At 40.6% G+C, this 57,671-nt stretch carries 47 protein-coding genes and 2 pseudogenes (1 of these 49 only partly in view); 22 read left to right on the top strand and 27 right to left on the bottom strand.

What is annotated here, in order from left to right; all coding sequences use genetic code 11:
- The 5 genes from ACDG22_RS07635 to rpmA form a co-directional block, all read left to right on the top strand.
- On the top strand, nt 1-786 hold the 3' portion of the coding sequence (locus ACDG22_RS07635; RefSeq protein WP_270230215.1) for an endonuclease MutS2. The gene continues 1,725 nt to the left of window position 1, outside the view; only the last 786 of its 2,511 coding nucleotides appear in the window; the start codon falls outside the window, past its left edge; it ends in the stop codon at nt 784-786.
- A gap of 20 nt (nt 787-806) precedes the next feature.
- Nucleotides 807-2,015: an L-serine ammonia-lyase gene (locus ACDG22_RS07630; protein WP_022126056.1), complete on the top strand. Its 1,209-nt coding sequence runs from the start codon at nt 807-809 to the stop codon at nt 2,013-2,015.
- A 101-nt stretch (nt 2,016-2,116) separates the two neighbouring features.
- The gene (locus tag ACDG22_RS07625) at nt 2,117-2,752 is read left to right on the top strand and encodes an HAD family hydrolase (protein ID WP_007566746.1); all 636 of its coding nucleotides are present in this window, start codon (nt 2,117-2,119) and stop codon (nt 2,750-2,752) included.
- A 146-nt stretch (nt 2,753-2,898) separates the two neighbouring features.
- Nucleotides 2,899-3,216 (top strand): 50S ribosomal protein L21, encoded by a 318-nt coding sequence (gene rplU, locus ACDG22_RS07620; RefSeq protein WP_007566748.1) that lies wholly within the window; start codon nt 2,899-2,901, stop codon nt 3,214-3,216.
- A 21-nt stretch (nt 3,217-3,237) separates the two neighbouring features.
- Complete coding sequence (gene rpmA / locus ACDG22_RS07615) at nt 3,238-3,498, top strand: 50S ribosomal protein L27 (RefSeq protein ID WP_007566750.1); 261 nt, start codon at nt 3,238-3,240, stop codon at nt 3,496-3,498.
- A gap of 173 nt (nt 3,499-3,671) precedes the next feature.
- Here rpmA and ACDG22_RS07610 read toward each other — a convergent pair whose 3' ends face one another.
- Genes ACDG22_RS07610 through nusB form a run of 5 tightly spaced genes read right to left on the bottom strand, consistent with a single transcriptional unit; the run spans nt 3,672 to nt 7,053 of the window.
- Complete coding sequence (locus tag ACDG22_RS07610) at nt 3,672-4,079, bottom strand: DUF5606 family protein (protein WP_007566752.1); 408 nt, start codon at nt 4,077-4,079, stop codon at nt 3,672-3,674.
- A gap of 43 nt (nt 4,080-4,122) precedes the next feature.
- The gene (coaE, locus tag ACDG22_RS07605; RefSeq protein ID WP_270212067.1) at nt 4,123-4,737 is read right to left on the bottom strand and encodes a dephospho-CoA kinase; all 615 of its coding nucleotides are present in this window, start codon (nt 4,735-4,737) and stop codon (nt 4,123-4,125) included.
- Between the two features lie 12 nt (nt 4,738-4,749).
- Nucleotides 4,750-5,763, bottom strand: a complete 1,014-nt coding sequence (locus tag ACDG22_RS07600; protein ID WP_007566756.1) for a CdaR family protein — start codon at nt 5,761-5,763, stop codon at nt 4,750-4,752.
- A 13-nt stretch (nt 5,764-5,776) separates the two neighbouring features.
- The gene (gene yajC, locus ACDG22_RS07595; protein WP_007566758.1) at nt 5,777-6,085 is read right to left on the bottom strand and encodes a preprotein translocase subunit YajC; all 309 of its coding nucleotides are present in this window, start codon (nt 6,083-6,085) and stop codon (nt 5,777-5,779) included.
- A gap of 41 nt (nt 6,086-6,126) precedes the next feature.
- On the bottom strand, nt 6,127-7,053 hold the full coding sequence (gene nusB, locus ACDG22_RS07590; protein WP_270230214.1) for a transcription antitermination factor NusB: 927 nt from the start codon (nt 7,051-7,053) through the stop codon (nt 6,127-6,129).
- Between the two features lie 174 nt (nt 7,054-7,227).
- Here nusB and ACDG22_RS07585 point away from each other — a divergent pair, with 174 nt between their 5' ends.
- Nucleotides 7,228-7,620: a PUR family DNA/RNA-binding protein gene (locus ACDG22_RS07585; RefSeq protein WP_270230213.1), complete on the top strand. Its 393-nt coding sequence runs from the start codon at nt 7,228-7,230 to the stop codon at nt 7,618-7,620.
- A 90-nt stretch (nt 7,621-7,710) separates the two neighbouring features.
- Here ACDG22_RS07585 and ACDG22_RS07580 read toward each other — a convergent pair whose 3' ends face one another.
- Nucleotides 7,711-8,472 carry an SDR family NAD(P)-dependent oxidoreductase gene (locus tag ACDG22_RS07580; RefSeq protein ID WP_007566765.1) on the bottom strand — a complete coding sequence of 254 codons (762 nt, stop codon included), beginning with the start codon at nt 8,470-8,472 and terminating at the stop codon, nt 7,711-7,713.
- Between the two features lie 343 nt (nt 8,473-8,815).
- Here ACDG22_RS07580 and ACDG22_RS07575 point away from each other — a divergent pair, with 343 nt between their 5' ends.
- The 3 genes from ACDG22_RS07575 to ACDG22_RS07565 are packed head-to-tail and all read left to right on the top strand — an operon-like array spanning nt 8,816 to nt 10,450.
- Nucleotides 8,816-9,412: a 50S ribosomal protein L25/general stress protein Ctc gene (locus ACDG22_RS07575; RefSeq protein ID WP_007566767.1), complete on the top strand. Its 597-nt coding sequence runs from the start codon at nt 8,816-8,818 to the stop codon at nt 9,410-9,412.
- A gap of 40 nt (nt 9,413-9,452) precedes the next feature.
- Complete coding sequence (pth, locus tag ACDG22_RS07570) at nt 9,453-10,016, top strand: aminoacyl-tRNA hydrolase (protein ID WP_007566769.1); 564 nt, start codon at nt 9,453-9,455, stop codon at nt 10,014-10,016.
- 8 nt (nt 10,017-10,024) lie between these two features.
- Nucleotides 10,025-10,450 (top strand): RNA-binding S4 domain-containing protein, encoded by a 426-nt coding sequence (locus tag ACDG22_RS07565; protein WP_022126063.1) that lies wholly within the window; start codon nt 10,025-10,027, stop codon nt 10,448-10,450.
- A 66-nt stretch (nt 10,451-10,516) separates the two neighbouring features.
- Here ACDG22_RS07565 and ACDG22_RS07560 read toward each other — a convergent pair whose 3' ends face one another.
- Nucleotides 10,517-10,942: an HIT family protein gene (locus ACDG22_RS07560; protein ID WP_007566771.1), complete on the bottom strand. Its 426-nt coding sequence runs from the start codon at nt 10,940-10,942 to the stop codon at nt 10,517-10,519.
- 36 nt (nt 10,943-10,978) lie between these two features.
- Entirely contained in the window at nt 10,979-13,237 is a 2,259-nt protein-coding gene (locus ACDG22_RS07555; protein WP_270230212.1) for a cation:proton antiporter, read from the bottom strand.
- A 232-nt stretch (nt 13,238-13,469) separates the two neighbouring features.
- Here ACDG22_RS07555 and ACDG22_RS07550 point away from each other — a divergent pair, with 232 nt between their 5' ends.
- Nucleotides 13,470-15,581 (top strand): DNA topoisomerase 3, encoded by a 2,112-nt coding sequence (locus ACDG22_RS07550; RefSeq protein WP_270230211.1) that lies wholly within the window; start codon nt 13,470-13,472, stop codon nt 15,579-15,581.
- Here the strand turns inward: ACDG22_RS07550 and ACDG22_RS07545 are convergent.
- Nucleotides 15,565-16,983, bottom strand: a complete 1,419-nt coding sequence (locus tag ACDG22_RS07545; RefSeq protein WP_370858854.1) for a methyltransferase RsmF C-terminal domain-like protein — start codon at nt 16,981-16,983, stop codon at nt 15,565-15,567. The two genes, ACDG22_RS07550 and ACDG22_RS07545, sit on opposite strands and share 17 nt — an antisense overlap.
- Nucleotides 16,984-17,093: 110 nt before the next feature.
- Here ACDG22_RS07545 and ACDG22_RS07540 point away from each other — a divergent pair, with 110 nt between their 5' ends.
- Nucleotides 17,094-17,888, top strand: a complete 795-nt coding sequence (locus ACDG22_RS07540; RefSeq protein ID WP_022126068.1) for a thymidylate synthase — start codon at nt 17,094-17,096, stop codon at nt 17,886-17,888.
- A gap of 24 nt (nt 17,889-17,912) precedes the next feature.
- A complete protein-coding gene (locus ACDG22_RS07535) occupies nt 17,913-18,398 on the top strand; it encodes a dihydrofolate reductase (protein WP_270243062.1) in 486 nt (161 codons plus the stop codon).
- A 39-nt stretch (nt 18,399-18,437) separates the two neighbouring features.
- Here ACDG22_RS07535 and ACDG22_RS07530 read toward each other — a convergent pair whose 3' ends face one another.
- Nucleotides 18,438-18,872, bottom strand: coding sequence for a nucleoside deaminase (locus ACDG22_RS07530; RefSeq protein WP_118483390.1), 435 nt, complete (start codon nt 18,870-18,872; stop codon nt 18,438-18,440).
- Between the two features lie 4 nt (nt 18,873-18,876).
- Nucleotides 18,877-19,110, bottom strand: coding sequence for a hypothetical protein (locus ACDG22_RS07525; protein ID WP_007566785.1), 234 nt, complete (start codon nt 19,108-19,110; stop codon nt 18,877-18,879).
- A gap of 69 nt (nt 19,111-19,179) precedes the next feature.
- Between ACDG22_RS07525 and ACDG22_RS07520 the strand changes: the two genes are divergently transcribed.
- The 4 genes and pseudogenes from ACDG22_RS07520 (at nt 19,180) to ACDG22_RS07505 (ending at nt 22,015) form a co-directional block, all read left to right on the top strand.
- A complete protein-coding gene (locus tag ACDG22_RS07520) occupies nt 19,180-19,545 on the top strand; it encodes a YraN family protein (RefSeq protein ID WP_040311829.1) in 366 nt (121 codons plus the stop codon).
- 28 nt (nt 19,546-19,573) lie between these two features.
- Nucleotides 19,574-19,861 (top strand): annotated as a pseudogene (locus ACDG22_RS07515) (MmcQ/YjbR family DNA-binding protein); the annotation flags it as partial.
- 84 nt (nt 19,862-19,945) lie between these two features.
- Nucleotides 19,946-20,698 carry a biotin--[acetyl-CoA-carboxylase] ligase gene (locus tag ACDG22_RS07510; protein WP_278676564.1) on the top strand — a complete coding sequence of 251 codons (753 nt, stop codon included), beginning with the start codon at nt 19,946-19,948 and terminating at the stop codon, nt 20,696-20,698.
- Nucleotides 20,699-20,707: 9 nt separating this feature from the next.
- Nucleotides 20,708-22,015: an MATE family efflux transporter gene (locus ACDG22_RS07505; RefSeq protein WP_370858833.1), complete on the top strand. Its 1,308-nt coding sequence runs from the start codon at nt 20,708-20,710 to the stop codon at nt 22,013-22,015.
- On the opposite strand, the gene ACDG22_RS07500 is transcribed toward ACDG22_RS07505, so the two are convergent.
- The 11 genes from ACDG22_RS07500 to ACDG22_RS07450 form a co-directional block, all read right to left on the bottom strand.
- The gene (locus tag ACDG22_RS07500; protein WP_270243066.1) at nt 21,946-23,067 is read right to left on the bottom strand and encodes a tetratricopeptide repeat protein; all 1,122 of its coding nucleotides are present in this window, start codon (nt 23,065-23,067) and stop codon (nt 21,946-21,948) included. The two genes, ACDG22_RS07505 and ACDG22_RS07500, sit on opposite strands and share 70 nt — an antisense overlap.
- The gene (locus tag ACDG22_RS07495) at nt 23,064-24,080 is read right to left on the bottom strand and encodes an AI-2E family transporter (RefSeq protein ID WP_022126074.1); all 1,017 of its coding nucleotides are present in this window, start codon (nt 24,078-24,080) and stop codon (nt 23,064-23,066) included. The genes ACDG22_RS07500 and ACDG22_RS07495 overlap by 4 nt, the downstream gene beginning before the upstream one ends.
- Before the next feature lie 392 nt (nt 24,081-24,472).
- Nucleotides 24,473-26,806, bottom strand: a complete 2,334-nt coding sequence (locus ACDG22_RS07490) for a glycoside hydrolase family 20 protein (RefSeq protein ID WP_370858832.1) — start codon at nt 26,804-26,806, stop codon at nt 24,473-24,475.
- Nucleotides 26,807-26,911: 105 nt separating this feature from the next.
- Nucleotides 26,912-27,856, bottom strand: coding sequence for a DUF4999 domain-containing protein (locus ACDG22_RS07485; RefSeq protein ID WP_118483379.1), 945 nt, complete (start codon nt 27,854-27,856; stop codon nt 26,912-26,914).
- A gap of 68 nt (nt 27,857-27,924) precedes the next feature.
- On the bottom strand, nt 27,925-29,127 hold the full coding sequence (locus tag ACDG22_RS07480) for a DUF1735 and LamG domain-containing protein (protein ID WP_022126185.1): 1,203 nt from the start codon (nt 29,125-29,127) through the stop codon (nt 27,925-27,927).
- 12 nt (nt 29,128-29,139) lie between these two features.
- Nucleotides 29,140-30,279 carry a glycoside hydrolase family 18 gene (locus ACDG22_RS07475; RefSeq protein WP_022126186.1) on the bottom strand — a complete coding sequence of 380 codons (1,140 nt, stop codon included), beginning with the start codon at nt 30,277-30,279 and terminating at the stop codon, nt 29,140-29,142.
- Nucleotides 30,280-30,305: 26 nt separating this feature from the next.
- Nucleotides 30,306-31,853, bottom strand: coding sequence for a SusD/RagB family nutrient-binding outer membrane lipoprotein (locus tag ACDG22_RS07470; protein ID WP_007566807.1), 1,548 nt, complete (start codon nt 31,851-31,853; stop codon nt 30,306-30,308).
- Between the two features lie 20 nt (nt 31,854-31,873).
- A complete protein-coding gene (locus tag ACDG22_RS07465) occupies nt 31,874-34,957 on the bottom strand; it encodes a SusC/RagA family TonB-linked outer membrane protein (RefSeq protein ID WP_022126187.1) in 3,084 nt (1,027 codons plus the stop codon).
- Nucleotides 34,958-35,129: 172 nt separating this feature from the next.
- Nucleotides 35,130-37,187, bottom strand: coding sequence for a glycoside hydrolase family 20 protein (locus ACDG22_RS07460; protein WP_370858831.1), 2,058 nt, complete (start codon nt 37,185-37,187; stop codon nt 35,130-35,132).
- Between the two features lie 7 nt (nt 37,188-37,194).
- The gene (locus ACDG22_RS07455) at nt 37,195-39,534 is read right to left on the bottom strand and encodes a glycoside hydrolase family 20 protein (RefSeq protein WP_270230202.1); all 2,340 of its coding nucleotides are present in this window, start codon (nt 39,532-39,534) and stop codon (nt 37,195-37,197) included.
- Nucleotides 39,535-39,924: 390 nt separating this feature from the next.
- Nucleotides 39,925-40,866 carry a bile acid:sodium symporter gene (locus ACDG22_RS07450; protein WP_007566819.1) on the bottom strand — a complete coding sequence of 314 codons (942 nt, stop codon included), beginning with the start codon at nt 40,864-40,866 and terminating at the stop codon, nt 39,925-39,927.
- Nucleotides 40,867-41,027: 161 nt separating this feature from the next.
- On the opposite strand from ACDG22_RS07450, the gene ACDG22_RS07445 reads away from it, so the two are divergent.
- The 3 genes from ACDG22_RS07445 (at nt 41,028) to dnaA (ending at nt 44,894) form a co-directional block, all read left to right on the top strand.
- Complete coding sequence (locus ACDG22_RS07445; RefSeq protein WP_270230201.1) at nt 41,028-42,251, top strand: N-acetylmuramoyl-L-alanine amidase; 1,224 nt, start codon at nt 41,028-41,030, stop codon at nt 42,249-42,251.
- Between the two features lie 19 nt (nt 42,252-42,270).
- The gene (locus ACDG22_RS07440; RefSeq protein ID WP_270212050.1) at nt 42,271-43,158 is read left to right on the top strand and encodes an MlaD family protein; all 888 of its coding nucleotides are present in this window, start codon (nt 42,271-42,273) and stop codon (nt 43,156-43,158) included.
- A gap of 326 nt (nt 43,159-43,484) precedes the next feature.
- Entirely contained in the window at nt 43,485-44,894 is a 1,410-nt protein-coding gene (gene dnaA / locus ACDG22_RS07435; RefSeq protein ID WP_007566826.1) for a chromosomal replication initiator protein DnaA, read from the top strand.
- Nucleotides 44,895-44,975: 81 nt separating this feature from the next.
- Here dnaA and ACDG22_RS07430 read toward each other — a convergent pair whose 3' ends face one another.
- Nucleotides 44,976-45,716 carry an NADPH-dependent oxidoreductase gene (locus ACDG22_RS07430; protein ID WP_204461550.1) on the bottom strand — a complete coding sequence of 247 codons (741 nt, stop codon included), beginning with the start codon at nt 45,714-45,716 and terminating at the stop codon, nt 44,976-44,978.
- Between the two features lie 309 nt (nt 45,717-46,025).
- Between ACDG22_RS07430 and ACDG22_RS07425 the strand changes: the two genes are divergently transcribed.
- From ACDG22_RS07425 to ACDG22_RS07415, 3 genes and pseudogenes are all read left to right on the top strand, one after another.
- Entirely contained in the window at nt 46,026-48,569 is a 2,544-nt protein-coding gene (locus tag ACDG22_RS07425; protein ID WP_178270067.1) for an adenosylcobalamin-dependent ribonucleoside-diphosphate reductase, read from the top strand.
- 1 nt (nt 48,570) lies between these two features.
- On the top strand, nt 48,571-48,945 hold the full coding sequence (gene folB, locus ACDG22_RS07420) for a dihydroneopterin aldolase (RefSeq protein WP_178270068.1): 375 nt from the start codon (nt 48,571-48,573) through the stop codon (nt 48,943-48,945).
- 4 nt (nt 48,946-48,949) lie between these two features.
- Nucleotides 48,950-49,426: pseudogene (locus tag ACDG22_RS07415) on the top strand (hypothetical protein); the annotation flags it as partial.
- Nucleotides 49,427-50,033: 607 nt separating this feature from the next.
- Here the strand turns inward: ACDG22_RS07415 and ACDG22_RS07410 are convergent.
- The 4 genes from ACDG22_RS07410 to ACDG22_RS07395 form a co-directional block, all read right to left on the bottom strand.
- The gene (locus ACDG22_RS07410) at nt 50,034-52,499 is read right to left on the bottom strand and encodes a glycoside hydrolase family 95 protein (protein WP_370858830.1); all 2,466 of its coding nucleotides are present in this window, start codon (nt 52,497-52,499) and stop codon (nt 50,034-50,036) included.
- Between the two features lie 171 nt (nt 52,500-52,670).
- The gene (locus tag ACDG22_RS07405; protein ID WP_007566836.1) at nt 52,671-54,011 is read right to left on the bottom strand and encodes a citrate/2-methylcitrate synthase; all 1,341 of its coding nucleotides are present in this window, start codon (nt 54,009-54,011) and stop codon (nt 52,671-52,673) included.
- An 18-nt stretch (nt 54,012-54,029) separates the two neighbouring features.
- Complete coding sequence (icd, locus tag ACDG22_RS07400) at nt 54,030-55,289, bottom strand: NADP-dependent isocitrate dehydrogenase (RefSeq protein WP_370858829.1); 1,260 nt, start codon at nt 55,287-55,289, stop codon at nt 54,030-54,032.
- 7 nt (nt 55,290-55,296) lie between these two features.
- Nucleotides 55,297-57,555, bottom strand: coding sequence for an aconitate hydratase (locus ACDG22_RS07395; RefSeq protein ID WP_370858828.1), 2,259 nt, complete (start codon nt 57,553-57,555; stop codon nt 55,297-55,299).
- Nucleotides 57,556-57,671 lie beyond the last annotated feature (116 nt).

Genomic DNA, 57,671 nt, shown 5'->3' with positions numbered 1-57,671 from the left:
GAAGAACTGGAAAAAAGTCGTAAGGAGATTCTGAAAAAAGCAAAGGAAGACGCCGAACACTTGTTGGAAGAATCGAATGCAAAGATAGAAAACACTATCCGTACCATAAAGGAAGCTCAGGCTGAAAAAGAACGTACTCGCATGGCACGTCAGGAATTGACTGATTTCCGCCAGCAGGTAGAAGCCGCAGACAAAGCAGCTTTAGAAGAAAAAATAGCACGCAAGATGGAGAAATTGCGTGAGAAGCAGGAACGAAAGAAAGATAAGAAGAATAAGCAGGCTAATCAGCCAGCAGCTCAACCTGTCCCTAAAGTTGTTCCTATTCAAGCAGGCGACTATGTACGTATTAAAGGACAGACCAGTGTCGGACAGGTTATGGAACTGAACGGAAAGAACGCTGTAGTCATGTTCGGACTGATGAAAACAAACGTAAAAGCTGAACGTCTGGAACGTGCCGAAGCTCCCAAACAAAGCTTAAATACAGCAAAAGCAACTTTCGTAAGCAGTGAAACGCAAGAACGTATGTATGAAAAGAAGCTCAACTTCAAGCAAGATATCGATGTACGAGGTATGAGGGGCGATGAAGCTATACAAGCCGTAACTTATTTTATCGACGACGCCATATTGGTTGGAGTTAGCCGAGTACGTATCCTCCACGGAACTGGAACAGGCATCTTGCGTACACTTATCCGCCAATATCTTGCTACCGTACCCGGAGTCAAGCATTTTCAAGATGAACATGTACAATTTGGAGGAGCAGGTATTACGGTAGTTGATTTAAAATAAAAATATCATATCTTTGTATTATGAAATCAATAAGAGAATTATATCGCATTGGTACAGGTCCCTCAAGTAGTCATACAATGGGACCTAGAAAAGCAGCCGAACAGTTCCTTGCCCGCCATCCGGAGGCAACATCTTTTCAGGTTACCCTATACGGAAGCCTTGCTGCTACCGGTAAAGGGCATATGACCGACGTCGCTATCTTAGACGTTCTTCAGCCTCACGCTCCTGTAGAGATTTTATGGAAACCTCATATTTTCTTTCCTTTCCATCCTAACGGAATGACTTTCAAATCGTTCGATAGCAACAAGAAACAAACTGAAGAGTGGACGGTATTCAGTGTAGGTGGAGGAGCTCTTGCCGAAGAAGGACATGACAAAAATGCCACGCCTGAAGTATACAATATGAATACCATGAACCAAATACTTTATTGGTGTGAACACACGGGCAGAAGCTATTGGGAATATGTAGAACAATGTGAAGGTCCCGAAATATGGAAATTCCTTGCTGAGGTGTGGGAAACAATGAAAGAAGCTATCCAGCGAGGTCTGGATGCCGAAGGAGTTCTTCCCGGTCCTCTTAACTTGCGTCGAAAAGCCTCTTCATATTATATCCGCGCTAAGGGATTTAAAGATTCTCTCCGTTCAAGAGGATTAGTTTTTGCTTATGCCCTTGCTGTCAGCGAAGAAAATGCTTCGGGAGGAAAAATTGTAACCGCACCTACCTGTGGAGCATGTGGAGTAGTGCCAGCTGTATTATATCATTTGCAAAAAAGCCGTGACTTTAGTGATGCTCGCATCCTGCGTGCACTGGCAACAGCCGGATTGGTAGGAAATATCGTAAAATACAATGCTTCCATTTCAGGAGCCGAAGCTGGATGTCAGGCCGAAGTTGGAGTAGCTTGCTCCATGGCTTCAGCTGCAGCTAGCCAATTATTCGGAGGAAGTCCGGCACAAATTGAATATGCAGCAGAGATGGGATTGGAACATCACCTGGGAATGACGTGTGACCCTGTATGTGGACTGGTACAGATTCCTTGTATCGAACGTAATGCTTATGCGGCCGCTCGCGCTCTTGACGCTAATATTTATTCAGCATTTACAGACGGACATCACCGCGTATCGTTCGATAAGGTAGTAGAGGTTATGAAACAAACCGGTCATGACCTGCCTTCACTTTATAAAGAAACCAGTGAAGGAGGATTAGCAAAGAACTACCAGCCAATGGAATAAAGGATATCAATCTCTTTAGCCAGAATTTTCCTTAAAAGCTTTTCAGAGAACATAAAGCGACTTTTAAAGAAAGTTCTGGCTAACTTTTTATAAACAACAAGATGAAATTATACAAGGTTTATTTATTCGATTTCGACTATACACTTGCAGATTCTTCCCGAGGTATCGTAATGTGCTTCCGCAATGTATTGGAACGCCATCAGCATACTGGAATAACAGATGATGAAATTAAACGAACTATCGGAAAGACTCTACAGGAATCATTTTCTATCCTGACAGGAATAACAGATGCCGATACACTGGAAGCATATAAAAAGGAATACGTAAAAGAGGCTGACGTACATATGACAGTCAACACCTTTCTTTTTCCGGAAACAGAAGAAGTGCTCACCCGCTTAAAAACACGTGGAGCCAAAATAGGAATTATTTCCACCAAATACCGCTATCGCATCATGGAGTTACTAAGCAAGAAACTTCCATCAAACTTTCTCGATATCATCGTAGGAGGAGAAGATGTAAAAGAGCCTAAACCTTCTCCCGAAGGAGTTTTGCTTGCAATAAAAGAATTTGGATGCAACAAGGAAGAAGTATTATATATAGGAGACAGTATTGTAGATGCTGAAACAGCTCAATCGGCACAAGTTGACTTTGCCGGAGTGCTACATGGGGCTACAACCCGAGAAGAACTTTCGGCTTATCCGCACGTAGAAATAATGAAAAGCTTGTCTGAACTCTAAAAAAATCAGATAATTTCTTGCTAAACTATTGGTTATATGAACAAAAACCTGTACCTTTGCACCCGATTTTAACCCGTGGAGGTAGAAAAGCAACCGAATGAGAACGGTTCACCTTGCGGAAGAAACCCGTTTAATATATATTTAAAATGTACGTAATTGTAGAAATTAACGGTCAGCAGTTCAAAGCTGAAGAAGGCAAAAAACTGTTTGTTCACCACATTCAGAATGCTGAAAACGGTGCAACTGTTGAATTTGACAAAGTTTTGTTGGTAGACAACAACGGTACTGTTACAGTAGGTGCTCCTACCGTAGAAGGTGCAAAAGTGGTATGCGAAGTAGTTTCTCACTTGGTAAAAGGTGATAAAGTATTGGTATTCCACAAGAAGAGAAGAAAAGGTTACAGAAAACTGAACGGTCACCGTCAGCAGTTTACTGAATTGACTATCAAACAAGTTATTGCTTAATCATTAAAAACGTAGAAAGAAATGGCACATAAGAAAGGTGTAGGTAGTTCTAAGAACGGCCGTGAGTCAGCTAGTAAGAGATTAGGCGTAAAGATATTCGGTGGTTCAGCTTGCAAGGCTGGTAACATCATTGTTCGTCAAAGAGGAACAGTTCACAACCCAGGTGAAAACGTAGGTATGGGTAGCGATCATACTCTTTACGCATTGGTAGATGGTACAGTATGTTTCAAGAAAGGTCGCGAAGACAAGAGCTTCGTATCTGTAATTCCTGCTGAAGCATAAACTTTATACCACAAAGGAATCAAAAGAAGATATTCTTTATTAAAAAGAATATCTTCTTTTTTTATATACATACACAAGGAAAAACAGATTCCTATCAAAAAAATCAGGGAAAAGCTATTCTTATAAGAACTAACTTTTCCCTGATTTAAATATCCTTATTATTCTCTCCTTTATCATTCAGCAGGAGTTGCTTCTACAAAATCAGACTCACCACTAGAGATAAGCAGGTTATACCATTGGATCAATTTCTTAATATCACTAGTATGAACACGATCACGGTCGTATTCTGGCAAAACTTCAGCCATGAAAGCATGCAATTCTTCAACAGAAGCCTTTTTGTAATCCAAAGAAGCTACCTTTCCGTCTTCTTTCTTTTTTACAGATTCCAAAACTGTAGCCAAAGGTACTTCATCATCGTTAGTATACATAGCGATATCACCCAGTGAAATCACCTTGTCACTAGCATAGATAGGCATTCTTTTCTTATTTTCAACAGCTTCTACAATCAGCATATTTTTAGCTTGAGAAATCAGTTTATACAATCCCGGTTTTCCAGAGATAGCTAAGATAGTTTTCAACATACGATTTTATTATTTTTAGTTATTCGAAAAACAAAAATACAACTCACATACGACATACACAAGCATCTCGCCCACCTTTTCCATTTTTTAAGGCTTTCAGCAAATTCTCCAATTGAGGAAGTAACGATCTGCCATCATTTATTACAACAAAATCTGCTCGAGAGCATTTCAAATCCTCATCCATTTGAGAAGCGATACGTTCTTTTACTTGTTCTGCGGTAGAATGATCGCGCTCCATTGCTCGAGAAATCCGAATTTCCAAAGGTGCATATACCGTAACTACATAGTCTACCACATCTTCAAATCCTGATTCATATAGAATAGCACTTTCTAAGACAACCAGTTCATCATTAGACCTGGCTGCAGCCCAACGCAGAAAATCTCTCTTCACGCAAGGATGTACAATAGAGTTCATACGAGCAGCATTATCTTCAGTTGCAAACAAGTAATTTGCCAATAATGGTTTATTGAGTTTTTCTCCAGAATACACCTCTGGTCCCAACAGTTCTATTAACTCTCTACGAATATCTGTATCAGAAATCATCAGGCGCTTTGCCTCACTATCTGTATCATAAACCGCAAAACCTTTCTGGCTTAACATACGTGCCACATACGACTTTCCGCTTCCAATACCCCCTGTTATACCTAATTTAATCATAACCTTAAGTAATTAATCTTCTTCTACAGTTTGCTGTTCGATTAGATAATCAACAGAAGAAGGAACAACTCTTACATGACTCACAAAATCAGGAGATCCTTTTACTACCAAGGGCAATTTATCCCCTTGAGTTCTTAATACATCTTCATAAGTAACCCCAATAAAAAAGTCATCAGACGAAACGTCTTTAAAGTGCCTCAAACCTACCTGAAAGGTAACCTGCACTTTAGAAGGAAATGTTCGCAACACCTTACCAGCAGGAAAATTAATACCCACAACAGGTACATCGACTGTTTTTTCAGAGTACATGTCAACGTATACAGACAAATCATTATAAGCAGGAATAAATTTCACTCCTTTCACTTTATTCATCCCTACCCGCTTCTTCAAAGTATCAGAAATGTTTTCCCAAAAGAAGTTTTCCGTGTAAGCAGCCTTAAGCGTATCCAATATTTCCTGCGGTGCATACGCCATAACAGAATCAGGACTAAAATCTATCTTAGAAATATAATACTGACGGTCGGGCTGAATAGTTCCGGCAAGTTTGACAGGGACTTTTTTTGCTTTTGCTTGCGTATAAATGAAATCAAGTGTATCAGGACGTATTGCCAGTACTTTAGTAGAAACATTCAACTGTGCTGCAATCTTTTTTGTCAAGTCTGACGATGAGATATGCACATGCGTACCTTCATCCTTGTAATCATTAAAGTCGAAAGAGATAGGGAAAAAAGTTCTACCCAACATATAATTCAGCAGAACTGTCCCTCTGTCTTCCACTCGTATACGTACCTCACTAGGGAAATCAGATGTAAGTACTACCTCTTTAGGGACATTTTTCAAACGCAAAGGCACTTTAAACTCTGTCTGATAAGACTCATCCAAGGTTTGCAGCATCCAAAAGCAAAACGAAACCAGCACAAAAAACAAGAAGACCAGACACTCCCTGCACTTATCGCTAAGCAAGAATGTTCTGATCTTCCGTAATCCCAGTCTATAATATCTTTTTATGTTCTTTACATCGAACATACCGACTTATTCTTTATTTAGCCTGAGCCTGAGCATCTGCATAGATAGAGTTTTTATCTACCTTAATTTTAACGCTAGATGCTATTTCTACGATAACAGTGTTATCTTCTATTTCCTTAATCTTTCCGTAAATACCTCCGGCAGTAATAACAGACTGACCTACTTCCAAATTCTTACGGAAGTTTGCTATCTCTTTTTGTTTCTTGTTCTGAGGACGAATCATAAAGAAATACATAATAGCAAAAATTGCTACCATCATAATCAGGAAAGAGTAATCGCCTCCACCTCCTGCAGCCTGCAAAAATACAGTTAACAAATTCATAAATTCTTCTTAGTTTAATTAATATTAGACGAACAAAGATATTAATTTTTCGTCAACTTGTTTTCCTTTTTTAATTGATTAACTATTCCGTCAAGTGTTCCATTGATAAATCCACCACTTTTCGGCGTACTATACAGTTTGGCTATCTCCACATATTCATTCAATGAAACATTGATTGGAATATTCGGGAAACTCAAGATTTCAGCAAGCGCAATCTGCATAATAATAACATCCATTACAGCAACGCGATCCAAATCCCAGTTCTTAGAGTTCTCACTGATAAGGTGACGATAGTAGTCTGCATTCAAAATAGAACGACGGAACAAACGACGTGCAAAATCCTGATCTTCCTCATCCTTGAATTCCGGAAGCAATTCCTGCTTATCTCCGTTTTTCGGATCAAAACGCTTGATTGTTTTCAGTACAAAAGTATCAATAATCTCTTTGTCATCGTTCCAATAAAGACTCTGGTCTTCCAATACAGCATCAAGCTTTTCGTTATTGAAGACAATTCTTTTATAAATTTTTCTCCAAAGTTCCCGGTCCTCTTCGTAAGATGACGTTTCACTTGCCATATATTCCTTATATATATCGCTCTGCAAAATCTGTTCGTAAAAGCCCTTTACGAAATCTGTTTCATTTTCCCAAGTTTTCTTCTGGGTACTAGCAAATTCATTCAACTGACGGTTTACTTCCAGCTGAGCAATGAAACGGTTGTCAACAAACTTTGTGTTGGGATTCAAATCTTCCTTTGTCGGCGCTAATTTGTGCTTTGCCGCATCCAGCCGCTTGCTGGCATAACGTGTAACCTCCACCATTAGAAGCAGGAGATAGTTATACAAATCATACGCCTTGGATAAACTGAAGAATAACTCCTTTTCTGCAGTATCCAAATTCTTTCCACCGTTCTGATAATAAGCATAGATAATCTGAACTACCTTAAGACGAATAAGAACTCTGTTAATCATACTATAGTTTAAATACAATTTCGAGTTGCAAAAATAACTATTTTCCAGCATTCAAAGCAAATATAATACGCTTTTTTACACAAAAAAATTATCTAAACGCAATTTTGAGAGGCAGTTCTTTTGTATATTTCAAAAAAATCATCAAATTTGAAGCGATTTTATAACATACAAATTATGGAAGACTTGAAAAGAAATACAGCAACAGACGTAGACAAAGAAATTGTTTTTTCTAAAGCCATTAAGGCAGGAAAGCGTATTTACTATCTGGACGTAAAGAAAAACAGAAAAGGAGAAATGTTTCTTGCCATAACAGAAAGCAAGAAAGTAGTGTCGGCCGAGGGAAGTTCTCCTCAAGTCAGCTTCGAGAAGCATAAAATATTTTTATACAAGGAAGACTTCGAGAAGTTCTTAACCGAGCTTCAGGAAACTATTCAGTATATAGAATGTGAACAGGGTTCGATAGCCGGAGAAAGCCATGTAGCTGATACAACAGATGCTTCTCAATTTTCCAATGTATCTAGCGAACACTTGCAGTCAGATGAAATAAAGATAGACATAGATTTCTAATAAATACGGAAAACGCTTTCCGATAATAAAGCTATATCAAAATAGGGCAACAGACACATACGTCAATCTATTTTGATATAGCTTTATTTTTTACACATTACGGTGACAGACTGTTCCGTTAGCCTGATAAGTAGGCATAACCAGCACTTCGGCTATCTGTACATGTGCCGGAGCAGAAGCTGCGTAATACACCACCTCAGCAATATCATCCCCTGTAAGCGGACGTATACCTTTATATACAGCATCGGCTTTACTTTTATCTCCCCGGAATCGTACGACAGAAAAATTTGTTTCTACAAGCCCCGGCTTAATATTTGTTACTCGCAGAGGTGTATCAACAAGGTCTATTCTCAGTCCGTCGGACAATGCTTTGACTGCTGCTTTCGTTGCACAATACACACTTCCACCTGCATAGGCTGCATCACCTGCTACCGAACCTATATTAATAATGTGTCCGCACTGACGCTCTACCATTCCCGGAACTACCATCCGAGTCATTGCCAGCAATCCCTTTATATTGGTATCGATCACCACATCCCATTCATCAAGCGATCCTTCATGTTCCTTATCAAGCCCGATTACCAGTCCCGCATTATTAATCAGCACATCAATATTCTTCCATTCCTCTTGGAGAGAGTCAAGAGCTAGCTTCATCGCCTCACGGTCGCGCACATCGAAAGGCAAGGTAAGCACTTCGCACCCTGACAAAACAAGTTCCCGCTTCAGCGCTTCCAGCTTTTCTACATTTCTTCCGTTCAATATCAACCTGCATCCTGCTGAAGTAAATTTACGCGCACACCCCTCTCCTATGCCACTTGTAGCACCTGTAATAAATATTGTCTTTCCTTTCATAAAACCAAAATATATTTAGGTATTATACCAATCATTATCATTCGCAAAAATATAAAAGTTATTGTTTCGAAGAATTTGTTTTATATCGAAAACTAACATTCACACATTTACCAGAAAAATATTCTGACATTTTTTAGACAAACATTGGCTTCATTACCATTCATTTCCAACAGATTTTTATCAGAAAAGGTTAAAAAGCTTCATACACATTTTGCAAACTCAAAGATTATCACTACCTTTGTACCGCTTTTTTAAGCTCATCGTGTGATATACCACATCGTGTGATGGCGAATTAAGCAACAAAAACAACTTAATTTAGAGTAACACAAAAAATTTTCAAACAATGAAATCAATCGAAATTAAAGGTTCTTTGAGAACTGAAACAGGAAAGAAAGCTGCTCATAGCTTGCGTCAGAACAATGGTGTTCCTTGCGTATTGTACGGAATGCAGAAAGACGAAAACGGAAACCAAGTCGCAACTCACTTTACTGTAACTGTTGACGGTTTGCGTAAGTTGGTATACACACCGCATATCTACGTAGTAGACTTGAACATCGACGGTAAGATAGTAAACGCTATCATGAAAGATATTCAGTTCCACCCTGTAACAGATGCTATCCTGCACGTTGACTTCTTGCAGATCAACGAAGAAAACCCAATCGTAATGGAAGTTCCTGTACAGTTGGAAGGTTTGGCAGAAGGTGTGAAAGCCGGTGGTAAATTGGCTCTTCAGACCCGTAAGCTGAAAGTGAAAGCTCTTTACAACTTGATCCCAGAACGTCTTGTTGTAAACGTAACTAACTTGGGCCTGGGTAAGACTATCAAAGTTGGTGAATTGAACTACGAAGGTCTGACTTTGCTGAATGCAAAAGAAGCTGTTGTTTGTGCAGTTAAATTGACTCGTGCTGCTCGTGGTGCTCAGGCTGCTGCAGGTAAATAATCTGATTTAACAATCTGACAAACAACAAAAATCCCTTTCAATGAAATATTTGATTGTAGGGCTGGGCAACATTGGTGCTGAATACCATGAAACCCGCCACAACATAGGATTTATGGTATTGGACGCCCTTGCAAAGGCGTCCAATATTGTTTTCAAGGACGGACGATACGGAGCAACTGCAACACTCTCGCTCAAGGGTAAACAGCTTATTTTATTGAAGCCTTCTACTTATATGAACCTGAGTGGAAACGCTGTACGATATTGGATGCAGCAGGAAAAAATTCCGTTGGAAAATGTACTTATCGTTGTAGACGACCTTGCACTCCCATCCGGAAGCTTGCGCTTAAAAGGTAAAGGAAGCGATGCGGGACACAACGGATTGAAACATATAGCTGCAACCCTTGGTACACAAAACTATGCCCGTCTGCGCTTCGGTATCGGAAATGAATTTCCCAAAGGAGGACAGATAGACTATGTTCTGGGTAAATTCAATGATGACGACATGAAACTGATGCCCGAACGTCTTGAAACTGCGGCTGAGATTATCAAGAGCTTTTGTCTTGCCGGACTGAACATTACCATGAATCAGTTTAATAACAAATAAAAAGCAATATGGCTGAAGCAAGAATTGACAAATGGATGTGGGCTGCCCGCATATTCAAGACTCGCACCATTGCTGCCGAGGCTTGTAAAAAGGGCAGAATATGTATCAATGGTGCCCAGGCCAAACCTGCACGAATGATAAAGCCGGGTGATGTAATCCAAGTGAAGAAACCACCTATTACCTACTCGTTTAAGGTATTGCAGGCTATAGAAAAACGCGTAGGAGCGAAGCTGGTTCCTGAAATCATGGAAAACGTTACCACTCCCGACCAATACGAACTATTGGAAATGAGTAAAATCAGTGGTTTCGTGAATCGTGCAAAAGGTACGGGACGTCCCACCAAAAAAGACCGACGAGATCTGGATGAGTTCTTTACTCCCGAATATCTCGATGATTTTGATTTTGACTTCGATGATAATGAAGATGAAGAATAAGCAAAACCGGATACGGATCATGCATATCTTATGCTATCCCGTATCCGGTTTCTTTATTTGATAAAATTATAAGTTAGCCTTAATTGCGTCAATCAGTTCCTGATATTCAGCATCACTCAAATAAACTTTACCCGGATTCATCTGGAATGTTCCTCCATAATCGGGACCATCTACATACTTCGGAGCCAGGTGAAAATGTAAGTGAGAAAGTTTGTCACTATAAGCTCCGTAATTAATCTTTTCCGGATGAAATGCCTTGTCCATTGCACGAGTCACACGTACAACATCTGCCATAAAAGCATTTCTTTCTTCATCACTCAGTTCATTCAAGTCGTTTACATGATCTTTATAAGCAACCAGACAACGACCTCTGTAAGTCTGTTCTTTAAAAAGGAATACACGTGAAACACTCAGTTGAGCGATTTCAATCATTAAATTATGCAATGTTTCATTGTTCTGACAATACAAACATTCTTTCGGATCACTTTTCATAATAACTTTATATTTAATAAATTATAATAACTGCTTTCAACAACAATAGGCAAACAACTGGTTCAGGTCGTCTTCTTCCCCTACTACCCAAACCACATCATCCTCTTTTAGAGGCATATGCACCTGAGGAGTACGCAATACATCTTCTCCAGCCGATTCTATACCTACTACCAGACAATGATATTTATTACGTATGCCACACTCTATAATACTATGTCCGACGAAAGGTGAATCTTTAGCGACAACAAACTGCTTCAGCTTCATCTCATGCTTTCCAAAATCTTCATCGTCGTAAGTATGTATTGCCTTCTCGGCTACCGATGCAAAAAGCGACAACTGTTCATCTGTTCCGATAACCTGAATCAAATCATTTGGGAAAATACAAGTATTTCCATCAGGAATGTTCAGCCTATGCTTTCCTCTGATAATAGATGCTACATGCACATCATACTTTTTACCTAAATCAAGTTCTCTCAATGTTTTTCCGGCCCATGCAGATTCTGCCGGAATCAAGAAGTCACTTAAGTGAAGGTCACGGTCGAGCAATCTTCCAGCATACTCAGGTTGCTTTTCTCCCAAATACTCCTGCTGGATTTCCTTATAATGCAAATTCCGGACAAACGTACGTTCCAGCACAATTGACTGCTTTTTAAGGAAACGAGATAAAATCATAGCACAAACTACAATAATAGCTATACCAACCATCAAGGCAGCCGAAGCACGGAACAGGTTTTCAATTATAAATACAATAAAGCCTATAGCTATCACAATACGAAGCAGAATAATTGAAATAAGCGGAGCATGATTAAACCGGCTGTCCGACCACAACGACTTAAATTCTTCCGAACGGTTTTTCTTCATAATCATGGCGCGCAAGAAAGGTGCTATAGCAGCAATCGTTAGAGCCGCACCCAATATCCGTCCCCATAAATCTCCCAACATATCTGTAGCCAATGGTACAATAAAATGCAAGAACAGTGCTGTAACAGCTATCGAAAGCACAGCGTAAATCAAGACTATGCGGATAATAGCTATAACCAGCTTCTTCCAGTTGTTGCTATAGTTAGCCACTGAGGCTCCCGACGAGTATCTGTCCAGCAACCGACGCCAACGGGATGGCATATATTTATCTATCACATTATATGCCGGTACTGCAAGACGAATCATATAAGGAGTAAGGAATGTAGTAATTACCGAAACAGCCACTACTATAGGGTAAAGAAAATGACTTGTTACTTTCAGGCTTACTCCAAGTGAAGCTATGATAAATGCAAACTCACCAATCTGTGTCAGACTGAAACCACATTGCATAGCCGTTTTCAGCGGTTGTCCGGAAAGCAATACACCAGTAGTTCCGAAAATAGTCTGTCCCAGCAAAACAGCAAGAACGATAACAAGAATCTGATACTTATACTCTACAATCATCGCTGGATCGACCATCATACCTACAGATACGAAGAATATAGCTCCAAACAAATCTTTCACAGGTGAAACCAGTTTTCCTATATGCTCCGACTCGATTGTTTCCGATAAAATAGATCCCATGATAAAAGCACCAAAAGCAGGAGAAAAACCAACAAGAGCTGCCAGATAAACCATTCCAAAACAGAGTGCCAGCGACACTATCAGCAAGGTTTCGTCGCTCATCAGTTTACGAACCCGTTTCAGGAAAAGCGGAATTCCATAAATTCCCACTACAAACCAAAGAATCAGGAAAAACAGCAGCTTCAATATACTATATACCATCTCTCCCCCTTCGAAGTTCTGGCTCACTGCCATAGTAGACAGCATAACCATCAGGACAATGGCAAGAATATCTTCCAGAATCAAGATACTCAAAACCAAACCAGCAAAGCGTTGCTGCCGGAGTCCCATATCATCAAATGCCTTATAGATAATAGTGGTAGATGACATGGCAAGCATACCACCCAAATAGATACAATCCATACGATTCCAGCCAAAAGTCCAACCGACGAAGACTCCTACCAGAATCATACAAAAGATAATGGTACAGGCAGATATTACAGCAGAGCCTCCCACTTTCATCAGCTTTTTGAAACTGAACTCCAGTCCCAATGCAAACAAAAGAAAGATTACACCAATCTCCGACCAGATATGAATACTGGCAGAATCAACAACCGAAGGAGTAAACTTAAAATGTGGGGTACAGATAAAGCCGGCAACAATATACCCCAGTACCAGAGGTTGCTTCAGCTTTTTAAATATAAGCGTCATGATACCGGCACAAATCAGAATCAGTGCCAAATCGCTTATTAATGGAGTTAATTGGGACATTTGTAACTACATTTTATAATTATTGCCGCAAAAATAAGTAATAATTTTAAAGTTGCGTCGCCAGAAAGCAAGTTATTTCCTTTCGGATAAGAAAACCTTCCAAAAAGATTTTTTTATACTTACAGAGGGTATGAAGAGGATAAATTACGAATTGAAGCAACGGACAATTACTATATGAGTATTTTTGACTAACTTTGCCCGACAATAATCATAATATTATCAGAAAGGAAAGATGATAGTCTGCATAGCCGAAAAGCCCAGTGTGGCACGCGACATAGCCGAAGTATTAGGTGCAAGAAACCGGAAAGAAGGATATATCGAAGGAAACGGATACCAGGTAACCTGGACCTTCGGTCACCTTTGTACACTGAAAGAGCCGCACGAGTATACTCCGTCGTGGAAAGCATGGAGCTTAAGCAGCTTGCCGATGATACCTCCCCGGTTTGGCATCAAGCTGATAAACGATCCGGGTATAGAAAAGCAGTTCCACATTATAGAAGGGCTGATGCAGCAGGCTGATGAGATTATCAACTGTGGTGATGCCGGACAAGAAGGAGAATTGATTCAACGGTGGGTAATGCAGAAAGCAGGAGCACACTGTCCGGTCAAGCGCCTGTGGATTTCATCACTTACTGAAGAGGCGATTCGAGAAGGGTTTGCCAGCCTGAAAGACCAGTCCGAATTTCAGCCGTTGTACGAAGCCGGCCTGAGCCGTGCCATAGGCGACTGGGTATTGGGAATGAATGCAACTCGTCTGTATACATTAAAATACGGACAAAGCCGTCAAGTACTTTCCATCGGAAGAGTACAGACTCCGACACTTGCCCTGATAGTCAAACGACAGCAAGAGATAGAGAACTTTAAACCTGAACCTTACTGGGAACTTAAGACTGTATACAGGGAAACGACTTTCAACTCTACAAAAGGTAAATTTTCTTCTAAAGAGGAAGGAGAGAAATTCCTGGAAACAGTAAAAAATTCAGATTTTACCGTGACCGATGTATCGGCCAAAAAAGGAACAGAAGCTCCTCCCCGCTTGTTCGACCTGACTTCATTGCAGGTAGAATGTAACAAAAAGTTCAGCTACTCGGCCGATATGACCTTGCAGCTTATCCAGTCGCTTTACGAGAAGAAAGTAGCTACTTATCCACGTGTAGATACAACTTTTCTAAGTGATGATATTTACCCCAAATGTCCGAATATTCTTGCCGGACTGAAAGATTATGCAGGTTTTACAGCCCCGTTAGCCGGAAAGAAACTACTTAAATCAAAAAAAGTTTTCGATAACTCAAAAGTTACCGACCACCATGCCATTATCCCTACCGGAGTACAGCCTCAGGGACTGACTGACATGGAAAAGCGTGTATTCGATCTGATAGCACGCCGTTTTATCGCTGTATTTTATCCGGACTGTAAATTTTCTACAACTACGGTATTGGGAGAAGTCGATAAAGTGGAATTTAAGGCAACCGGAAAGCAGATTCTGGAACCCGGATGGAGAGTAATTTTTGCCAAAGAACAGCAGGAAGAAACAAAAGAAAATGAAGAAGAACGTGTACTTCCTCTCTTTACCATAGGGGAAAGCGGACCTCATACTCCCGATTTGACGGAAAAATGGACCCAGCCCCCCAAGCCTTATACCGAAGCCACTCTGCTCCGTGCCATGGAAACGGCTGGTAAGCTGGTTGACAATGACGAATTGCGCGATGCCCTGAAAGAAAATGGTATCGGCCGTCCGTCTACCCGTGCGGCTATCATCGAAACACTTTTCAAGCGTCACTACATCCGCAAGGAAAGAAAAAATCTGATTGCTACTCCAACAGGAGTGGAACTGATACAGCTTATTCACGAAGAGTTGCTAAAATCGGCAGAGTTGACCGGTATATGGGAAAAGAAACTTCGTGAGATAGAACGCCGCAGTTACGATGCCGCTACATTTCTTACCGAACTGAAACAGATGGTAACAGAAATTGTATACAGTGTACTTCGTGACAATACCAACCGCCGGGTAACTATCATGCCCGAAGATACACCCGAAAAAGGAACTCCGCAAGCAAAAACAAAGAAGAACAGCTCTTCGAAAACAAAATCATCGGATACCGAAAATGATGCATCTCCAGCTAAACCTAAACGTACACGTAAAGCGAGTGGCAATACCAATAAAGAGAAAACACCTCAGGCTGAAACTCTTTTTTCGGTATCAACAGAAGGTAACGAAATAAAAGGAGATGAAATAATAGGTACCCTCTGCCCACTCTGCGGCAAAGGGCATATTATCAAAGGGAAGACTTCCTACGGGTGTTCGGAATGGAAAAATGGATGTACTTTCAGAAAACCATTTTAAGATTTTCCGGCAAATAACCGCTACGTATACGCCATTCCTGTGGATAAAGATTGTTGGCACGATTTCCGATGTTCTTTACAAAGCCCAAAGGGACATCCTGATATGCTACCAAAACATATCCACGGGGTACTCCTGCATCCAGTACAACCGCTTCTTTTCTTAAATAGGCAATAGCCTGTTCGTACGTCAGGTTTGCTACGGGGAAACAGTCTTCACAGCGCCTTGTCGACATAGCCAGCGAATGGTCGGGAATACAATCCTTCCCTTTCAGCTCGGCTACCGTTACTCCGGCATGCAAGACTTTCAAAGTAGACTTTATCATTTCATACAAATCCTGATATGCTACAGGAAAAACCGTTACGATATTGTTATCTACTGTCCATAAATAGTCTTCCGGACGGTTTACCCATGCCTTAACATCCTTCGGACATGCCACCGTCTGTCCACCGGCTTTCTGTCCTTTTTTCTTTTTATCTTTTTTCAGACGCTTTCCCATACAGTCTGAGGAACTTAACGTATCATCTTCATTCTTACGAAGCACAGCCAGAAATAATCCCTCTCCTACCGTACGGTGAGGCAGAAAGCGATATACCGGAAACTCGCCACCGGTCAGATTCCCTGTAATGTTCCATTCCTCACCAACCGCAACAGGAAGAATTTCAGCTCCCAGTTCACGGGCAATCCATGACACATTATCTTCGTTCTCTTCACGGTTATATGTACATGTACTATAAATCAAGAAACCTCCCGGTTTCAGACAAGGCCAGATATCTGTCAGAATACGGCGCTGCCGCTGCCAGCAGATATCGACATTTTCCACACTCCACTCGTCTACCGCTACCGGATCTTTGCGGAACATCCCTTCTCCGGAGCAAGGTACATCAGTCAGAATCACATCAAACACAGCTTGCAGTGGAGCAAAATCAGCCGGATCATTATTCGTAACAACGACTCCTTCATCTCCCCATTTTATCAGATTTTCTGCCAATACCTGAGAACGGTTTCTCATAACCTCATTGGCTACCAGCATACTGCCTTCAGGCAAAACCGAACGGGCCAGTGTAGATTTTCCTCCCGGAGCAGCACAAAGGTCGAGCATAACAACAGGTTCGTGTACATACTGGCGCAAAGCTTGTTCCACAAACATGGAAGATGCTTCCTGCACATAATAACTTCCGGCATGAAACAAGGGATCGAAAGTAAACGTAGGACGTGTACTCAGGTAATATCCAGTTTCGCACCAGGGAATAGAAGTACTTTCAGCAGGAACAGACTTACATTTATTCCGGTTCAAGCGAATACTTACGGGAGTATCATGCTGTAAAGCTTTAGCTAATTTTTCAAACTGTTCTTCTCCCATCAAACTGCGGGTACGTGTAACAAAATCGGAAGGAAGGTTCATATAAATAATGTGTTCGATATGGTTTTCGTGCTGCAAAAATAAGATAAATAGCATTTTCCCCCAAGATATTTTCTATACCTTTGCAAATAAAAATAAAGAAACTCATTCTAATGAAACAATATTTAGACTTACTACAACGCATCCGCACGGAAGGTGTCAAGAAAGAAGACCGTACCGGAACTGGTACGATTAGTGTATTCGGACATCAGATGCGCTTCAATCTGGAAGAAGGTTTTCCGCTGGTAACAACCAAAAAGCTCCATTTGAAATCGATTATCCACGAACTACTCTGGTTCCTGAAAGGTGATACCAATGTAAAATATCTACAAGAAAACGGTGTACGTATCTGGAATGAATGGGCCGACGAAAATGGTGACCTGGGACATATTTATGGCTATCAGTGGCGTTCATGGCCTGATTATGAAGGAGGATTCATCGACCAGATTTCGGAAGCAGTGGAAACCATCAAGCACAATCCTGACTCAAGACGAATCATTGTCAACGCATGGAATGTGGCCGACCTGAAGAACATGAATCTTCCGCCTTGCCACATGTTTTTCCAGTTCTATGTAGCCAACGGACGCCTGAGCCTGCAAATGTATCAACGTAGTGCCGATTCGTTCCTCGGAGTGCCGTTCAATATTGCTTCGTATGCCTTACTGTTGCAAATGATGGCTCAGGTTACCGGACTGAAGGCAGGAGATTTTATACATACGATAGGTGATGCACACATCTACCTGAATCACCAGGAACAGGTAGACTTGCAACTAACCCGCAGCCCTCGTCCACTGCCTCAGATGCTTCTGAATCCGGATGTAAAAAATATCTTCGATTTCAAATACGAAGATTTCGAACTGGTAAACTACGATCCGTGGCCTCACATTGCAGGAAAAGTATCTGTTTAACCCATATAATCAAACATAAAAAATATGCTGTCGATTATCGTTGCTATCAATAAAAACAGAGGAATCGGATTCGAAAACAAACTGTTGTATTGGCTGCCCAATGACCTGAAACGCTTCAAGGCGCTTACTACCGGACATACCATCATCATGGGTAGAAAGACTTTCGAATCACTGCCCAAAGGCGCCTTGCCCAACCGCCGCAACATCGTGCTGAGCCGTAGCTGTCACGATTTTCCCGGTGCTGAATGTTTTCATTCCCTGCAAGAAGCTTTGGAACAATGTAAAGAGGAAGAAGAAGTATATATTTTAGGAGGAGCAAGTCTGTATGCCGAAGCGCTGCCTCTTGCCGACAAGTTAAACATCACCGAAATAGAGGATTCAGAAAAGGAAGCCGACGCATTTTTCCCTCCCATCAATTCCGAAGAATGGAAAGAAGTACAACGAGAAAGCCATTCTACCGACGAAAAGCATGAATATGCTTATCACTTTGTAGATTACGAACGTATCTAAAACAATAAATCCCCGCTTCATCGGCGGGGATTATCTTTTTTATCTCTTCTTTTTGAAAAAGTCTTTCATCAGTTGTGCACAGTCATCGGCAAGAATGCCTTTTACTACCACCGTCTTGGGATGTAAGGCATCGGGGGCATATCGCTGATAACCTCTTTTGTCATCTTCCGCACCGAATACCAGTTTACCCGTCTGTGCCCAAGCAATCGCTCCAGCACACATTACGCAAGGTTCTACCGTCACATAAAGTGTACACTCATTCAGATACTTGCCACCCAAAGTATTGGCAGCAGCCGTAATAGCCTGCATCTCCGCATGTGCCGTCACATCGTTCAGGGTTTCCGTCAGGTTATGCGAACGCGCAATGATACGGTCGCGACAAACAACAACTGCTCCCACAGGGACCTCTCCCCTGTCGGCAGCTTTCTGCGCCTCAATCAAGGCCTGCTTCATATAAAAAACATCATCAGCCATAAACTTATCTGCGCATATCGTGTTCCTTAAACAAAGTAGGATAATCGTCCTCCATATTCTGATGAATGAATGCCAATATCGTTTCACGAAGCCAGCGCGCCTTGTTCTTTATCTGGTAAGTTTCCAGATAACGGTCTACAATCTGCACTTCTTCTTCACTCATCAAACACACCATCCGCCGTTTGCGTGGCGGAACCGATGGAGGTACCTTTTTTCTTTTTTTTCCGTTATTCATCATTGCAAATACAAAATTAGTACACTTCAACCAAATACAAAACAGAAAATGCGTATTTTTGCAAAAAACAAAATGGCTAAACACAATGAACTAGGGAAAGAGGGGGAAAACGCAGCTGCCGAATACTTAATGAGCAAAGGATATAGCATCCGTCACCGCAACTGGCATTCCGGCAAGAGAGAACTGGATATTGTTGCACAAAAAGACGGTGAACTGATTGTCGTTGAAGTAAAAACCCGGCGAAACGAAGAGTTCGGCAAGCCTGAAGAAGCTATCACCGACCGGAAAATAAGAAATATCATCATTTCGACTGATACATATATCAAAAGATTCGAAATAGACCTTCCGGTCCGCTTCGATATTATTACAGTAACGGGCACAGAACCTCCCTTTCATATAGAACATATCCAAGAGGCATTTCTGCCTCCCGTTTGGTAAAATTGTAAAAACAGAAAGTTTAAAAGCTATGGATATAGAAGCACTCCGTCAATATTGCTTAAGCAAGAAAGCCGTAACAGAATGTTTCCCTTTCGACGAAACAACCCTTGTATTTAAAGTGGTAGACCGCATGTTCCTGCTGGTTGACCTGGAACATCCAGACTGTGTCAGCATGAAATGTAATCCGGATTATGCCATCGAACTGCGCGAACATTATAACGGAATAGAAGGAGCTTATCATTTCAATAAAAAGTACTGGAATCAGGTCGCCTTAAACAGTGATGTGCCCGACAGCCTCATCCGCGATCTGATAGATCATTCGTACGAAGAAGTCGTCGGGAAGTTCACGAAAAAACAACGTGATGTTTTCAATAAAATATCAGCAAGTTTTCAGGAAAATATCAGCATATTTTCCGAGCATCTTCCTGAACCTATTTTTTTACATGAAACCACCTCGACAAACAGTTATCTGGACGAACTGTGCAACAATTCTTCCGTAGAAGAACTGACCAGCGTTTATACCGATTTTCAGACAGCCGGACGAGGACAGAGAGGCAACAGCTGGGAGTCGGAAGACGGAGCAAACCTGCTTTTCAGCTTCGTACTTTATCCCGACTTTCTGGAAGCCCGGAAGCAATTCTATCTTTCACAGATTACAGCCCTCGCACTGCAAGAAGTTTTATCGCAATACACCGACGGAATCCGCATCAAGTGGCCCAACGATATTTACTGGAAGGACAAAAAAATATGTGGTACACTGATAGAAAACGACCTGACAGGCATACACATCAGTCGTTCTATTTCGGGGACAGGAGTCAATCTGAATCAGGAGCGTTTTATAAGTGACGCCCCCAATCCGGTATCGCTTTTCCAGATAACCGGACAACGCTACGACCGTAAGGAAATACTTCATCAATTGATGGAGCGTGTGGCTCACTACTACACACTTCTGAAAAACGGAGAAACCGAATTGATTGCCTCACGCTATCAGGACGTGCTTTACCGTAAAGAAGGTTTCTATCCCTACACAGATAAAGACGGAAGTTTCCGCGCCCGCATCTGTGGAATTGAGCCATCCGGAGCTTTGATTCTGGAAGACGAAAGCGGGAAAAGAAGAGAATATATGTTTAAAGAAGTATCTTTCGAATTATAACTTCAGCACATGTCACCAACCAGCCAGCGAATACTGCATATAGCCATACCCTCTATTATTTCAAATATCACAGTACCTCTTCTAGGACTGATAGACGTAACCATTGTAGGACATCTTGGTTCGGCTTCTTACATCGGAGCCATAGCCGTAGGAGGCATGCTGTTCAATATGATTTACTGGATATTCGGTTTCCTGCGGATGGGAACAAGCGGCCTGACGGCACAAGCCTACGGAGCACACGATCTGAAGGAGGTAACCCGCATCCTGCTGCGTTCTACTGGTATCAGCCTGATGCTGGCACTAGCTCTTCTCATCCTGCAATATCCGATACGTCTGATAGCTTTTGAACTGATCGACACAAGCGCCGAGGTACAACAACTTGCCACGCTGTATTTCCATATCTGTATCTGGGGAGCACCTGCCACACTGGGATTGTATAGTTTCTCAGGATGGTTTATAGGTATGCAAAACTCACGCTTCCCGATGTTCATTGCCATTACACAGAATATCGTAAACATAGTTGCCAGTCTGCTTTTCGTATTTGTATTCGGCATGAAAGTGGAAGGAGTTGCCCTGGGAACCCTCATTGCACAGTATGCCGGACTTTTCATGGCTTATCTGCTCTGGCTGCGTTATTACCGTCCTTTACGAAAATACATCAGCCGTAAGCAACTCTTTACTCATGATGCCATGAAACGTCTGTTTCAGGTGAACCGGGATATATTCCTGCGTACACTCTGCCTGGTGGCCGTTACAGTATTCTTCACATCAACCGGAGCTGCATTCGGCGATGTTGTTTTGGCTGTCAATACATTGCTGATGCAATTGTTTACGTTATTCTCTTACATCATGGATGGATTTGCCTATGCAGGCGAAGCGTTGACCGGAAAATATATAGGAGCCGGAAACAGGCAGGAATTACGACGCACTATCCGTCATTTGTTTGGCTGGGGAATTGCCTTATCGCTAGCCTTTACTCTGCTGTATGGCATAGGAGGAAAAGAATTTCTAGGTTTGCTTACAAACGAACAATCGGTTATCTCTGCGTCGGGGGATTATTTCTACTGGGTACTTGCCATCCCTCTTGCAGGATTTGCAGCATTTCTGCTAGACGGTATCTGCATCGGAGCCACTTCCACCCATATCATGCTGAAAGCGATGGTTGTAGCTTCGGGAAGCTTTTTCCTGATTTATTACAGCCTGCATAACGTATTGCATAACCATGCGCTATGGCTGGGATTTATCGTTTATCTGGCATTGCGTGGCATCATGCAGGCACTATTGCTTAATTCTTCCAGTCTTCGTACTGCCAGATGATGCCTTTTTTCTGCTGCTTTCCGATACCAGAACAAAGCTTTTTCCATATCCGGTGTACCTGTCCATCCTTCCTCGTAGGCTTGTCCGATACGATAAAGCGCATAGATATCTTCCGATTTTCTATATGCCTCGAAAGCCAGAGGAAGAGATGACGGCAGCTCGCCGCACCCTTTTCTGTATAAATCTCCCAAATTAGTAGGGGCATACAAATGGTCTCCCTGAAGATAAGCCTGCTTGAACCAATACTCTGCCTTCAGTCCGTCGCGTCCAACACCGATACCTTCCTGATAAATGGTTCCCAAATCATTCAAAACGACTCCTGCAACTTCCCTGCCCGACTGATAGTCTTCACCCAGTTTAAGCAGCATCTCCGTATCTTCACGAGAATAACTTTCCCACGTTTCCGCTCCGTCAATTTGCCACGATTTCACCCTGCCTATCGATATATGCTGGGGAACGTCAACTTCCGTTTCCAGGTCTTCCCGATTACGGTCTTCTTCCAGTTCTGCATCTGTCGCCTGAGGAAGCAAGCCATTTCTCATGATATACTGTATGTAGCCATAAATCCGCGGAGTTGAAGAATGCAGATTAACCCCATATTGTGCCAGCAAGTCTAAGGAAATATATCCTACACCCTCCAACGGAAATCCCACATAATAGCGGGGAAACACAGACAAGGCGGACTTTAACATAGCGACCTCTTCCCCGATGGAGTCTTCAATCCAGGACTCATCGTATACACGATAAGCTGTTCGACCTGCCGATTCGGGAATAGCCAATGATTCATGATTGAGATGCTGACATAAGCAATCGGCCAGATATGGAAAGAATTTATAATCGCTATAAGAAGCAAGTCCGTCTATCATAACTTCATATTCATCCGGACCTTCTGCTATGACAAACAAAGTAGTGGAAATCCCCGGACGGCTGAAATAGTAATAAGAACGTTCTTCATCATACCCTTCAAACTCAAAACGCACAGGAACATCCAGTTCATGCAAAAAAGCATCCAGATTCAACCTTTCCGACGAATGTATACAGACCGATCTCATGCTTTTTCTTCCTCCTCAGTACCATCCAACAGATATTCTTTTCGGAACATATCGAGGAACAACAAAAACAAAGAAACCAGCAACGGACCGAAAATAATTCCCATAAAGCCAAAAATAGGCAGTCCGGCAACTACACCAAAAATCGTAATGAGCGGATGGATGTTTGCCATTTTCTTCTGAAGGAGAAAACGGATCAGATTATCACACTGGGAAATTATAATACCTCCATATCCCAAAAGGATAAGCGCATTGATCCATTCGCCCATTATCAGGAAGTAAATGGATACGGGAATCCAGATTAAGGCAGTACCTACCAATGGAATAATAGAAGCAAAGGCTGTAAGCAAAGCTGTCAGATAAGGATTGGGAGCATCACATAATAAATATCCTCCTAACGAAATAATTCCTTGTATAACAGCCAGCAATGGTATACCTATCGCATTAGAACGAACCATCAGCTGAATTTTATTCAACACTTCACGCTTATTGCTTTCTTCAAAGGGCATGATCGTAGATACATAATGTTCCATTTTCCGACCTTCCCAAAGCATGAAAAACATCAACATAATAGCAACAGCCAAGTTTACAATAAGATCACTTACACCTGTCATGATTTTCTGGCCAATAGACGATGCCTGTACAACCATAAATGACAAACTTTTCTCCGACAGCAAATCGAATCCCGTACGTTCTTCGATGATGTCAATAACCTGATGAGCCGGCTGGATAATGGCCTGAGTATCGAAATGCATTCCTGAAATCTGACTTACAATAGCCCAACTGAACAGCGACACCGGAATCAGAATAAAAAGTGTAACGCCGATAGTTATCATCCACACAGCCAGCAAAGGTTTTATCTTCGTCTGAAGCCAGTTGGAAAAGTTACGCAACAAAATATATAAAGTAAATCCTCCTAATATCCCGTTCATAAAAGGCTGAGCCTGACGAAATAACAATATTCCTAACCCTATGATGAAAATAATTAGAGAATATTTCCAGTATTGTTCTTTCATACCTAATAAGTTCCGTTTTTAGTTTGTAATAAATATATTGTATGCTTGGGGCAAAGTTACGGAAATATACTTATCAGCAAGTGATTTACAATTGAATTTTCAATGAAAAATTACCGGAAATTAATATTCTGAGAGCCTTGTTACTTTATCTGCTTAATTCCAACAAAATCCCTGTAATAAATTATACCTAGTACGATTTTCAAATCATGAAACAACTTTAAACAAACAAGAGTGATAGCATGAACAAAAAGGTCGTTTATGGTAACCGTCATATATACTTCCCAGCATAAAACAAACGTCCCATAAACGACCCGGCATTGACTATCAACATATAGTCAAATGCCTCAACCACTTAAAAAATACCTAATACCTAGATATTTTTTTCAACATTTTTATTCTAATCCAACTTCATCGACAAAAATGAAAGCAGGTCGGCCGCTTCCCCAATGCCATGAAGGAATCTTATATTCCGGCTTCGCTATAATCTTGATATAACGCGCACTTACTGTATCAAAGTCCACTTCATGTTTGTAAATACCATTTTTATCTTTTGATGTGACAGCCGGATAGTCGACGGTCTTTAATTCTTTATAGATTTTACCATCGGCAGATGACAATACAGAAATACTTCTTACGTCCAGGATTTCTTCACCAATCTCTACATAAGTACGTACCCAAGCTTTATGGACAGAGGTTTCTTGTTTCAAATCGACAACCAGCTCCATGTCATTTTTGTAAAATGCAATCCACCTGCCAGTTCTGTAATTAGGTGTTCCACTCAAACCATCAACCAACGTATATTCACCATTATATTTATACTTTTCATTGATTGGTTGTAACAATATCAGCGGTTTGGCAGTAGCCTTGTTAAAATCGATCTTTTCTGTAAGTACGGCACTCTTAGCATTACGACGTATCGTAACAGCCTTTAAGACACAACTTTCCTTTAAAGCGAGCGTATCAGTATATTGCTGAGATTTTTCTGTAGGTTCACTACCATCAAGCGTATAATAAACAGGAGAATCTCCTATAGCTGATAAAACAACCTTTATGGAATTATCTGTATAATCAGTAATATACTCAGCCTTGACATTGAAGACATGTTCGGCATAATTATATCCGTTATCATCATACACTGATATCAGCTTCGGCAGACGCTGCAAGAAATTATCGTAGTTTTTCTTTTCCGGAAGAGTCCACTGAACTTCTGACAAAGCAGCCAGACGAGGTAATTCCATATATTCCAACTGACTATAAGTAGGAATATATTCGGTCCATAAGTTAGCTTGCACACCGATAATATGAGCAGCCTCCTCTGGTGTCAGACTCTTATCTACCGGTTCGTAGCTATATACTCTTTCTACAGATACATATCCTCCGATAGCCAAAGGCTCATTCTCTGTATCTATCGTCTGATAATAATCAAAATACAGATGCGAAGCTGGAGTCATGATAGCGTCATTGCCCATCTTGGCAGCCTCAATGCCACCTTCGCTGCCTCTCCATGACATAACTGTAGCTGTAGGCCTCAAGCCACCTTCCAATATTTCATCCCAACCTATAATTTTACGTCCTTTTTCATTCAGGAACTTCTCTGCATATCCAATAATATAAGACTGCAATTTCTGTTCGGCCGTATGTTTAGCATCAGACTTAATTCCCAAAGCCTTAATACGTGCCTGACATTTCGGACATTTCTGCCAACGTACCTTTGGGCACTCATCTCCTCCTACATGAATATACTCAGAGGGAAAAACTTCAACAATTTCGCCCAAAACATCTTCTATGAATTTAAGCGTTTCATCATTACCCGCACACAGGACATCCTCAGATACTCCCCACTGCTGCCATACTTCATACGGTCCACCCGTACATCCCAGATAAGGATAGGCAGCTAAAGCAGCTTGCATATGTCCTGGCAAATCAATTTCCGGAACGACTGTTATAAATCTTTCCTGAGCATATTTTACAATATCACGGGCTTCATCCTGAGTATAAAACCCTCCATATTCTACATTATCATATTCTCCCGAATTACGTCCTATAACAGTCTTTGCACGTTTAGAGCCAATAGTCGTAAGTTCCGGACGTTTCTTTATTTCAATTCTCCATCCCTGATCGTCAGTAAGATGCCAATGTAATCTGTTTATATTATGCAAGGCAAGCATATCTATAAAACGCTTAATAGAATCTGCCGGAAAGAAATGACGCGAAACATCCAAATGCACTCCACGATATGAAAAACGCGGAAAGTCATTTATCTCTACTGCCGGATACACTACATTTCCATGTTCCGTATCAGCCATAGCCTTACGCAAAGTCTGAATCCCATAAAATACTCCTGCTGCTGAAGCACCTTGTATGCAAATATTATTATCACCAACAACCAGGCGATATGCTTCCGGGTTCTTATCATCCAGTCCGGTTGACAAAACAATTGCATTCTTCTCTACTTTCTTATCTGTAACGTCCAGTTTCTTGCCTGTCTGTCCAGCTATATACCCAGACAAAAACTCAGCATTACGTTTCATAGCCTCATCACCTTCAGGATATACAATAGAAGTCGTACCTGCTAGTTCAAAACCCTTATCCGATGAGATTTTTTCAACATGCTGTGGTAAAGGAATAATATCAAAATCGGCCTGAACAGTCTTCTCACTCGTACACGAATAAAAAACACTTCCCCATACCAAAAGAACTAATCCCGTAATTATATTCTTCTTCATACAGAACTTTATTAAAAAAATTAAGAGCAAACTCAATATAATACATAAAAAAGTCTGCTCTTAAATAACTTAATGTGTAACTAAAAAATAAATGCAGCTATAATATTAGTTCGCAGTATAGATATAGAATTTTGTAATATCTACTCTAGACGGAACCTCAATCATCTGATACTTCAAGTAACGAGTTGCAACTGTGTATTTAAATGCAATATCATGATAAGCACCTGATGTTGCAACTTGTCCCATAGATTTCCAAGAAGAACCATTTTCCGAAGTAAAGATTTCAACTTTAGTCGGACAATAGCCTCCTCCCCAGTGAGAAGTCTGAATACCTGTAACATTCTTTACTTCTTTTAGATCGACAGTAAGCCAGAATGGAGTACCATTAGTAGCAACATCACCACCTCCTTTACCATTCACAGAATTAGCAGCTGCATTCTCTACTCCATCCATAAAAGTAAATACCCAATTAGTGATATCTGTATTCAAAGTACTATTTTCCGGAGCCTTTCCAAAGAATAATAAATCTTCTTCTCTTTCTTCCTTCTTTTGAATCTTTACAGAAAGTGACTTATGCAAATCAGAAAGAACAACATCCGAAGCAACTGACTCAATTCCTGCTACATTAATATTTAATGTATATTCAGCAGCTTCTGAAACAGAAGCAATATCCGACCAATCTGTGATAGATATAGAAACTGGTTCTGATTTTGTACTACCAGCTTTTATCACAGCTTTATTTGACGACATTGTTATTTTTTCTGAACTAATTCCTTCACATGTAGCACTTATATCTACCGTAATATCATTACTAGCCGCTTTCTGTATAGTAGCCATCACATCCATAGCCACTGTACCCTCAATCTCCTTTCCTGTAAAATGGTCCAAAGTTACAGTTTGTATAGGCTTCAGATAATTCGTCGGCAACAGAGAAACATATGTCATATTCCATTCATTTACCGCATTCTCATCATCATCACTACATGAAGAAAACGGAATGATGCAGCTCGAAATAGCCGCAACTAATATATATCGTAAAAACTTTTTCATATTATTAAGATTCTTTTCAAAGGTACTATCCTCTAAATCGGGATAGCACCTTTATGTTAACAAAATAATTATTCAGGCCATGCTGTAGATTCATCTGTAGATAAAATATCGTGAACCCAAACAACATCTTTAGAAGTAGTTAAAGAATGATTATGTCCTGTAGCATCAACAAAGTTCTTACCTTCTCCTTCATTCAAGCGCCAGTATGCTTCCAATCCTTCAGAACTTGGACTAACTTGTACCATACTATTCTGAATCTGAACGGCAGAACGTGCAACAGACCAGATACGAGCTTCACTTACTAAGATCTTACAGCTTCCCCACCAGCCACTTTGGTTACCATCACCATCGGTAAACCAATTTATACTAGTAAATGTTCTACAAGGATCTGAGCAAGCTAATGTACCACTATCTACACCGTTAACATAAATCTTGTAGTTCATACCATCAAATGTCACAGCCAAATGCTGCCATTTGTTAACTTCAAAATGATGACTTGGGTTAACATAACCATTATGCAACTGAATCTGAACTTGAGAATGCAAAGGATGATCAGGATTTTCAGCATTCGGGTCTTCGAAACGTAACAAAATCATTCTACCTTGTCCATCACTTGTTGAGAAGACTGCACGGTTACGATTATCTGTATCACTCACCTGGAAACGTACTTCAATGGTATACTGAGCATAAGTTTCCGGATTATCAATATAGCTCTGTGAGAATAGTTTTGCACCTCCAACAAACATTGGGGCAGAGAAACGAATAGTACTTTCTGCTAGAATAACAAAGCTACCAGTATTATCCATTGCAGGCAAAGCTCCATCTTTGGCAACCAAACGTAAAGGTAAAGCGTAAGACTCGCCCGATTTCATCATTTCATCAGAGAAAGCTTCCAAAGTAATTTCTGTTTTCTCTGCATTGTACTCACCAGCTTTAACCAATATATCTTCCGGCAATATATACTGACCTTCAGGCAAGGTAATGTAACTTGTTCCATTCTGTCTATTAAACTCATCCAGAACAGAAGGATCTACAACTAATTTATAATGATTATCAGTAGTTGACAAATCACTCAAATGTATGTTCAAGGTTGTTTTACTTTCACCATCTACACTGACATTAACCTTCGAACTAGTACCAGACAATGCTTCTTTAATAAATGCATGAGTATCTAATACATCATATTCAGCATTATCGCAAGATGTAAAAGCTCCCAATCCAGCAATAACAGCTGAAAGAAGCCATATTTTTATATAATTTTTCCGTTTCATAAATTATTTCTCTTATTTTTTTAATAATGTGTGACTAGAAGGATTCATTATCTGAATAGCATTTCGCATATTCTTATATTCAGGATTTGTTCCAAATTCAGCTTCCATACGATAAGCTCCGACGCCTGCTTTCTGGAAACCGTTACGTGGAACCCAACGAGCCATGCCTTCTAATGACTTCATTTTATTTCCATAACTATCAGTAAAATCATATCCACCATTCATAGCAATATCTACTGCTTCAAAATTTTCAGTCATTATAGTCATATTAGTAACCTTCTCTTCACCTAATTCTTCGCCAAATGTAGAAATCAGAGCAGGTCCCCAAACATTTCCGTCAATCAAACGACCATTCAAATTACCATCCCCAGAGCAACTATAAGCCTGAATAATGAAATAATCGAAATAATGTCCAATTTCCGGTCTGTCTGTTATTCTCTGAGGCTCTCCGTCTATAACCAACAGCTTTCCTGTTCCAGATTTAGGTCCAAAGTACTTACCTAATTCATCTACAAAAATGAAAAAGTTATTATTATCACTCTGTTTGACAATATTACCATGATAAGGTCCAGCAACGGGCTCATAGTCAATATCAAACCCATCATATCCATACTTATTCAAGGTATCAGCTACAGCTCTGGCATACGTACGGATTGCATTTTCTACAGCTTCTGCATTACTTTCATCTTCAGGCCATCCCCAAAATTCATTAATAGCATCCTGTTCACTGGCATATCCATTTTCTTCCCAGTTGGCAGTAACAGATTTAGGAGTCATACCTTTGCCAATATTATCTATAATAGAGCAATATATGATTTTAGTACCTTTTACCTGCTGTACAAACTGCATATCTCGTTTTTGAGCATCAGATAAATCCAAGCCATTATCCCAAATAGATACAATATCCATACTATCCGGGATACCAGCTAAAGATGTTTTCATAAAAGCACCTTCAGCATTCCATCCACTATACCATCCGAAAGCAACCTGATGATCAGTCTGCTTATACGCTCTTAATGCAGCATAATATTCTTCAGATGTAATTTCTTCAGGAAAGCTCTCTGCTTCGGTTTCTGTCCAATCGCTACAGCTTGCTACAAAAGGAGCGGCTAAGGAAAGTAACAATGCGTATATATAATATCTCTTTTTCATAGATTATTTCTTTTTTGAATATTCAATTAATTTTTCTTTGCCCATTTCAAATCAGTAGCTTCATTGTCAGCGCCACCCAATTCAGCTACACCCTGATTATAGTTTGCTGTATTATTCTGCGCTTCTGTATATGGGAAGCTCAAACGACGCATACCTCTTATACTACTTACGCCACAATCGGAAAGATTATCAATGCAAGGATAAAGTTCAGGATAACCTGTTCTACGATATTCAGCCCATGCTTCCATACCCAAAGGATAATTGGCAATCCACTTCTGAGTAATAATACGCTGGAAGTTTTTACCTGTAAGCGAATTATCGTTGTCATCCCATTTCACAGATACTGTATTAGTAATAGAAGCCGGTGCGTTTTGTACATCATCACTAGCATGTGATACGACAGGAGCTTGATCTATAGCTAAATAATCATCAGCAGCTACAGTATATTGTTCCATAGAAAGATTAATACCTGTTTCATAATATTCCTTAGCAGATTTATTACCAACATTCCAGCCTCTTAAAATACCTTCTGCACGTAAGAATGCTGTTTCTGCAGCACAAAATACCAGCAACTTATCAGATCCAGAAATGGCAGGTGTAGAGAAAGCAGAAGCAGCTCCTTTATCAAAATTGCTATCACCTGTACGCATACCGACATACTGATCTGTTTTGCCTGTCATAGTCGACTTATTAAAATACTTAGGCATACGAGGATCGTTATAAGCATTCATATAATCGACAATATTAGCATTTACACGCAAGTCACCCCAGCTGACAGCAGCCAATTGATAAGGATTAGTCTGTGTGCCACAGTCCATCATAGCATTGTCAGCATTAGTTTCAATTAATCCAGCCTTATCGGCAACAGCAGCCTCAGCTGCTTCCTTTGCCATATCAGGCCAAGCATTACTGATACGCATTGCAACGCGTAAACGCATAGAATTGGCCAATTTAGCCCAACTTGCATAATTACCGCCAAACACCGGATCATTTGAACCTAGAGGAGCAAATCCACTTGTACCTACATAATAGTCATAAAGTACACTTGCAGCATTTGCCAAGTCTTCCAAAATATGCTTGTAAACTTCTTCCTGAGAATCGTAAGCTACATAGAAATTACCTTTCTTTACCTGACTATAAGGAAGAGGACCATAACAGTCTGCTACACGCAACATGGTAATGGCACGAATCATGCAAGCAAATGCATAATAATGACCTGTAGAATTTGTTGCTTCCTGAATTTGGAAAAAGTTTCCATAAATCTTTTCAAACGGAGTATTCCATGGACCTGCACTCCATGCATCACTTGGATTGAATGTTCCAAAGTTTGTTCCACTCCATGTATTAGAACAACAAAGATAACCGCCTAACTGTCCTACCATCTGATCCATCATCTGAGAATCATTCTGCTGAATATTGACAATAGTTTCAATCATTGATTTCATCAGTGTAGCAGGATCGGCCTCATGGATCTGATACTGATTAGTATTATATTCTTCAAATTTATCGGTACAACCTCCTGCCAACATCAGTAAAGCTGCTCCCAATGTTATATGTTTCAAATAATTTTTCATAACGTGAATCTCCTTTAAAATTAGAATTGAACTTTTACATTAAAACCAATATTACGCAAACTTGGCTGCATAAAATAGTCCACATTCATATAATAGTTACTTGAAGTAGCTGCAGACAATTCTGGATCGAAAGGAGCTTTACAATAAATCATCCACAAGTTACGTCCTACAACACCTAAAGTAACATTAGCTACATTCTTAAACCATTTTTTAGGCAGAGTATAGTTCAAGCTCAATTCCTGCAAACGTACATTTGTTGCACTATACAAATAATAGCGAGCATATCCACCTTCACCTGTACCAATTGTCTGATAGTATTTCTGAGCATCAACCATACCATTATTAATAGGAATACCACCATTATCACGAGCTGTAGCAGAAGCTTCAGATACACCGTAATAATCCAAAATACCTTGTGTTGCTGAATAAGCCAATCCACCAACTCGAGCAGATAAAACAACTCCTAAATCAATACCTTTATAAGTAAAGTGGTTAGTCCATCCCAAATTGAAATCTGCATCCAAATCTCCAACTTTAGTCGGCGTAGAAGAAGATGTCATTGAAAGATTTCCATTCTGGTCTACTTTAATGTTACCATTGTTGTCACGAGTTAACTGATTGTATACATAAATATCAGTCATTGAACCACCTTCTGTCAAAATAACGCGGGGAGCAACATTTTCTTTTCCTAACCAACCAACAGGCATATTATCCATTTGAATTTCTTCTCCTGTTACAGGATTTATACTACCACTAGCCAAACGTACAACTTTATTACGGTTCAATGTGAATGTTGCATTTGAAGACCATCCAAATCCAGCCCATTCATCCTGGAAGCCAAGAGCTAATTCCAGACCTTGGTTTTGTACGTTACCAGCTTGTACAATCGCTTTATTATAACCAGAAGAAGAAGGTATATCAACCTTAAATGTTTGATTTAAAGTATTTGACCGATAATAAGTTGCATCTAAATTGAAACGGTTTTCCCAGAACTTCAAATTAAGACCGATTTCCCAAGACTTAGTCTTTTCTGGTTTCATATTATCCATCGGGTATACAGTCGGATTTTCCCAGTTGTGAGTTTGAGCATTATATTCATAACCAGGATTTGTCAGATAACGATCAAATGATGAAGCTACAACTGTATATGAACCACGAACCTTTGCATAAGTAATAACCTCTGGCAGTTCAAACATCTCAGACAATACAGCAGACAAACCAACTGATGGATAGAAGAAAGAAGCCTGATCAGAGAAAGCTAATTTAGAATCCCAGTCATTACGCCCTGTTAATGTTAAATACAACTGATTTCTCCAGCTTAACTCAGCACTGGCAAATACACTCTGAATTTCATCTTTGTATCCTTGAGGATCCGGTTTGTAGTTAGCAGAGAAGTTAATGTTATTAATTTGGAAGAAATTCGGAATAATCAAGTCACCGGCAAGGAACAATTCATCCATCGAAGTATGATAGATAGATGCACCAAAGTTTGCATTCAGTCTAAACTCACCAAAAGTTTTATCAATATTACCTAAAACATCAGCATACAGCGAACGTTCCTGGCGCATTGCATCTTCCAAACCACCATTCACACCACAGAAAGTAGTAAGAGTAGAAGCCGATTTTTCATTACGGTTACGATAATCTGAGTTATCCAAATTTACACGTCCTGTAATATTGAACCAATCGGTAACTTTCCATTTTAAAGAAGCACTCAACATATAACGTTTCTTTTCAGAAGTACGCAAAATTTTATTTTGAATCCAATACGGATTTTGTAAAGACATACCACCATCACCATATGGCCAATATTGCCTCATATATCCATAATCTGTATCATAACGTTCATACAAACGGATTTCATCGAAGTTATCACCACGAGGGAATAAATACAGAGCTGGCAATGGGTTGTAATACTGTCCCTGTGACACCATATTCTTATTATTCTGAATAATGTATTGAGCACCGATGTCCAAAGTCAAACGATCATTCAAGAAGTTTGTTGTATTACGAGCCGTAAAGTTATAACGGTTATAACTATTATTAGGAAGGATACCATCTGAATTTGTTGTAGATGCAGACAAATAAGTCTGGTTCTTTGAATTACCTGTAGATAAAGCAATTGAGTTAATGATGTTTGTTCCTACATTGAAGAAATCCGAAGGATCATATCTGTTAGCTGTAGCAGCTCCCCAGCTAAACAAACCAGAACTTGTACCATAACGATTTTGCATTTCAGGCATGATATATGCCTTAGAGAAAGTTGTACTGTTTGATACTGTAATATTAGTTTTTTCAGTCTGACCTTTCTTTGTAGTAATCAATACAACACCATTTGCAGCAGCAGAACCATACAAGGCAGCAGCAGAAGGACCAGTCATCATACTAACACTGGCAATATCATCCGGGTTCAAATCGGCAACAGCATCAGAGCCCCCCATATCACCGTACTGACCTTCACCACCACTCGAACCTGTATTAAAGATAGGCACACCATCTATTACATACAAGGCATTGTTATCCTTTGTCAAAGATTTCATACCACGCATAACGACACGAGCAGCACCACCGGCACCAGTTGCACCGCTACTGATTTGTACACCAGCAACTTTACCAGCCAAAGAATTCATAAAGTTCGCATCTTTTACAGCAGTCAAAGCATCACCTTTCACTTCCTGCACATTATAACTCAAAGCTTTCTGTGAACGCTTGATACCTAAGGCAGTTACGACAACCTCATCCAAGACTTCTGTGTCTTCCTTCATTACAATCTGTCCTAACTGAGGACGAACTGTCATTGTCTGAGTCTTATAGCCGATATAAGAAATCTCAAGAGTTGCTCCTTCATTCACAGACAAGGTAAAATTACCATCAATATCGGTAATAGTACCGTTTGTTGTTCCAACTTCAAGGATACTTACGCCAATCAAGGGCTCACCCTTTGCGTCAACTACCTGACCTGTTGTGGTAACCTTTGCCACTGAACTCGATGACAACGATTCATTTGATACTGAACTGCTACTTGATGAAGCATACAATGCTGCATTATGACCGGAAGCAATCAGCAAGAACAAGAGTAATTTTGATAATTTACTTCGTTTCATAGATTAAGATTTAATTTGTTATTAAAAAAGGTATCCTATTTTTTAAAGCAGATGCAAATATAATTATTTTATATTATCGATAGTATAAAAAACAAAATAATTATATATACATTTTATAATAATTAAATATCTTAAAAATGTTAAGAACAAATTTAAGATATTTAATTACTTATCATTTCACAATGATTTCATCGACAAACTGTATACCATCTTTATATAAAGAATCAGCTATTGCCTGATATCTGATATATCGTGCATCAGTTTCACCTTCCCAACTGAATTTTTTAAATGACACTGAATCATCTTTTTGAACCTGATGATCAATAGCAGTCAGTTGAGTATAATCTTTACCATCAACAGAAGATGATATGACAACTTTTGATGGCATATATACATAAGGTCCCCAGATCTGCATGAAATCAGCAGATACAGAATGAATCTTTGTAACCTTCTCCAAGTCAATCACTACATCCATCCGATGATTATTTGCAAATCCCAGCCAACGTTTATCATTATAATTCCATCCTCCACGCAGACCATCAGTCAATGTTTTTTCTCCATTTGCCGGATAATTAGGCCAATACGGAATATTGAAAGTCACTTTTTTACCCAAAGCCAAATGTTCTACCGGCTGGCTATATTCTTTTCTATTACCTATTTCCTTAGCATAATCAAAAGTATTATATCCTTTCTCTTTAAGTACCGGTATTATCTTTAATATTCTTTCGTGGAAAGAATCCCAAGATTTTTTTTCAGGTGCAGTCCATGCTACTTCCGACAAAGCAATGGCACGCGGATAAAGCATATATTCCATATGCTCATCAGTTGGAATATATTCTGCCCACAAATTTGCTTGGACTCCCAATATAAAATCTTGTTTGTCTGCACTAATAGAATCAGGAACAGGATTATAAGAATATACTTTTTCCAACGGCAGATAACCGCCAATAGCCTCAGGCTGAGAATATGGTGCATCCTGATAACTGTCAAAATAACAATATTCTCCAGGAGTCATAATTGCATGATGACCAGATAATACGGCATCAATTCCGCCTTGTTCACCACGCCATGACATAACAGTTGCATTAGGAGCTAATCCACCCTGAAGTATTTCATCCCATCCCAGCAAACTGCGTCCATGTTCGTTCAGGAAACGCTCCATGCGATGAATCAGATAACTCTGCAATTCATCAACATCCTTCAACCCTTCTTCTTTCATACGCTTCTGACATAACGGACAGCTTTTCCATGCAGCTTTCGAAGCTTCATCACCTCCAATATGAATATATTCGGAAGGGAACAACTCCATTACTTCTGTCAGCACATTTTCAAGAAATTCAAATGTCTTTTCATTGCCGACACAAAAATCAGACTGCTTTCCCGGTTCATGGGTACACGATAACTCCGGATATGCAGTAAGCACCTCTTCTGAATGAGAAGGCATTTCTATCTCTGGAATGATAGTGACACAATGTAACCGTGCATACTCTACCATCTCACGGATATCATCTTTTGTATAATAACCTCCTTGTGCTTCCGGATCTGTTTCTTCACAATATCCTCTATCACCATTCCACCACTCTTTCCAAGTCTTTCCTTTACGCCATGCAGCCAACTGAGTCAAACGAGGGTATTTATCAATAGCAATTCTCCAGCCTGCTGCATCAGTAAGATGCAGATGCAATCTGTTAAATTTATAATGAGATAACAGATCTATCTGCTTCTTTACAAATTCTTTCGAACGGAAATGACGCGAAACATCAAGCATAATTCCTCGATAGGGAAAACGAGGTTCATCTACTATATCAACAAACTGCACACGTCCTTTACCCTGCTCCGCCAACTGGATTAAACTCTGTACACCATAGAACAAACCGGCATCAGACAAAGCTTTTATAGAAACTCCATCTTCGCCAACATGTACAGAATAACCTTCGGGAGAAGAAATACCCTCAATAGCATCTACCAGTTCCAGACGAATAGAATTTGTCTTTGTATTATCCGCTTCGTACGATACTGGTAAGTTAGTCTCAGTAAATGCCGTTTTAACTATAGCCCAATCATCTTCATTTCCCTCAAAAGAAACACGAGTGTCCTTGTTCCATTCGAACGCACCGTTACCAAAAGAACATGAAAGCGGCAAAGGTGTTATAGCTACTTCATCTTTCTTTGTACAGCTGCCAGCCAGCAACAGCACCAGACTCAAAAGAGCCAACAGTGATTTTTTCATATAATCATTAATTTAAAATTATTTCGTCTACCAATAAAAATGGAGCCTTACCTGCATCCCAGTGCCAATCGGGCATACTCTTTTCACTGATTACCTTTATTTTAACATATGTAGCCTTACAAGGATCAAATGAAAGCTCATGTTCTATAATTCCATCTGAGTCAGACTCCTGCATTTGCTTATACTCTTGAGAAGCAACTTCTTTATAATTCTTATTGTCGGAGGATACAGAAACAGAAAAACCTCTGGCATCGAAAAGCCATGCATCTTTTCTGACATATACATGAACTGAAGCTGAGCTCAATATAGTTTCAGCCTGCATATTTATGACAGCCTCCAAATCATTACCTGCTACAGCCAGCCATGCTCCTGTATCGAAACTGTGATTACCATTTCTTCCGTCGACCAAAACGACCGGTCCGTCAGGGCTAAAACGGGATTCATTGGGCTGCAACAGCACAACAGGTTTCAAGGTAGCTTTATTGAAACGAATGGTATCAACAGATATTTTACTTGTACGGTCCGGATGAACTGCCATTGTTTTTAATACAACAGACTGGTCTATCGTAAAAGGTTTTGTATATTTCAATGATTTTTCTGTTGGATCCTGACCATCAAGTGTATAATAAATAGGATCATCGGCCATCGTACTTAACTGTACATTCAATACATGATTTACCGTATCAGCTTTCATGTCAACATTTACATCGTACACATGTGTGGCATAATTCCAGCCATAACAATCGTATACAGCAACCAGATGAGGAACTCTCCGCAGAAAATCTTTATAATCTTTTTTAGAAGGATCAGTCCACTGAACTTCCGCAGCTGCTCCCAGACGAGGAAGAACCATATATTGAACCTGAGAGAATACAGGAATATATTCTGTCCATAAATTAGCCTGTACACCTTTTATATATTGCTGCTCTTCTTCCGTCAGTTCCTTAGGCATCGGTTCATAATTATAAGTCTTTTCAATAGGCAAATATCCACCGATAGCCAAAGGCTCATCTTCCACTTTCTTAGACTGATAATAATCGAAATACAAATACGTATTGGGAGTCATTATCACATCGTGATGCTGATGAGCAGCTTCAATGCCTCCACTTTCACCAATCCACGACATCAATGTAGCATCAGGCACCAAACCTCCTTCCAGTATCTCTGTCCAACCAATGATACGTTTTCCTTTCTCTTTCAGATATTTTGCAGCTTCCTGAATCACATAACTCTGCAAACGTTGTTCCTTTGTATGTTTGGCATCCGATTTCAATCCCAGACTCTTGATTCGCTCCTGACACTTCGGACACTTTTCCCAACGTACTTTCGGACACTCATCTCCGCCAATATGAATATATTCAGACGGGAATATATCAGCAACTTCAGACAACACGTCTTTTACAAACTGCAATGTAAAATCATTTCCTACACATAAAACATCCTGAGATACCCCCCATATCGTTCTAACTTCATAAGGTCCTCCGGTACAGCCCAATTCAGGATAAGCTGTCAGTGCAGCCTGCATATGTCCCGGCAAATCAACTTCAGGAATGATAGTAATATGACGCTTGGCTGCATAATCAATTACATCACGCAATTCATCCTGAGTATAATATCCACCATAAGATTTCCCGTCGTATATACCACTATACCAACGACCGACTACCGTTTCTTTACGCTCTGAAGCAACAGACATCAGTTTGGGATATTTCTTTATTTCAATACGCCAGCCCTGATCATCAGTCAAATGCCAGTGGAAACGGTTAATATTATGCAGCGCGAGCATATCAATAAAAGTCTTGACTTCATCTACCGTATAGAAATGACGAGCCACATCCAGCATCGCACCACGATAAGCAAACCGAGGCTTATCATAAATCTCTACTGCAGATAAATTCACGTTTATATCCTGAGCCACAGGTAAAGATTTTCTTAAAGTCTGAATACCATAAAAGACACCAGCTTCGGAAGCTCCGGAAATGCAAACTCTTTTATCATTAACAATCAATTTATATGCTTCTGCGTTATCGTCACTCAGATCAAGAGTCAGGCAAATCGCTCCATCTACCGGCATACCAGCATGGGAAGTCAGCTTTACTCCTGTCTGTCTTTCTACATAATCAACCAAGAACTCTGCATTATCCTGCATCTTCCGATTGTTTTCAGGATATATAACAGCAACTCCGTCTTTCAACAAAAAAGAAGCATCACCTTTACAATTTACATCTAGGGGCTTGGGAATGATTTCATAATCAGAATTCAACGTTCTTTTTTCGGAGCATGCATAAAAACAAGTAGAAAACAATATACACAGCACGCCCATCAAATTAAATGAAATCCTTTTCATACAGCAAGTAAAGATTTAAGTATAACAAAATGGCAATTCCATCTATTTTTGCAATTACCTTATGCAAAGGTATAAATTTAAATAACAATAACAAGAATATTAATTAAATATTTTAATAATAAACAAATTCTTACTTCTGTATTTAAATAATTATAACATATATAATTGACATCATCAATATATCAGCAAAAGAAGTTCGATAGAAATGCTGATAGAAATAAAAAACATATACAAAAAACGTTATTTCTATTCAGATTTTTAAGGACTATTGCTGTTTAATCAGCCAATAAGATAAAATCAGTCAATACAGATTCAAAAGCCAAAACCAGAAACAGAACTCAACAAAATAACCATCGGCTTATGCAGCATATATAATAAGGAGTATAAAAATTACCCATTCCTTCTTTTCTTCCACAACTGCCAGCTATTGATTATGTTCTGCCATACCACATAACTCCCAGGAGCTATCGCCGATGCCGGATTCAAATAAGTGTATGCCATCCATATTGCAAGTACCGTATTTTTTTGTCCTAATGCCTGGCCACCACTGATACGGTTGTCGTGTCGGCCACCAATATACTTTCCAAGCCAGAACTGCAACACACACACAACAAGAGCCCAGAAAGCAATCAGAAGTTCTTCACCCACAGAAATGTTTCCTTCAACAACCGAACGGGTAGTCTGTCCCATTACAATAATCAGAGCTAAGGCCCACAAATAAAAAGCCATATCTTTCAATCCTACAAGAAAACGGTGAACAGAAGGAAAGAAACGGCGCAAAAGAACAGCTGTAAAAAATGGGAACAACAGCAATGGAAAGACCTTTCCTAATATACGCAAAAAAGATTCCCCAAAAGCAATATCAGTTGGTTCTACCAAAGGAAAGACCAATGGAACCATGATAGCCGCAAGCAAATTTGACAACAATGTATAAGTAGTAAGCGCAGCAGCACTTCCTCCCAGCTTTCCAGTAATAACAGCTGCTGCTGTAGCAGTAGGACAAATCAAACATACCATAGCTCCTTGCAATGCAGCACGCCAATATTCATCCAGCGGCAAAAAAAGCAACAGACATGCTACTAGCAAACAAGACAGGAACTGGACAAGCAACAACCATCCCTGCCAGCATTGCGGAACAAGTTCTTTTACCTCAACCTTACAGAAAGTCAGTAACAATTGGGCAAAAATAAGAAATGGTGTAAGCCATGCTATCAGAATTTTCACAACCGGCCGAGTCGGAGTCAGAAAATCGAATGTCGCAAAACAAAAATAACCTATAACTCCTGCAAGCATTGCAAGAGGAAGTGTCCAATTCTTTATAAACTGTAACATAATCACTCTGTTTATTCAACCGACAAAAGTACGCAAAACCATCAAAACATATTGTAATTTTAATTGTTTTTATAGGCGTTATCTACTGAAAACTAATTCTTGTCAATGTAAAATAGAAACAGAATGCAAAAAAAATATTAACTTTGCAACGAATGAACTATATGAAAAAGAATATATTCCACATACTATATATTATTTGTTTTCTGCTGATTTTCGGACAATCAGAAAATGGACAGGCTGCTGCACAGAAGCAATTTACTGTAGTTATCGATGCAGGACATGGAGGAAACGATCCCGGTGCCATAGGAAAACGCGGACGTGAAAAGAATATCAACCTGAATGTCGCATTAAAATTAGGACAGCTCATCGAAAACAACTGTAATGATACACGCGTCGTATATACTCGTAAAAAGGATACGTTTGTTCCACTGCACAGACGAGCAGAAATAGCCAATAACGCAAAGGCCGATTTATTTATTTCAATACACACCAATTCTCTTGAATCACGAAATAGCAAAGTCAGTGGTACAGAGACCTATACACTAGGTCTTCACCGTACACAAGAAAATCTGGAAGTTGCCAAGAAAGAAAACTCTGTAATCTTAATAGAGGACGACTACAAGCAACGTTATGCAGGATTTAACCCAAATTCGGCTGAAAGCTACATCATATTCGAGTTTCTTCAGGATAAATACTTGTCGCAGAGTGTAAACTTTGCTTCAATGATACAAAAACAGTTCCGCCAAAGTGCGCGCCGTATAGATAAGGGAGTGCATCAAGCTGGCTTTTTGGTACTACGTGAAACATCAATGCCTAGCGTGCTGATAGAACTGGGATATATCACCAATCCTAACGAAGAAGCGTATCTGTTATCAGAACAAGGTTCTTCTGCTTTGGCCAAAAGCATTTATCAGGCTTTTTTAAATTATAAACAGCATAGCCGAAAAAGTGCAACTGCAGTTTCTCCAGTCAGTGAACCGGAAGAAGATATAGAAACTCCAGAATCAGAACCACAGCAAACAAACATAGAAAGTATGCAAAGTCCTTCTCCTGTTGCATCCAAGCCTTCTGAAAAGAACACTACAGCTACTTCAAAGAAAACAGAAACAGATAACAAGCCGGTATTCAAAATTCAGATACTTACTTCAGACAGAATACTTCCTGCACAAAGCAGATTATTCAAAGGACTATCGCCTGTAAGCCGTTATAAGGAAAACGGAATCTACAAGTATACTTATGGAGAAAGTACGGATTACAACCGCATACTCCGCTTAAAACGAAGTAAAGTAGACGGTAAGTTTAAGGATGCTTTCATTATAGCCTTCAAGAACGGAGAAAAAATGAATATCAATCAAGCTATCAGAGAATTCAAGAAAAACAGATAACAATAGAATCCAGACAAATATGAAAAAAGAAGTAAAAATAGGTTTAGCAGGAATTGCCGCGTTACTTATACTTTTCTGTGGCATCAATTACCTGAAAGGTATTAATATGTTTAAGCCGGAAAGCTATTATCATGTAGAGTTTACCGATATTAACGGACTTGCTCAATCCAGCCCCGTATTCGCTAATGGATTTAAAGTTGGTATCGTACGTGATATAGAATATAATTACCAAAAGCCAGGACATGTTGTTGTGGGTATCGAAATGGATCAGGAAATGAAGATTCCTACAGGAAGTAAAGCTGAGCTTATAACAGAAATGCTGGGAACTGTAAAAATGAATCTCATCCTGAATCACGAAAGTACCACATTTTATAATGAGGGAGACACATTACCAGGTACAGCTAATACAGGACTGTTAGGAGCAGCAGAAAAAGATCTGCTTCCCAAAATGGAACAAATGCTTCCTAAACTGGATTCCATTCTGGGTTCATTAAATAAATTATTGGCAGATCCTGCATTGAGCAAAACATTGCATAATGCAGAACAGCTGACAGCTTCTTTAAATTCAACAAGTGCCCAGTTGAATAAGTTAATGTCAACCGATGTTCCTCAGCTGACAGGTAATGTAACTGCTATTACAGAAAACTTAAAGACTATTACCGACAATTTAAAAGGTGTAGACTATGCATCTACTCTTGCCAAAGCTGATTCTACACTGCAAAATGTATATTTGCTTACAGATAAATTAAACAGAAAAGACAATACGCTAGGATTACTTATGAATGATTCCAGCTTGTATAATAACCTGAATGCAACAACAGCCAACGCTGCCAGCCTGCTAGAGGATTTAAAGTCTCACCCAAAACGTTATGTACATTTCTCACTTTTTGGGAAAAAAGATAAATAAACACACTATATAGAAATATTCCAAATAATAAATTAGACTAACATCTAAACAAATAGAATAATAACTTCTTGATTATCAAGCAAAAGCAATCAAGAAGTTATTATATTCAAAGACAGAAACAAATATATAAACATTTGAGAAACAACTTCTTGCAAACGAGCAAATCTGGGAATATTTCTAAAGAAGCCATTCAACAAACAAATCACTGATTCCCAACCTATTGTAAGAATAATTAAAAAAGCAAACAAAAAGACATTTGTTTTTCTGAAAATTGATTACGAAATTTGCAAACGTAGAAGTTTCGCTTTATTAATAACAGATTAAATATGATTGAAAACAATCAGGCTATTGCATTGTGGAAACGTTGCTTAAACTTTATAAAAGATAACGTTAATGCGACAGCCTATAAAACATGGTTCGAACCCGTCGTTCCATTAAAATACGAGGATAAAGCCTTGACTATAGGGGTCCCCAGTCCTTTCTTCTATGAATATTTGGAAGAAAAGTATGTGGGGCTCTTGCGTGCCGCCATTTATAAAGAAATTGGTGAAGGCACAGAGTTGATGTATTCTATACTCACAGACAAGACAAACCATATAGCCATCGATATGAAAGGGACAGAGCGTTCATCAGCTTTGCCTCCTCAGGCTCCTATACATAATGGTAATAAGGCTCCCAGCCTATTACAAGCCCCGGCTGTGCAAGACTTAGATCCACACTTGAACCCTAATTATAACTTTGAAAATTTTATAAAGGGAACAAGTAATGAGTTTTCAAGAACTGTGGCCGAAACCGTAGCTCAAAATCCGGCACGTACATTCAACCCCTTATTTCTGTATGGTCCGTCAGGTGTTGGAAAGACACACCTTATCAATGCCATAGGTACACGTATAAAGGAACTTTATCCGGAAAAGCGTGTTTTGTATGTATCTGCACACTTATTTCAGGTACAATACACAGACTCTGTGCGTACAAATCACTTCAATGATTTCATCAGTTTCTATCAAACTATTGATGTGCTGATTATCGACGATATCCAAGAGTTTGCCGGTGTAACCAAGACACAGAATACATTCTTCCACATATTCAATCACCTGCACCAGAACGGAAAGCAGTTGATTTTAACTTCCGACCGTGCCCCTGTCATGCTGCAAGGTATGGAAGACCGACTGCTGACACGTTTCAAATGGGGACTTGTTGCTGAATTGGAGAAACCAGACATTGAATTACGCAAAAACATCTTGCGCAATAAAATCCGTCGCGACGGTTTGGTTATTCCAGAATCAGTAATTTGCTACATAGCGGAAAACGTAAATGAAAGTGTTCGCGAACTAGAAGGTATTGTAAACTCACTGTTAGTATATTCTATCCAGCTGAAGCGCGAAATAAATCTGGATTTAGCTCAACGTATTGTCCGCAAAGCTGTACGCTGCGCTGAAGTCAAACCACTTACAGTTGATAATATCATCGAAAAAGTATGCAGTCATTATAAAGTGGATGCTTCTACCATCCATACCAAGACCCGCAAACGTGAAGTGGTTCAAGTACGCCAAGTAGCAATGTACCTAGCCAAGAAACATACAGATACATCATCTTCAAAAATCGGTCAGCTGATTGGTAATAAAGACCACGCTACAGTACTTCACGCTTGTAAAATAGTGAAGGATCAGGTAGAGGTAGACAAAGCATTCAAAGCTGAAATTGAAGAAATAGAGGCTAGTTTACATCAAAAATAAGACCAAGAGATACATAAAATAAAAGCCGTGGTATTCGAATACCACGGCTTTTATTTTATGTATCAGACAAGAACATCCCAATTATTTATCAAACAACTGCTGCTTCAATGTTTTTTTCAACAAATCCGACATCGCTTCATTATCAGCCTTTCTATATCTGATATCTGTAAAAATCTGGGCAAGGGTTTCTGTATGATTTATTTCTACAAAATGACGGTTTTCAGGAAGAGATTCCTTATAAGCAAAAATGTCCTCAATCTCTTCTGGTGTATAATCATGATACTTTTCCTGATGGATAATACCCTTTATCGGCAAACGGTCTGGCTGAGCAGGAGATTCATCGGGGTAGCCTACAGTTATTGTTGCAACCGGTATCACCAATTCTGGCAAATTTAATATTTCTATAATCTGATGAGGATTGTAAATGGTAGTTCCTAAAAAACATGTACCCAACCCTTTATCCTCAGCAATCGTACAAAAATTCTGTGTCACCAGCAATGCATCTGTCATTGCATTCATAAAAGAAAGCAAATTATCATATCCCGGTTCAGCTTTTCTTTGGCGACACCATTTACTAAAACGATTAAAATCGGCACAGAAAGTCAGTACAACTGGAGCAGAAGTTACCATCGGCTGGTTAAAATGAGCCGGAGCCAACTGTGCCTTCATTTCCGGATCACGAGTAACAACAACACTATATAATTGCATATTACCCATTGTAGCTGCACGGAAAGAAGTTTCCAGCATATCATTCAACAAATCGACAGGAATATCCTGTGCCTTATATTTACGTATCGTACGTCTGTTCTTTATTGAATCCATAATTAAAAAGTTGATTTATTTACAAAGGTACAAATAAAAAATAAGTATATAACAATGAATAGCAAATAAACACACCAAAAAGACAAAGTTATTCAAAACAGTAAACTTCAAGAAAACCACAAAATCATAAACAGTTAATAATCAAACAAATATAAAAACAAAACGGAAAACTTTGCAGATTGTTAATAACTTCTTTCTCTTTTATTTTGCAAATAAGAAAAACATCTTTAGCTTTGCAGCGGTTTGTTATTCAATAAAGCAATTCTACAAATTAAAAAGAAAATAACGAACTAATATCATTATATAAAAGTGGAAAAACAAACGTACAGCTATGACGAGGCTTACAAGGCATCGTTAGAGTATTTTAAAGGAGATGAACTTGCTGCCCGCGTTTGGGTAAACAAGTACGCTGTAAAAGATTCCTTCGGAAATATTTACGAAAAATCTCCCGTGGATATGCATTGGCGTATTGCCAATGAAGTAGCCCGTATCGAGGCAAAATATCCTAATGCACTCAGTTCGGAAGAACTCTTTGGATTATTCGATCACTTCAAGTACATCGTTCCTCAGGGAAGCCCGATGACAGGTATCGGAAATGATTATCAAATTGCTTCATTATCCAACTGCTTCGTTATCGGTCTGGACGGGAAAGCCGACTCTTACGGTGCTATCATTCGTATCGACGAAGAACAAGTACAGCTGATGAAACGCCGTGGTGGTGTAGGACATGACCTTTCACATATCCGCCCGAAAGGCTCACCTGTAAAAAACTCAGCACTGACTTCTACCGGACTGGTTCCCTTTATGGAACGTTATTCAAACTCAACCCGTGAAGTAGCTCAAGACGGACGTCGTGGAGCACTAATGTTGAGTGTATCTATCAAGCATCCCGACTCTGAAGCATTTATCGATGCCAAGATGACCGAAGGGAAAGTAACAGGAGCCAATGTTTCAGTTAAGCTGGACGATGAATTCATGCAGGCAGCTGTAGAAAACCGTACCTATACACAGCAGTTCCCTATCGATTCAAACGATCCACAGGTAAAAAAAGAAATCAACGCTTCTGCTCTGTGGAAAAAGATTGTTCACAATGCATGGAAATCGGCAGAACCAGGAGTTCTTTTCTGGGACACCATCCTGAGAGAATCAGTACCCGATTGTTATGCAGACCTAGGTTTCCGCACTGTTTCAACCAATCCGTGTGGTGAAATTCCTTTGTGTCCGTATGACTCTTGCCGTCTGCTTGCCATCAACCTTTACTCATATGTAGTAAATCCATTTACTCCTGAGGCATATTTCGACTTTGAATTATTCAAGAAACATGTCGGATTGGCACAACGTATCATGGACGACATTATCGATCTGGAACTTGAGAAAATCGAAAAAATCATGGAAAAGATTGATTCAGACCCTGAAAGCGAAGAAGTAAAGGGAACTGAACGTCATCTGTGGGAAAAGATTTATCGCAAATCTGGTCTAGGACGCCGTACCGGAGTAGGTATTACAGCCGAAGGAGATATGCTTGCCGCCATAGGATTGCGCTATGGAACAGAAGAGGCTACCGAATTTTCTGAAAAAGTACACAAAACAATCGCAATAGAAGCTTACCGTTCTTCAGTCAATATGGCAAAAGAACGTGGAGCATTCGAAATATACGATGCTGCACGCGAAGTAAATACCCCGTTCATCAACCGTATAAAAGACGCCGATCCGAAACTCTACGAAGACATGAAAAAGTACGGACGTCGTAACATTGCCTGTCTGACAATCGCTCCAACCGGAACAACAAGCTTGATGACTCAAACAACATCGGGAATTGAACCGGTATTCATGCCTGTGTACAAACGTCGCCGCAAAGTAAATCCAAACGATGCAAATGTACACGTAGATTTCGTAGACGAAACTGGAGATGCTTTTGAAGAATACGTTGTATTCCACCATAAGTTCCTGACATGGATGCAAATAAACGGATACGATCCAGACAAACATTATACACAGGAAGAAATAGACGACCTGGTTGCCAAATCTCCTTATTATAAAGCTACATCAAACGATGTAGACTGGCTGATGAAGGTCAAAATGCAGGGACGTATCCAAAAATGGGTAGACCACTCAATCAGTGTCACTATCAACCTGCCAAATTCTGTTGACGAGGAACTGGTAAACCGCCTTTACGTAGAAGCATGGCGTTCAGGCTGTAAAGGATGTACCGTATACCGTGACGGTTCACGCGCCGGAGTTCTCGTTTCTACACAGAAGAAAAAGGATAAGAAAGAAGAAGAGTGCCAATGCAAACCACCTCAGGTAACAGAAGTACGTCCTCGTGTTCTGGAAGCTGATGTCGTTCGATTCCAAAATAATAAAGAAAAATGGGTGGCTTTCGTAGGACTACTCGACGGACATCCATACGAAATCTTCACAGGTCTGCAAGACGAAGAGGAAGGTATCCTGCTGCCGAAATCAGTAACTTCCGGACGTATCATCAAGAGTTACGATGAAGACGGAACGAAACATTACGACTTCCAGTTTGAAAACAAACGTGGTTACAAGATGACCATCGAAGGACTTTCTGAGAAGTTCAACAAGGAATACTGGAACTATGCAAAACTGATATCCGGTGTGTTACGTTGGAGAATGCCTATCGAACAGGTTATCAAACTGGTAGGTTCATTGCAGCTCGACAGTGAAAACATCAACACCTGGAAAAACGGTGTACAGCGTGCATTGAAGAAATACGTACAAGACGGAACCGAAGCCAAAGGTATGAAATGTCCTAACTGCGGACATGAAACCTTAGTTTATCAGGAAGGCTGTCTGATTTGCAAGACTTGTGGAACATCACGCTGCGGATAAAATGATGAAGCAGGCTACAGACATGTATATTCATCTGAAAGGTATCAGACTGTACGCTTATCACGGTGTACTACCTCAAGAGAATCGTGTAGGAACGCAATATACAATCGACTTACGTCTGAAGACAGATTTTACACTCGCTGCTGAAACCGACCGGCTGGAAGGAACCATAAACTACGCAGATGTATTCAATGCCGTAAAAGAAGAAATGCGCATTCCTTCCCAACTGCTTGAACATGTAGCATGGAGAATTGCCCAAAGGCTATTGGATGATTTCCAGACAATAAGTGAAATCAATATTGCACTTTACAAGCAAAATCCTCCGATGGGGGCCGACTGTTCACAAGTAGGTGTAGAAGCAACTTACATCAGATAAATAAAATCGAGTAGGAGGAAAACGAAGTAGTTTTCTTCCTACTTTCGTTTTCCGACCTCTCACACCACCGTACGTGCCGTTCGGCATACGGCGGTTCTTTACTATGGATGCCTTTCGTATTCTTCGAAAGACACTTCCACGACATCTTCTTCAACCATCCATTTGTAGGTCTGCGCTCCTTTATACCCTTCGGATTCCGTCCTATCTCTTTAAAGGTAGCCCAATACTTCTGTTTTGGTTTTATGCATTCGTTCCAACAAACGGTAGTTTTCAGTTATGCCGTTTAAATAAAGTTTGGTCCTTCCCTATAGGCATGCATGCCTTGGGTACTACGACCTCTGCTGACTTCTCACGGCAAGCTTTACTCCATCATGGTACTTCGAATCATTCATCCTCACCATATGTCCGTGAGACATCCTCGGATAAGGGTATTAACTTTCAATCTTATGTCTGCTCCATTTACACTAACCGTCCCGAATAGCTATAGGGCTTTAGTTTGTTTCGCAACCTTACCCACGGTCATATGCCTTATATGAAGTTTCTGTTCGTCAGACCAGATGTTTGCCGCCAGCTTCTTTCAGATTCCAACTCGCGATGGACACCCTTGCTTTTGGCTGTATGATTCCCGCTATTAGGGCTCATTGGGGACTTGCACCCGTTAGCTAATACTCATGCCGAGCATACGAAAAGGAGTCCGGATGATGAAAGTGACCTGAACCAATCATCACTTCATCTATCCGGACTCTTTTTTTATACCCTTTACTATGCAAAATATCAGTGCCCGAAAGATATCTCTTTTCTTAAGGAAAATCTGAAAACAAAGCTAAAAAGACTTCTAAAAAACATGCCCTTTACCGATTCAGTCTCAACTCCAAAACAGTAATAGAAAGAGCTGAAAACAGGTAAAAGACATGTTTTTTATATCTCAAGGAAGTTTTGCAAAAACATCGTGATATTTTCTAAAAAACTGTACGAAAGTTTGTGTCACTTCGTACAAAAAAACAGCCAAAATTCATGTTCTTTATACGAATAATTCATCTTCTTTTTCATAACTTACCAGCAAGTTCTTGCAATCGGCCTCAAACACCTTATAATCCTCTTGTCACAACGTAATCTTTTCCGGCTTCTGTTGCCAGATCATACTCATAGACTCTCGGAATAACCGGATATTGCGGATTGATTTCCTTCGATACCAAAGGCTCTTTAATGGCAGCCTGGCGGAACAGTGGATTAGGATTTGTTCCCGATGCCGGCTTCAGCCCCTCTCCTTTCAATGGAACATACGAACGCAGACGCAGGTTTCCTCCTATGCGGGAGTGAATCTTAGCAGTATTCAACTGTACGCCATTCCAGTCCATATCGACAACAAATCCTCCGCGGGCAACCAATCCTTTGACTTTACCTTCCGCCCATTTGTCGGGTAAAGCCGGAAGCAAATGCACTGCCCCGTCGTGACTCTGAAGCAACATTTCTGCAACTCCAGCCGTAAATCCGAAATTTCCGTCTATCTGGAAAGGAGGATGCGCGTCAAACAAGTTAGGATACGTACGTCCTTCAGGATATTCTTCTTTTACCTCGTCATTGGGCAGCAGAACCAGCAAATTGGAAATCATCTTATATGCATGATTGCCGTCGAGCAGGCGTGCCCACAGATTAATCTTCCATCCGATAGACCATCCGGTAGCCTTATCACCACGTTGCAGCAAGGTGTTTTTTACAGCCTGAAAAAGCTGTGGATGAGTAAACGGAGAAATCTGATTGCTGGGGAACAATCCGTATGCATGCGATACGTGGCGGTGTCCGTCTTTCGGATCGTCCAGATCTTCCAGCCATTCCTGCAACTGATTGTAACGCCCTATCTGCATAGGAGCCATTTCGGAAAGCAAGGTTCTCAACGAATCTCTGTAAGCAGCCGAAAGTTCCAGAATTTCAGAAGCAGCCAGTGTATTGCTCAATACATCGAAAATAATCTGATTATCCATCGTACAGCCCGATACGATAGTAGAAGCTTTCTTGGTGTCTTCACCCTTCGGACCATGCTCGGGCGACATGGAAGGAGCTGTAACTTTCCATCCATATTTCGGATGAGGAATCATATACCCCAAGAAGAAATCGGCGGCTCCTTTCATTGCCGGATAAGATTTTCTCAGGAAATCTTTATCGCCGGTATACAGATAATGCTGCCATAAGTGAGTAGTCAGCCAGGCTCCTCCTACCGGCCATGTTCCGTAGAAAGCTTTGTCTACCGGACCAGTGACACGCCAGATATCAGTATTGTGATGTGCCACCCATCCGTTGCAACCATACATCGTACGTGCGGTTTCACGTCCGGTTACAGATAAATCCTGAACCAGACCGAACAAAGGTTCATGGGTTTCCGACAGATTGGTAACCTCTGCCGGCCAGTAATTCATTTCGGTATTGATATTGATGGTATACTTTCCATCCCACGGAGCATTCAACTGATGATTCCAGATGCCTTGCAAATTGGCAGGCTGTCCTCCCGGCTGTGAAGAAGAAATCAGCAGGTAACGGCCATACTGGAACATCAAAGCTGCAAGTGCCGGATCATTTCCCTGACTGAAACCGGCAATACGCTTCACCGTTTCCTGTCTGGCTGTTTTAGTGTTTTCTCCTCCTAGCGAAAGCGAAACACGATTGAACTGCGACTGATAATAGTCGGTATGTGCTTTCAGCGCTTCGGAATACTCTTTTTTCATTGCACCAGCCAGCAAAGCAGAAGCTTTCTTGCTTTCATTTCCCTTTACATTATGATAATTGACGAAATTGGTTGCAGCAGCGATATACAAGGTAGCCGCAGTCGCATGCTCAACAGAAATATATTTATCCGTCAGACTGACCTTACCGCCTTCTGCTATCACCTGACTCTGAGTTTCAACTTCGATTACTCCTTTCACACCTTCATGGTCTCCACCCTTGCCGCGAAGAACCAGCTTTTTCCCCTGCTTTCTTACCGTACTTTGCAGCGGAGAATCATAGCTTACCTTAAAATTCAATTCACCTGGTTTATCGGTCGTGAAACGGACAATGATTACCCGATCGGGAAAAGAGGCAAAAACCTCACGCTGAAAGTTCACTCCGTCTACCTGATAACGGGTTGTCGCCACGGCTCTTTCCAGATTAAGGTCACGATAATAATTCTTAGCTTTTTCATGGCCCGGCGCTTCAATAATCAAGCTTCCGATTGTCTGATAAGGCATACCGTTGCGCCCCGTATAAAACGTCTGGTCAATCAGATTCTGGGCGTCCATTGTCTTTCCGGAGAAAATCAGGTTACGTACTTCAGCCAGACTTTCGAGCGCTTTCGGATTGTCATTCCGATACGGTCCTCCTCCCCAAAGCGTTTCTTCGTTCAACTGCAATTCTTCGCGCGATGTTCCTCCATAAACCATCGCTCCCATCGATGAGTTTCCTACGGGCAGTGCCTCTACCCATGTTTTTGCCGGTTGCTGATACCACAGCTTCAAATTTTGTGCGTGTGCCGAGAGCATCATCCAAACACATGCTCCCACTAATAACAAATGTTTTTTCATATAAGGTTTACTTATTGTATTTACGACGACAAAGATAACTAAAAGAGAAATAGCATCCAACGGTTCAAAATATTTTATTCCGAAAACAGAAAATACAATAAAAAAGCTGTCCGGATTTCCGTTTTCAATACGCAAATCCAGACAGCTTCTCTAATCTCTTTAAAAGAAATTCTATCTCTCTACAATCGGAGTATATGCTACTTCATCGAGTACATTCTTATATGCCGGACGAATAATTCGTCTTCCTTCGAAGTTCAGTTCCTCAATGCGGTGTGCCGTCCATCCCACAATACGTGCCATGGCAAAGAGCGGCGTATAAATTTCCATCGGAAGTCCCATCATTTCATAAATGAATCCCGAATAGAAGTCAACATTCGAGCAAACCTGCTTTTTCGTTCCCTTCACCTTCTTGAAACATTCTATGGCACGCTGTTCCAGCAGTTCGAGGAAAGCAAATTCCTTTTCGCATCCCTTTTCGGCTACCAGTTCACTTGCCAGCTCCTTCAGAAGCACTGCACGAGGATCGGAAATGGTATATACAGCATGTCCGATACCATAAATCAGTCCGCTTCCGTCGTATGCCTCTTTCCGTAACATACGCATCAGATATGTATCTATTTCGTCCACATTGGTCCAGTCGGAAATAACCTCCTTCAAGTGGTGGAACATCTTTACTACCTGTATATTAGCACCTCCATGCAGCGGACCCTTCAACGATCCGATACCTGCCGCTATGCTGGAATAAGTATCTGTACGGGTAGAACTGGTAACACGTACCGTAAATGTTGAGTTGTTACCACCACCGTGTTCTGCCTGAAGTACCAACAGCAGGTCGAGCATACGAGCCTCCAGCGGTGTATAGTCTTTCTTTATCATATAGAGAAAGTTCTCGGCAATCGAGAGATTCTCATGCGGATGGCGGATATGCAGCGAACGTCCGTGAATACTATGACGGTAAATGCTGTACGCATAGGCTATGATGGTAGGGAACTTCGATATCAGCTCGATGGACTGGCGCATCAGGTTATCGCGTGAAATATCGTCCGGATTCGGGTCGAACGTATACATCTCGAGCACACTGCGCGCCAGAATGTTCATGATATTCTGACCCTCCAGGTCGATGATATTCATGGTCGTCTTCTTGTCGAGTGGCATATTGTCGTTTATCAGCTCTTTGAAAGCAGCCAGTTGTTCACTGTCGGGGAGTTCTCCCGAAAGCAGCAGATAGGCAACTTCCTCGAATCCGAAACGTTTTTCCTTCAACAATGCATGGGCGATGTCATCCAAATCGTATCCTCTATAGAACAACTTTCCGGGAATAGGTTTCAAACCCTCTTCAGTACGCTCATAACCTACAACGTTACCAATCTTAGTCAGTCCTACAAGAACACCTGTGCCGTCTTCATTACGCAGACCACGCTTCACATTATATTTCGTGAAAAGCTCATTATCAATCCGGCATGCCTGTTTGGCACATTCCGAAAGTTTATATACGATATATTCTTTTTTCATTCTGATACGTTCTTTTGATTATAATGACTCTATTACACGCTGTCCGAACTCTTTCGTACCCAAAGCTTTTCCGTCGGGCATGAAACGAGCCAGATCGACCGTTGCCTCTCCTGCTCCGAACAATTGTTCCAATGCATTTGTGATGAGTAAAGCAGCCTCTTTCCATCCCAGATACTCCAGCATCATGACAGACGACAGCAATAACGAACAAGGATTAACTACATTCTTTCCGGCAATATCAGGAGCCGTACCGTGCGTTGCCTCAAAAATAGCATGTCCTGTCAGGTCATTGATATTGGCCCCCGGAGCGATTCCGATACCTCCTACCATAGCGGCCAGCTGGTCGGAAACATAATCTCCGTTCAGATTCAACGTTGCAATAACCGAATATTCTTCCGGGATAAGCAAGGTATTCTGCAAGAAGGCATCAGCAATACAGTCCTTAATAATAACTTTTCCTGTATTCATAGCCTCAGCCAGTGCAGCCTTTGCCGATTCTTCACCCAGATCCTTCTTCAACTGGTTATACTGGTTCATCGTAAATATACGGCCGGCAAACTCTGTTTCTGCCACTTCATACCCCCAACGCTTGAATCCTCCTTCGGTAAATTTCATAATATTTCCCTTGTGTACCAGTGTAACCGAAGGCAATTTGTGCTGCAATGCGTACAAGATAGCTGCACGCACCAGACGTTTCGTGCCTTCTACTGATACAGGCTTTACTCCGAACGAAGAAGTTTCGGGGAAACGTACTTTCTTTACACCCATCTCATCACGCAGAAAAGCATAAAACTTCTGTGCTTCGGGAGTACCCTGCTCCCATTCGATACCGGCATAAATATCTTCTGTATTTTCTCGGAAGATGTGCATATCCACTTTTTGAGGTTCTTTAACCGGAGAAACTACTCCACGGAACCAGCGTACCGGACGCAGGCAAACATACAAATCGAGTGTCTGACGCAAAGCAACATTCAGCGAACGAATACCTCCTCCTACCGGTGTAGTAAGAGGGCCTTTAATACCTATCAAATACTCACGGAAAGCATCCATAGTCGCTTCGGGCAGCCATTCTCCAGTCTGTTCGAAAGCTTTTCCTCCAGCCAGAACTTCTTTCCATTCGATAGAGCGTTTTCCACTATAAGCCAACTTTACAGCTTCGTTTACTATTTGCTGACATACGGGAGTAATCTCTGCTCCCACTCCGTCACCTTCTATAAAAGGGACAGTTACACAGTCGGGCACAACCAACCGACCGTCTTGCATATATACCTTACTCATAATCTTTTTATTGTTTTCTGAATGTATTCAGGGCACACCCTGCCTTAAACCAACCTATCTGCATTTCGTTGTATGTATGTGATGCCAAGAACATATCTTCTGTTCCGTTTTCATGTTTTACGATTACCTGCAACGGCTTTCCCGGAGCAAAGCTATCCAACCCTACAATTGAGATGCAATCGTGTTCCTGTATCTTGTCGTAATCATCTTTATTCATAAAGGTAAGCGCCAGCATACCTTGTTTTTTCAAATTCGTTTCGTGAATACGGGCAAAGCTCTTAGCAAGAATCACACGTACATTCAGGAATCGAGGTTCCATGGCCGCATGTTCACGGCTCGAACCTTCTCCGTAGTTTTCCTCTGCCACTACAATAGAAGGAATACCTTTTGCCTTATATTGCTTTGCCACAGCCGATACAGCCTCATAATCACCAGTCAGTCTGTTCCATACACTATTGGTCTTGCCATTGAATGCGTTTACAGCCCCCATCAGCATATTATCGGAAATATTTTCCAAGTGTCCACGGAAACGGAGCCACGGTCCTGCCATCGAAATATGATCAGTAGTACATTTACCCTGTGTCTTGATCAGCAACGGCATATCTGTCAGATCCTTTCCATCCCATGCTGCAAAAGGAGCCAGTTTCTGTAAACGTTTAGAATCGGGAGCGATAGAAACTTCCAGATTCTTTCCGTCGGCAGCCGGAGCTACATATCCGTTGTCGTCTACCGTGAATCCTTTATCCGGCAAGGTTTCTCCTGCCGGAGCATCGAGCTTGACCTGCTCACCTCTTTCATTTGTCAATGTATCAGTCAGCGGATTGAAACATAAATCTCCTGCAATAGCCAGCGCCATAGCTAACTCAGGCGAAGCGACAAAAGCATGCGTATTGGGATTGCCGTCGGCACGCTTGGCAAAATTACGGTTAAACGAAGTCACGATAGAATTGGCACGCTGCGGATCGTCAGTTACACGCTTCCACTGTCCGATGCACGGACCACAAGCGTTTGTCATAATCACTCCTCCTACCGCTTCAAAATCGGCTATCATTCCATCACGCTTTGTCGTACAGTAAACCTGCTCCGAACCTGGATTTATAATTAACTGGGCAGTCATTTTCAACCCTTTTGCCTTCACCTGACGGGCCAATGAAGCCGCACGAGTCAAGTCTTGATACGAAGAGTTTGTACACGAACCAATCAACCCCACTTCCATCCGTTGCGGATAACCGTTTGTCCGCACCTTTTCTGCAAATTCCGATATCGGACATGCTGCATCGGGTGTAAACGGACCATTGATATATGGCTTCAATGTAGACAAATCTATATCAATAACTTTATCATAATATACTTCCGGATTAGCCTCTACCTCTGCGTCAGCTTTCAGATACAAAGCATTGCCCGAAGCCATTGCAGCCACCTCCTTACGTCCCGTAGCACACAGATATTTCTCCATTTCCGCATCATAAGGAAATATGGAAGTTGTAGCTCCTACTTCAGCGCCCATATTACAAATGGTCGCTTTACCGGTAGCAGACAGTGAAGCCGTTCCTTCTCCAAAATATTCGATAATGGCATTGGTAGCTCCTTTTACAGTAAGCATACCCGCCAGCTTTAATATTACATCTTTGGGCGAGGCCCAGCCATTAAGCTTACCTTTCAGACGCACACCGATAATTTTAGGCATTTTCAGTTCCCATTCCATTCCGGTCATTACATCTACCGCATCAGCTCCTCCTACTCCGATGGCAATCATTCCTAAACCGCCGGCATTGGGAGTATGAGAATCTGTTCCTACAATCATTCCGCCCGGGAACGCATAGTTCTCTAATACAACCTGATGAATGATACCAGCTCCCGGTTTCCAAAAACCGATGTTATATTTAGAGGCAACACTCTTCAGAAAGTCATATACCTCCTTATTTGTCTCTTCAGCTACAGGTAAGTCTTCTTTAAATCCCCGATATGCCTGTATCAAATGGTCACAGTGTACCGTAGCCGGAACAGCAGCACTTTCTTTCCCTGAATTCATAAATTGCAGCAACGCCATCTGAGCCGTAGCATCTTGCATAGCTACTCTGTCAGGACGGAAATTTACATAATCCTCACCACGGCGAAAAGAAGCAACTGTATCTGCATTATATAAGTGTGCATATAATATTTTTTCTGCCAATGTCATGGCTTTACCTAATTTCATTCGCGCTGCATCCACATGTACTGCATACGATGCATAAAAGCGTTTCAGCATCTCAATATCGTAAACCATTCTGTTTTCCTTTCTTTTTTACCTTTTAAATAATGTCACAAACATATAGAAAATATTTTCAACAATCAATAAAAATTAAATAAATTAATTCATTTTGAAAGAAAATATCGCAATAT

Origin of the sequence: Phocaeicola coprocola (genome assembly GCF_041333015.1) — a bacterium.
In the GTDB taxonomy this organism is placed as follows: Bacteria; Bacteroidota; Bacteroidia; order Bacteroidales; family Bacteroidaceae; genus Phocaeicola; species Phocaeicola coprocola.
The sequence above is the reverse complement of the archived record's forward strand: the minus strand, read 5'-3'. Positions and strand labels throughout refer to the sequence as shown.

Coding starts and splice junctions, on each gene's coding strand:
- ACDG22_RS07465 (WP_022126187.1), bottom strand. CDS start 34,957: ATGAAACGAAGTAAATTATCAAAATTACTCTTGTTCTTGCTGATTGCT.
- dnaA (WP_007566826.1), top strand. CDS start 43,485: ATGATTGAAAACAATCAGGCTATTGCATTGTGGAAACGTTGCTTAAAC.
- ACDG22_RS07455 (WP_270230202.1), bottom strand. CDS start 39,534: ATGAAAAGGATTTCATTTAATTTGATGGGCGTGCTGTGTATATTGTTT.
- ACDG22_RS07480 (WP_022126185.1), bottom strand. CDS start 29,127: ATGAAACGGAAAAATTATATAAAAATATGGCTTCTTTCAGCTGTTATT.
- ACDG22_RS07565 (WP_022126063.1), top strand. CDS start 10,025: ATGGCTGAAGCAAGAATTGACAAATGGATGTGGGCTGCCCGCATATTC.
- icd (WP_370858829.1), bottom strand. CDS start 55,289: ATGAGTAAGGTATATATGCAAGACGGTCGGTTGGTTGTGCCCGACTGT.
- ACDG22_RS07460 (WP_370858831.1), bottom strand. CDS start 37,187: ATGAAAAAATCACTGTTGGCTCTTTTGAGTCTGGTGCTGTTGCTGGCT.
- ACDG22_RS07500 (WP_270243066.1), bottom strand. CDS start 23,067: ATGAGATCGGTCTGTATACATTCGTCGGAAAGGTTGAATCTGGATGCT.
- ACDG22_RS07535 (WP_270243062.1), top strand. CDS start 17,913: ATGCTGTCGATTATCGTTGCTATCAATAAAAACAGAGGAATCGGATTC.
- ACDG22_RS07485 (WP_118483379.1), bottom strand. CDS start 27,856: ATGAAAAAGTTTTTACGATATATATTAGTTGCGGCTATTTCGAGCTGC.
- ACDG22_RS07525 (WP_007566785.1), bottom strand. CDS start 19,110: ATGATGAATAACGGAAAAAAAAGAAAAAAGGTACCTCCATCGGTTCCG.
- ACDG22_RS07520 (WP_040311829.1), top strand. CDS start 19,180: ATGGCTAAACACAATGAACTAGGGAAAGAGGGGGAAAACGCAGCTGCC.
- rplU (WP_007566748.1), top strand. CDS start 2,899: ATGTACGTAATTGTAGAAATTAACGGTCAGCAGTTCAAAGCTGAAGAA.
- ACDG22_RS07430 (WP_204461550.1), bottom strand. CDS start 45,716: ATGGATTCAATAAAGAACAGACGTACGATACGTAAATATAAGGCACAG.
- ACDG22_RS07540 (WP_022126068.1), top strand. CDS start 17,094: ATGAAACAATATTTAGACTTACTACAACGCATCCGCACGGAAGGTGTC.
- coaE (WP_270212067.1), bottom strand. CDS start 4,737: ATGATTAAATTAGGTATAACAGGGGGTATTGGAAGCGGAAAGTCGTAT.
- ACDG22_RS07405 (WP_007566836.1), bottom strand. CDS start 54,011: ATGAAAAAAGAATATATCGTATATAAACTTTCGGAATGTGCCAAACAG.
- rpmA (WP_007566750.1), top strand. CDS start 3,238: ATGGCACATAAGAAAGGTGTAGGTAGTTCTAAGAACGGCCGTGAGTCA.
- ACDG22_RS07610 (WP_007566752.1), bottom strand. CDS start 4,079: ATGTTGAAAACTATCTTAGCTATCTCTGGAAAACCGGGATTGTATAAA.
- ACDG22_RS07555 (WP_270230212.1), bottom strand. CDS start 13,237: ATGTCCCAATTAACTCCATTAATAAGCGATTTGGCACTGATTCTGATT.
- ACDG22_RS07575 (WP_007566767.1), top strand. CDS start 8,816: ATGAAATCAATCGAAATTAAAGGTTCTTTGAGAACTGAAACAGGAAAG.
- ACDG22_RS07560 (WP_007566771.1), bottom strand. CDS start 10,942: ATGAAAAGTGATCCGAAAGAATGTTTGTATTGTCAGAACAATGAAACA.
- ACDG22_RS07450 (WP_007566819.1), bottom strand. CDS start 40,866: ATGTTACAGTTTATAAAGAATTGGACACTTCCTCTTGCAATGCTTGCA.
- ACDG22_RS07550 (WP_270230211.1), top strand. CDS start 13,470: ATGATAGTCTGCATAGCCGAAAAGCCCAGTGTGGCACGCGACATAGCC.
- ACDG22_RS07495 (WP_022126074.1), bottom strand. CDS start 24,080: ATGAAAGAACAATACTGGAAATATTCTCTAATTATTTTCATCATAGGG.
- yajC (WP_007566758.1), bottom strand. CDS start 6,085: ATGAATTTGTTAACTGTATTTTTGCAGGCTGCAGGAGGTGGAGGCGAT.
- ACDG22_RS07490 (WP_370858832.1), bottom strand. CDS start 26,806: ATGAAGAAGAATATAATTACGGGATTAGTTCTTTTGGTATGGGGAAGT.
- folB (WP_178270068.1), top strand. CDS start 48,571: ATGATGAAGCAGGCTACAGACATGTATATTCATCTGAAAGGTATCAGA.
- ACDG22_RS07545 (WP_370858854.1), bottom strand. CDS start 16,983: ATGAACCTTCCTTCCGATTTTGTTACACGTACCCGCAGTTTGATGGGA.
- nusB (WP_270230214.1), bottom strand. CDS start 7,053: ATGATTAACAGAGTTCTTATTCGTCTTAAGGTAGTTCAGATTATCTAT.
- ACDG22_RS07410 (WP_370858830.1), bottom strand. CDS start 52,499: ATGAAAAAACATTTGTTATTAGTGGGAGCATGTGTTTGGATGATGCTC.
- ACDG22_RS07505 (WP_370858833.1), top strand. CDS start 20,708: ATGTCACCAACCAGCCAGCGAATACTGCATATAGCCATACCCTCTATT.
- ACDG22_RS07625 (WP_007566746.1), top strand. CDS start 2,117: ATGAAATTATACAAGGTTTATTTATTCGATTTCGACTATACACTTGCA.
- ACDG22_RS07475 (WP_022126186.1), bottom strand. CDS start 30,279: ATGAAAAAGAGATATTATATATACGCATTGTTACTTTCCTTAGCCGCT.
- ACDG22_RS07470 (WP_007566807.1), bottom strand. CDS start 31,853: ATGAAAAATTATTTGAAACATATAACATTGGGAGCAGCTTTACTGATG.
- ACDG22_RS07630 (WP_022126056.1), top strand. CDS start 807: ATGAAATCAATAAGAGAATTATATCGCATTGGTACAGGTCCCTCAAGT.
- ACDG22_RS07440 (WP_270212050.1), top strand. CDS start 42,271: ATGAAAAAAGAAGTAAAAATAGGTTTAGCAGGAATTGCCGCGTTACTT.
- ACDG22_RS07530 (WP_118483390.1), bottom strand. CDS start 18,872: ATGGCTGATGATGTTTTTTATATGAAGCAGGCCTTGATTGAGGCGCAG.
- ACDG22_RS07445 (WP_270230201.1), top strand. CDS start 41,028: ATGAAAAAGAATATATTCCACATACTATATATTATTTGTTTTCTGCTG.
- ACDG22_RS07600 (WP_007566756.1), bottom strand. CDS start 5,763: ATGTTCGATGTAAAGAACATAAAAAGATATTATAGACTGGGATTACGG.
- ACDG22_RS07580 (WP_007566765.1), bottom strand. CDS start 8,472: ATGAAAGGAAAGACAATATTTATTACAGGTGCTACAAGTGGCATAGGA.
- ACDG22_RS07395 (WP_370858828.1), bottom strand. CDS start 57,555: ATGGTTTACGATATTGAGATGCTGAAACGCTTTTATGCATCGTATGCA.
- ACDG22_RS07585 (WP_270230213.1), top strand. CDS start 7,228: ATGGAAGACTTGAAAAGAAATACAGCAACAGACGTAGACAAAGAAATT.
- pth (WP_007566769.1), top strand. CDS start 9,453: ATGAAATATTTGATTGTAGGGCTGGGCAACATTGGTGCTGAATACCAT.